Origin of the sequence: Xanthomonas arboricola (genome assembly GCF_002940665.1) — a bacterium.
GTDB lineage: Bacteria > Pseudomonadota > Gammaproteobacteria > Xanthomonadales > Xanthomonadaceae > Xanthomonas > Xanthomonas arboricola_B.
In genome coordinates this window covers 280,846-334,953 of record NZ_MIGY01000003.1, presented here as the reverse complement: position 1 = coordinate 334,953, position 54,108 = coordinate 280,846, and the positions used below count along the sequence as shown (strand labels likewise).

The window sequence follows — 54,108 nt, the reverse complement described above, 5'->3', positions numbered from 1 at the left end:
GTTGCTGCTGGCGTCGTGCGGTCGTGGTGGCTGGCTTGATCGCCGGCTTGCGTCCACGTATGGACAGGGCCTCCAGCAGCGGCCCACCGAAGGCCGCCAGCGTCTTGCCGCTGCCGGTGGGCGTATGCAGCAAGCCGGATTCGCCGGCCAGATAGCGCTTCCACACATCGCGTTGAAACGGCAACGGCGCCCAACCGCGCTGCGCGAACCAGGCACGCCATTGTTGCAGGGGCGTGCCGCGTGTCTGCGGCGCAGCACTCACCGTGCCAGCGCCTGCAGGCTGCTCAGGTGATCGGCCTCGCGCATCGGTTTGTCGTGCCGCCAGCGCAGAATGCGCGGAAAACGCACCGCAATGCCGGATTTGTGCCGCGCGCTGCGGTTGACCGCTTCGAACCCCAGTTCGAAGACATGATGCGCGGTGACCGCACGCACCGGGCCGAAGCGCTCGGTGGTATTGGCGCGGATCCAGCGATCCAGTTGCAGGATCTCCTTGTCGTCCAGACCCGAGTAGGCCTTGGCGATCGGCACCAGCTGGCCCTCGTGCCACAGCCCGAAGGTGTAGTCGGTATACAGCGTGCTGCGCCGGCCATGGCCGGCTTGCGCGTACAGCAGCACCGCATCGATGGTGAGCGGGTCGATCTTCCATTTCCACCAGTCGCCGCGTCGGCGGCCCGACTGGTAGGTCGAGTTGGCACGCTTGAGCATCAGTCCTTCGACACCGCGTTCGCGTGCATCCAGGCGCACTTGCGCCGCCGCCTGCCAGTCGCCGGCCTGCACCAGTGGCGAGGCGACAATACGCGGGTCGGCGAGCGTGGTCAGCACGCCTTCCAGCAATGCGCGACGCTCCTGCAAGGGGCGCTCGCGTAAATCCTCGCCATCCAGCTCGAGCAGATCGTAGGCGGCCACGCGCGCCGGCGCCGCCGCCAATGTCTTCGGCCCGGGCTTGAGCCGCTGGATACGCGTTTGCAAGGCGGTGAACGGCATCGGCAAGGGTTGCTCCGGTTGCCAGGCCAGCAGCTCGCCATCGATGACGGTGCCGTCGGGCAACTGCAGCGCGGCCTGTTCGATCTCCGGAAAACGGCCATCCAGACGTTCCTCGCCACGCGACCACAACGCCGCGTCGCCCGCCCGTCGGATCAGCTGCAGGCGAATGCCGTCCCACTTCCATTCCAGCAACCAGTCAGCGACCGTGCCCAGCGTCTCGACCTCGGCCTCGAGTGGCGATGCGAGAAAGAACGGATAGGGCTGTTGACGATCGCCGGGCAGTTCTTCGGCGGTCAGCAGGGTGGCCAGATAGCCCGGATGCGGCCGCCAGCTGCCGAGCATGCGCTGCGCAATGCGCGCGATCTCTACCCCGGACATTTCCGCCAGGGCCTGCTGTACCAGTCGCTGTGACACGCCCACGCGCAGGGCCCCGGTCAGCAGCTTGTTGAAGACCAGGCGCTCGTCGAAGGCCAGGCTGCGCCACGCCTGCACGATGCAGGCCTTGCGCACCTCCACGTCCTGGTTGGCGATCGGCAGCAACCGCTGTTCGATCCACTCGGCCAACGGCAGATCGGCCGCTTCGGTGGTCGGGTCATCCAGCAACAAGGCCAAGGTCTCGGCCAGATCGCCGACATGGTCGTAGCTGTCGGCCACCAGCCAGTCGGCGATGCCGGCGGTGTCGGTGATCCATTCGCGCAGTTCGCCGCTGCTGGCGATGCGCATGCGCGTGCTGGCCACCTTGCCACCGGCCAGCAGGTATAGCGCCCACGCCGCATCGAACGGCGGCGCGCTGCTGAAATAGGCGACCAGGGCCGCACGCTTGTCGAGCGTGCCGGTGCTGCGATCCAGAGTGCGGTACAGCGCGGCAAATCGCTTCACGCCGGGCCCTGCAGGTTGCTGCGGTTGTCGGCAGCACGCAGCTCCAGCGCGCGCCGGGTAAATGCGCCCAGACAGCGCGGGCGCCGGTAAGGCCGTGGCGGTCCGATCACCGCCGCCGGCAGTGCGCGGTGCACGCGAAATGCCAATGCATGGCGACGGAACGCGAGCGCACCGGTCAAACGGATCCGTGGGCGCGCGCGCGCATAACGACGTGCAGGCAAGGGGTTCATTCCTCGGCTCCGAAATCGGTACGGAAGGCCTCGGCAGCCACGCCGCGTTCCAGCAGGTGCTGGATCAACGCGTCGGTATTGCCGTGGGTGGCAATCACCCGCCGTGCGCCGGTGTCTTCGATGGTGCGCAGCAGGTCAGGCCAATCGGCATGATCGGAGACCACAAAGCCGCGGTCGTAATTGCGCCGACGGCGATTGCCGCGAATGCGCATCCAGCCCGATGCGAAGCCCTGTTGCGCATGCCGGAAGCGACGGATCCAGGCGCTGCCCGCCGCCGATGGCGGCGCTAGCACCAATTGCCCGGCATAGTCGGCGCCACGCGCGTGCTCGCTGACCGGTTGGGTGTCCAGCATCGGGATGCCGGCCTGACGATACACCTCCACGCCCACCGCGATCGCACCATGCAGCAACGCCGGTTGCGTGTCCCAGGCGCGCAATTCGGCCAGCACGCGTTGCGCCTTGCCCAAGGCATAGCAGTACAGGATGGCCGCCTCGCCCCGCGCGGCGCATTCGTGGCGCCAGGCGACGATGTCGGCGGCCACGTCGGAGGTGTCCGGCCAGCGATACACCGGCAGCCCGAAGGTCGCCTCGGTGATGAAGGTGTCGCAGGGCACTACTTCGAACGGTTTGCAGGTGGGGTCGTGCTGGCGTTTGTAGTCGCCCGAGGCAACCCAGACTTCGCCATCCACCTCGATGCGCACCTGCGCCGAGCCGAGCACATGTCCGGCCGGATGCAACGACACCCGCGCACGTCCCAGATCGAACGCTTCACCGTCGGCATGCGTGTGATAGACCTGCTCGCCCAGGCGCCACTGCAGGATCGGCAGACTTTCGTGCGTGCAATGGTATTCGCCCATTCCGCCGCGCGCGTGGTCGCCGTGTCCGTGGGTGATCACCGCACGCGCCACCGGCCGCCAGGGATCGATATGGAAATCGCCCTGCGGGCAATACAGGCCTTCGGGGCCAAGCACCACCAGATCGCCAAGTTGTTCGTTGCCGTTGCGCATGCGGCAACTCTGGCCAAGCCGGTGTGCAGATCCTGAGAATGGGAATGGCATGCCTCGGTGCACCGGTGCGGCAAGGCCTGCAGATCGCAATCGCTAATCGAGCCAATGCGCGATCAATGCAAGGCCAATGAATCGATCAAGCGCCTGGCGTGGCGTGAGCTGGCCTTCAATGCAGCACGCACGCCGATACCTCGCACCGTTCCGCATCGGAATAATCCGTCAAGACTCGGAAATCGAACACCCACGCAGGCGCTGGCCCGCATCATCCACGCCGATTCCCGATTCCCGATTCCCGATTCCCGATTCCCGATTCACAATCCCCAATCCCCAATCCCCAATCCCAGCACCCTAATGCCGCGACCGCCGCCCAGGCACACGCACCGCTGTCGCCTCCACCGCCAGCGTAAAGCCGCGTTCTTCGCCGCGCTGCATCGCGCCGACATCCACGATCTGGCGCCGAATCTCTTCGCCCTTGCCGTTACGCACCACCACCACCACGGTGTATTCCCATGGATCGCCATCGGCAGGATGGCGAATGGTGCCATCGACCTTGAGCGGCACGATCGGTGCCGGCTGTGCGTGCTGCGCCGCGGCCGAGTCGAGGCGCAGGTGATGCCTGCACGCAGGGCAGACGCTGGCGCTTTCCAGAATCGTCGCCTTGCAGTGCGGGCAGCTGCGCGTGGCACCGGGCGTGCCCGGGCGGGGCGCACTCATGTGGCGTCGTTGTCTCCGCTGACGACCGGCTTGGCTGCACCGACCGGTTTGCCGGTGTCCTCGCCCCAGCCGAAATCGGCCTGGCCGCGCATGCGCGCCCCCGAGGCCACGGTCAGGCTGCCGGCCTTGACGTCGCCGACCAGCACGCCGGAGGTCTGCAGCTCCACCTGCGCGGCCGATTCGATATTGCCCTCCAGCTCTCCGGCAATGATCACCGTGTTGGCGCGCACCCCGCCGTTGAGCTTGGCGCCGCGCTCGATGGTGAGATCGCCCTTGACGTTGACATCGCCCTTGAAGCGACCGGCCAGACGCACGTGGCCGGCGCCCTCGATCTTGCCTTCGATGCTGATGTCGGCGGCAATCAGCGATTCCTTGGCCTCGCTATGCCGCTGCGGTGTGGCCGCGGCGGGCGTTGCGCTTGGTGGCGCGGCTGCAGGGACTGGCGGCGTCGGGCTGGCCTCGGCAGTAAACAGCCGCCCATCGGCAGCCGGGACCTCAGGCGCTGCGGGAACGCCGTCTTTCTTGTTGGGAGCTTGATCGCGCCACATCGACATCGGACTGCCTCGCTGGGGGGTCAAAACCGACTATCGCCGCGTGAACCGATCTTTTGTGTGACCGATTACGCAAACCGACGTCGATGGCGCGCCTGCTCAGTCCGGCGCGTGCGTGGCAGCGCCATGCCGCTCGACCCGGTTGCGGCCGCCATGCTTGGCGACATACAAGGCCGCATCGGCTTTCTGGAGCAGGCTCGCAGCCAACTCACCATCGGCCGGAAAGCTGGCCACGCCGATTGAGGCCGTCACCCGCGGCAACGAGCGCAGGCCGTCGCTGACTGCCAGGGCCGCGATATAGCCGCGAATGTCCTCGGCCACACGCAGTGCCTGGACGCCATCGGCCTCGGGAAGAATGACCGTGAACTCTTCGCCTCCGTAGCGGCAGGCGACGTCTTCGGCACGCAGCCGGGTCAGCAGCAACTCGCCCAGCGCCGCCAGCAGCAGATCGCCGCCGGCATGCCCCTGGCTGTCGTTGAATTGCTTGAAGTGGTCCACGTCCAGCATCAGCACCGACAACGGCAGGCCACGGCGTGCGCAACGCGCCAGTTCGTGGCTGAGCGATTCTTCCAGATAGCGGCGGTTGTACAACCCGGTCAGTGGGTCGCGAATCGACTGCCTGCGCAGCGATTCGCGCAGGCGCAGATTGCTCAGTGCCAGCGACAGCTGTTCGGCGGCCGCCTCGGCGATCTCCAGACGTGGCATCGGCCCCGGACCCGTCGAAGACAAGAACAGGAATCCGAGTTGGGTGCCTTGCGCGGACATCGGCAGGCATGCGGTGGTGACGCAGGTGTCGTGCTTAGGCGCGCCGATATGCGCACACGGTGCGTCCCGGCTCAGGTCGTCGATGATGTGCGGTTGGCCACGGCGCAGCGCCCAGCACTGTTCAGGCAGAAGATGCGGCGCACTGTGCACCAGCGGCTCGCCCCAGTGACTGATCGCCTCAGCGCGATCCTGTGAGGAGCGCAGCAGATACACGCTTCCGGAAACGCCCGGCAGCAGGCTGGCCAAGGTGCGGCTGGTCACCACCAGCGCCTCTTCTGCGCTGATGCAGCTTTGCAGCAAGCCGGTATAGCGGCTGAGCAGGTTGAGATCGGCAGTACTGCGTTGCAGCGCGACGACGCTGTCGCCCAACTCGCCAATGGCCTGCGCTGCCAGTTTCTCGGCCTGCGAGCGATGCCGCAGTTCGCGCATCAGCAAGGCATAGACGGTGCCGACCACCGCCAGTCCGAACGGGATGCCGGCCAGTGCCAGCGCCAGCAACAAGGCCGCACTGCGCCGGCTGCTTTCTGCACGTTGCACCAACAATTCCTGCTCGCGTTGCACCATGGTCAGCGCTTGCTCGCGGATCGCACTGGTGGTGCGGAAGGCGCTCTGCCGGATGCCGGCACGCGCGGGCTCCAGACCGTCCTGCACGTATACGTCGAGCACGTGCTGGATCTGCTGCAGTCGCATCTCCACCAACCGCCGCAAGGTATCCAGGTTCTGCACCTGAGCGGGGTTGTCGGCAATCAGGCGACGCAGGTTGCCGAGCAGGATTGGCAGGCGCTCGACGCTGGCCTGATAGTCCAGCAGATAGGCATCGTTGCCGGTCAGCAGAAAACCGCGCTGCGCCGATTCGGCGTCCAGCACGCGCGCCTGGATCTCATCGATCCGGCCGATCACTTCATGCGTATGGGACACCCAGGCAGCATCGGCCAGCGAGCGGCGTGCGCCGACGAAGATGCCGGCGCCGATGGCAATGAAGACCAGCGCGGAAAAGACCAGCGCCAGCTGGTTGCGGCGGCGCACGGTAAAGGAGGCAGGCATGGGCGGATGCTAGCGTGCCAGCATGGACAACACGAGGTCGCCGGTGGCAGGAAGCGAACGCGCCGGCGCAAAGTGGCCGGCGCGTCTGCAAAGTGTCGACACGGTCACGCGGTCGATCAGCGCTGCGGATGTTCAGCGTCGTGCTTGTCGGCGTTCTGCTCGGCCTTGTTAGCCATCTCGCGGGTCTTGTCTGCGGTGGCGTCCGCGGCATTGGCGGTTGCGCGGCTCGCGTCGGCGGCCAGTTCGCGTGCTGCCACGCGTGCATCGGCTGTGGCGGCCTTGGCCTGCACGGCGGCGCGATCGGCGGCTTGTTCGGTCGCCGCCGCCGCATGCTTGGCAGCGGAGGCGGCGTCGCGTTGCGCCTGCTCAGCGTCGGGGCCTTGGCAAGCGGCGAGAGTGAAAGTGGCGATGGCGCTCAACGACAGCATGCGGATCGTCTTCATGGGTGGTCCTGTTCCTGTTCCGGTGTTGGAAGGCGGAGCTTATGCAGGGCCGGATGCAGCCGGCGTCAATGTGCTGTTGTCCGTTCAGCCAGTTGGCGGCATGCGTTGTACATGTCCTGACACGGCACGGGTTCGACGGCTGGCCGGCGACGCAGCCCATCACCGGTAAATCGCAGGCAAAGAAAAAGCCGCTGGAGACCAGCGGCTTTTTCCGAACTCGCTTGGAGCTAAGAAGTGATTACTTCTTGGCTTCTTCGGCGGTGTCCTTAGCGGCTTCGGCGGTGTCTTCAGCCGTCTTGGCAGCGTCGGCAGCCTGCTCGGCAGCAGCGTCGGTGGCAGCGCCGGAAGCAGCCTGGGCAGCGTCAGCAGCGGTGTCAGCCGAAGCAGCAGCGGTGTTGGCAGCAGACTGAGCGGCGTCAGCCGACTGCGAGCCCGAGGCAGCAGCCTGGTCAGCAGCGGTCTGAGCGTCGGCAGCAGCTTCGTTAGCCGAAGAAGCAGCGTCCTGAGCCTGTTCCGGCTTCGAGCAAGCGGTCAGGGCCAGGCCCAGAGCCATTGCGATCAGCAGCTTGTTAATGGTCATTGTTTCAATCCTCGTCGTTAGATTAGGCAACGCGCTATTGCGCGCCCCCGACATGATGACGGTCCAAAGACCAGTGTCAAGCGTGCGCGCATTCAGTTTTGCAAAATCGCCGTTAAAAACAATTAAATCAATTCGATAGCGATGGCGGTCGCCTCGCCGCCGCCGATGCACAGAGTCGCAATTCCGCGCTTGCCACCGCGCATGCGCAACGCATTCACCAATGTCACCACCAGGCGGGCGCCAGAAGCGCCGATCGGATGCCCCAATGCGCAAGCGCCGCCGTTGACGTTGACCTTCGCGTGGGAAATGCCCGGCTCGGCGATCGGCGTCATTGCCACCACCGCGAATGCTTCGTTGATTTCAAACAGGTCCACTTCGTCCAATTGCCAGCCGACCTTGCCGATCAACGTCTGGATCGCAGCGACCGGCGCGGTGGTGAACCACTCAGGTTCCTGCGAATGGGTGACATGGCCCACGATGCGCGCCAATGGTGCGATGCCACGACGTTGCGCCTCGTCTGCGCGCATGAGCACGGTGATCGCCGCGCCATCGGAGATGCTCGACGAACTGGCGGCGGTGACGCTGCCGTCCTTCTTGAACGCCGGCTTCAGGGTCGGGATCTTGGCGATGTCTGATTTACCGGGCTGCTCGTCGCTGTCGACGACCACCTCGCCCTTGCGCGTGGCCACCGCGACCGGAACGATTTCATCGGCGAACGCACCGCTGCGCTGCGCAGCCTGCGCACGTTCGACCGAGGCGATCGCAAACGCATCCTGATCGGCGCGGCTGAAACCGAACTTCTCGGCAGTGGCCTCGCCGAACACGCCCATCGCCTGGCCGTCGTAGGGATTGGTCAGACCATCCCAGGCCATGTGGTCGACCGCCTGGAAGTTGCCGTAGCGGTTGCCGGTGCGCGAATTGGGTAGCAGATGCGGTGCATTGCTCATCGACTCCATGCCGCCAGCGACCACGATGCTGGCCGAACCGGCCTTGATCAGGTCGTGCCCGAACATGATCGCCTTCATGCCCGAGCCGCATACCTTGTTGATGGTGGTGGCGCCGGTCGAGGTAGGAATACCGGCGGCGATGGCGGCCTGCCGTGCAGGCGCCTGGCCCAGGTTGGCCGGCAGGACGCAGCCAACGATGACTTCCGAAATGTCGGCCGGCGCGACGCCGGACTGCGCCAGCGCGCCGCGGATCGCTGCAGCGGCGAGCGTCGGCGCCGGCACACCGTTGAATTGACCAAGAAACGAGCCGATGGCAGTGCGTTTGGCAGCAACGATGACGATGTCGGACATAGGGGAGATACCGTTTAAAGTGAAACGATTATCTGCCTCATGGTGGGTTCGCGCCAGCACGCGCCGGTGTTGCGCCATCCGCTACGCAATCGACTGCGACAGTTGTGTGAGGATGCAGTATAAAGACGGCGTTCGGGCCCGAGCTTGGGCCCTATCCATGGAATGGGTTCGGGGAGAACAATCAGATGAAGAAGACAGACGTCGCCAGGACTGTCCTGGCCTCGGCGTTGGCCGTGGCATTGACCGCGTGTGGCGGCGGTGGTGGGGGCGGTGGTATTCGTCCGAGTACACCGACCGCGCCGCCACCGACGTCGCCACCGCCACCACCGCCGCCCACTTCACCGCCGCCGCCTCCGCCGGTGGTCGCACCGCCGACGACGCCGGAACCTGCATTCGACGCGCATTTGACGCTGACCAACGCACGCGCTGCGCAGGCGCTGGGGTTCACCGGTGCGGGCTATCGCATCGGCGTGATCGATACCGGCATCAATACCAATCATCCGGCCTTGCAGGGACGGGTCAGTAACAGCTTCATCTATGTGGATCCGCGCACGAACAATGTCGCCGCAGGCGATGTCGTGGGCCACGGCACGGTGGTCGCGCAACTGGCAGCCGGGCGCGCGGTGGGCCAGTGGCCGGGCGGCATCGCCAGTGGCGCCGGCCTGGTGTCGGCACGCATCATCAGCGATGAAGCACCGGACGATGACGGCAGCGGCGAAGGCAACGAGGTCGACGGCCCGCTTGGCCTGGGTCCGGTGCATGCCGATCTGATCAGCGCAGGCGTGCGCATCATGAACAATTCCTGGGGCGGGCTGTATTGGAACGACCCGGCCGTCACCAATCAGATCGCGCAGGAATACCGGCCGTTCGTCATCGGCAACGATGGGTTGGTGGTGTTTGCTTCGGGTAACGAATCCGGATCGCAACCGTCCGACACCGCTGCGCTGCCCAGCCAACTGGGCCCGAATGGCACGCTGCCGGCCGCCGATCTGGAGCGCGGCTGGCTGGTCGTCGCTGCGCTGGATACCGCCAATCCGACGCAACTGGCGTCGTACTCCAATGCCTGTGGCGTGGCGATGCGCTACTGTTTGGTGGCGCCGGGCACTTCGATGTTCCTCGACCCGGATGCAACCGCCAGCAATATCCGCTACTTCTACGGTAGCGGCACCTCGTTTGCGGCGCCGTTGGTCTCCGGTGCGGCTGCGCTGGTGTGGCAGGCGTTTCCGTACTTCAACAACGACCTGGTGCGACAGACGCTACTGGGAACGGCCACCGATCTGGGCGCGGCCGGCGTCGACCCGACCTTCGGCTACGGCCTGCTCAATGTCGGCAAGGCGGTGCTGGGGCCGGCACGTTTTGACTGGGGCACGGTCGATGTCACCGTCAACACCTTGCGTTCCACCTGGGCCAACAACATCAGTGGCACCGGTGGCCTGACCAAACGCGGCACCGGCACGCTGGTGTTGAGCAGTGGCGCCAATACGTTCAACGGCGACACCCAGGTGCTGGGCGGCACCTTGCAGACGGCCAGTCTGCAGAGTGCGCGCGTTGGCATCGCCAATGGTGCAACGCTGATCGGCGCGGGCAGGATCGGCGGACGCGTCGATAACGCCGGCACGCTGCAGGTCAACAGTGCGACGCTGTCGATCATGGGCAATTACACCCAGGCCAGCAACGGTCGCCTTGCGTTGAACGTGGGCGACCGGGTGAACGTGACCGGGACCGCGACGATTGCCGGCGATCTGCAAGTACTCGGCCGCCGCGATTACGTGGTCGACAACGCCACCTACACGCTGTTGCAGGCCAGCAGTGGATTGCAGGGCACGTTCGACACGCTCAGCCGCGGCGCGACCGTGACCTTTCTGGATGCCTCGCTGACGTACGACAGCAATACGGCGTACCTTGCCGTGCGCAGCTTGAATGCCACCGCCGTTGCCGCCACGCTTGGCATGACCGGCACGGCGGCGATGGATTCGGCAATCCGTGTCGAACAAGCGTTCCAGCAGGTGGATGCGCAGCAACTGCAGGGCGCTGGCGGCATCAGCAGCGGGTTTATCCGCGCCGCAGCGGCGTTGCAGCAGTCGCCGGATGCCAAGGCTGCCGCCGCTTCGCTGCGCAGTCTGTCCGGGCGTGCGCATGCCGAGTCGGCAGCGATGACCTTCGACACCATCGATCTGGGCAGGCGTGCGTTGGCCTCGCATTTCGATGGGGTGTCGCAGCAGCCGCGCATGCTGGGCGTCTGGCAGCGTGCGCTGGGCGGGCCGGGCGAGGGTGGCGTGACCACCGCAGGATTCGCCACCTCCGGCTGGATGATGGGCAACGACCTGCGCCTGGCATCGGGCGCAGTCACCGGCTTTGCCTTCGGTGAAACGCGCTCCAACAGCCTGGGCGATCTGGACGGTGCACGCGGGCGCGATCGGCAGGTGCAGGGGCAGCTGTACTGGGGCACCACGCTGGGGTCGGCGTACACGCTGAGCCAGTTGGGGTTCGGCAACGTCAACCGGCAGATCGAGCGCAGCCTGCAGTTGGGCCAAGACCGTAGCAGTGCCTTCAGCGACTACAGCGGCAGTTACCTCAGCGGCAACCTGGAAACCGGGTACCGCCTGGGCGGCGCGCGCGCCAGCCTGACGCCCTACATGGGGCTGGATTATGTGCGTCTGCGCAGCGAGGGATTCCGTGAAAGCGGTGGCGACGGCTTCGGCTTGCGCGCCGATGCCAGCAGCTCCTCGCGCACCCAGGTGCTGGCCGGCCTGCGTTCGTCCTATCGCTGGCGCGGCGTGCAGCTCGGCGGTTATGCCGAATGGCAGCAGGCGTTGCGCAGCGACGGCCTGACGCTGGATGCCAGCTTCATCGGCGTAGACGCCTGGGCGCCGTTGCGCGGCATGCAGCCGGCGCGCTCGGGTGGTCTGTTCGGCATCACCGCGGCCGCGCCGTTGGGGCCGCAGAGCCAGTTGCGCTTCGGCTACGACCAACGGGTGGGCGAGCGCGGCGACGATCGCGCGCTGAGCCTGCGCTACAGCGCCGATTTCTGATCGGCGCGTGGCCTGGGTGAGCGGTCGTGTGGATCGGTAGGTCACCTGTCCGGGCAGCGTGCCTGGACAGGTGGGTCACTCGCCGCGCAGCTTGTGCAGAAAGCGCGGTGCGGTGCGGCCCAGCGGCAGTTTGAGCTTGCTGATGGCCTCGATACGCGCCTCGGCAATCTGGTCGGCCGCCTGCTGCGGCGCTACCCCCAGCCGGGTGGACAGGTCGAATACCTTTTCCAGGTTGTGATAGATGCTGCGGATCAAGCGCATCGCACGTTCGCGGTTGTAGCCGTCGATCTCCAGCGACACATTCATCACGCCACCGGCATTGACCACGTAATCGGGCGCATACAGGATGCCGCGCTTGTGCAACTCTTCGCCGATGGCGGCGCTGGCAAGCTGGTTGTTGGCGGTGCCGCAGATGATCTTGGCCTTCAGCCGCGGCAGCGTGTCTTCGTTGATCGCCCCTTCCAGCGCGCAGGGTGCGAACACATCGGCCGGCACTTCATAAATCTCCTCGATGCCGACCCCTTCTGCACCGTATTCGGCCACCGCGCGGTCCACCAGTGCCGGGTTCAGATCGGCCACATAGAGTTTGGCGCCGCGCTCCTTGAGCAGTTTCACCAGCTCCATGCCGATATGGCCCAGGCCCTGGATCGCGATGCTGGCCTTGCCGACTTCCTCGTGGCCGAGCCTGCGATTGAGCGAAGCCATCAACGCCTGCAACGCACCGTAGGCGGTGAATGGGGCCGGGTCGCCGGAGCCGCGATGCACCTGGTGGACGCCGGTGACGTACTCGCTCTCCAGATAGATCTGTTCCATGTCGCTGACATCGGTGCCGACGTCTTCGGAGGTGATGTAGCGCCCGCCAAGGGTGTCGACAAAACGGCCGAATGCGCGAAACAGCGCCTCGCTCTTGTCGCTCCTGGGGTCGCCGATGATCACCGCCTTGCCGCCGCCGACATTCAATCCCGCCAACGCGTTCTTGTAGGTCATGGTGCGGCTGAGCCGCAGCGCATCGTTGAGCGCCGCCTCGCTATTGGGATAGGGGCGCATGCGCACGCCACCCAACGCGGGCCCGAGCCGGGTGCTGTGCAGCGCGATGATCGCTTTCAGGCCGGCGTCGCGGTTGTGACAGAAGATCACCTGCTCGTGGCCGGTGGTGTCGAGGGTTTCGAAAAGCATCGAAGGCTCCGCGGGGCTGCGTGATGTGCCTTCCCTGAGGCCGGGCCGGAACCCGTGCAATGGGAAACAAAAAACGCGACGTTTGCAGACCCTGTCCGATCACGTCGCGCCGCAACATTTTAAACCACGTCGACGGGGGCTGGTGTATGAATCTGTTCACCAATGCCGATAGCGCCGCTGCCGAAACCACAGGGTTCCCAACCATTTGCTCCCTGCGCTGACCGGCAGGCCGGCGTGCAGCGAGTCGGGATCGGGGCGGCCGTCGGCATGCAGATTGTCGAAGCACACCACCGACCCGGCACGTGGACACACGCGCACGCCCGCGACCGGAAAGTCGGTGTCGCCCCCTGCGTCGACGTCGTTGAGGTAGACGCAAGCGGTGCGCAGACGATTGCCGGCAGTGGGACGGTCGGCGGCGATCGTGCCGGGCGGCAGATAGTCGCGATGCGCGCGGTACTGCTCACCCGGCGCGTAGCACAGGACCGACAGCGCTTCGGCATGGGTCAGCGGCAGCTGCGCGCAGGCCGCTACACGCGCCTGTGCCGCACGTGCGGCGAAGTCCTCGAGGATGGGATCCAGCGTGGCGCCGCGACTGGTGCGGATCGGCGCACGGCGCGTGCTCGCATCGTCGGCGTCGACCACCTCGGAGGCGCGCAGGTGCGGCCGCGCCAGCAGCATCAACAAGCGGCACTCGTCGGCAGACAGCACGCCGCAGACTTCTTCGATCACGGGCGCGTCGTGGCGGCGCGTCGCGACATGTCGGGCAGCGAAACCGATGCGCTGGTCGTTGCCGACCGGATCCGGTGGCGTGATCCGCACGGCGGGCGGCGCGGCAATACCCAGCGGTTGCAGTTGCCGCAGCAGCTGCGCCGCAGCCTCGGGTTGCGGCGGGACGCCTTCGCCACGCAGCAGGCGTTCGGCCAGCAGCGCCGCAGCCAGTGCATCGCCGGCTGCGGCGGCGCGTTCCAGCAAGGCAACGCAGCTGCGTTGCTGCGCGGGGTGGTCGATCCGGCCGTGCTGGATAGCCAGCGCGCGCAGCGCGGGCGGGTAGTCGACTGCGGCCGCTGCGTGCAAGCGGGATTCCGCCTGCGTGTCCAGCGTCAACCGGTCGTCGGTGATGGCCAGGGTCGCCAACAGATAGCGCGCTGACGCGACATTCTGGCGTTCGGCGTGTTGCCAGTGTTCCAGCGCCTGGGCCACGTCGACCTCGCAACCGACACCGTAGGCCAGCATGCGGCCGGCTTCGATCTGCGCGCTGGCATCGCCTGCGGCTGCACTACGCGTGTACCAGTCCAGGGCCTGCTCGGTCTGCCCTGCGCGCACCAACGCATGTCCCAATGCCGTCATTGCCGCAGGTTGCGCACTCTGCGCGGCGTGGGCGAGCTGCTGGAGGGATGGTGCCTGCATGGCCGCATTCTAGGAGACGCCGCCAACGCTGTCGCGCTCAACCTCGGGCAGGCGCAGATGTTACCCAAGGCCGGGTGGAGCACAGCATTGCCGAGGATCAGTGCAGCCCGGTCGTACCACACGGTGACCGGTCGCCCCCCCGGACAGGTGCTGACGCTGACGTGCAGCCTCCGCTTGCCGGTGCGCGATCAGGCGTCCGTGGACAGCGCCAGGTGGGTCAGATACAGGCGCAGGTCGAACTCCAGTTGGTGGTAGTCCGGGCTCATGTGGTTGCACAGCTGGTAGAAGGCCTTGTTGTGATCGGCCTCCTTCAGATGCGCCAGCTCGTGGGCGACGATCATCTGCAGGAACGGTTCGGGCGCATCGCGGAAGATCGCGGCAATGCGGATCTCGCGGCTGGCTTTGAGTCGGCTGCCGTGGACGCGCGAGATCGCCGTGTGCGTGCCCAGCGCATGCTTCACCACCTGCAGATGGTTGTCGTAGAGCGCCTTGTGCAGGGTGGGCGAGGAGCGCATGTAGCGCTCCTTCATGGCCTTGACGTAGTCGTACAACTGGCGATCGGTGCGGATGCAGTGGCGATCCGGATAGCGGCGCGCCAGCACCAGTGCGAGTTTGTCCTGCGCAATTAGCTCGCGCACCTGATCCAGGACGGCGGGCGGGTAACCGGCGAGATAGCGAAGAGTGTCCATGCCAATCGATTGCTGCAAGGTACGCATGATCACCGATGCGGGCGCTGCTGGCGAATCTACAGGCGTGACTATGACATCGTGTGTCAGGTGTATTCACGAATGCGGCACATCCGGGTGAGTAGCGTGCAATGCATGTTTTGCGGCACGACCGCGCAAGCACACGACTGAACACGGCACCGCGCCGGATGAGGAGACAACAAACATGATCAAGTGGGCCATTATTTTCGCCATCATCGGACTGATTGCCGGTGCGCTCGGGTTTGGCGGCATGGCCGGTGCTGCGATGGGAATTGCCAAGTTCCTGTTTTGGGCCGGCATCATCATCGCCATCGTGCTGTTCGTACTCGGCATGACGATCGCCAAAAAGGTGACCTGATGCCCCAGGCATGGCGTTGATGTGCAGTTCGCATGCCGGACGCATCACCCGAAGTGCAAAGGAGCGGCCATTGGCCGCTCCTCTTTTTTTGTTGCTGCAATCTGGGGAACCGACCCACCGACAATCCGGGCCGCAAGCGAGGTCTAGCGCAGGGCGATCGCCGCGTTTTTGCGCAGATCAGACGCCGGTATCCTCGGCGGTGGTGTGCAGGGCAATATTGAGTTGATCGATGGTCACGATCCAGTCGGCATCGTCGAGGCGCTCTTCACGCAATAACTGCGCCTGTGCCGGCGTCCAGAACCGCGCTTCCTCCAGGCGCATGTCGCCTGGCAGCGGAGAATGTTCATCGATGAAACTGCGGATGCTGACCTCATCGGACGGCAGGCCCAGCTGGGCGAATAATTCGGAGAACGGGTGGACGTGTTGTTCCATTGCGACTTCCTCGAAGGGTGCGAATGAGCGGATGCTAAAGCACCCGATTTGAGCGCGCTGTGCACGTCCGGCTTGGATTTGCCCGCGCGCATGCCCATATTCCGGTTCTGAGCAGACAAGCCGAGGCGAACATGGCGACCGGATGGGCAGGTGATGGCGCGGTACAGGACCAGATCGATGCAACCGTCGAGGATGCGGTCAAGCGCGCACGGAGCCAGCTGCATCGGGGCCCGAGCCTGACGCACTGCGAAGAGTGCGATGCACCCATCCCCGAGGCACGCCGTAAGGCGGTGCCGGGCGTGCACCTGTGCGTGAACTGTCAGCAAGCGCACGACCTTGAGCAGGCGGCGCAAGGCGGCTACAACCGTCGTGGTAGCAAGGACAGCCAGCTGCGTTGACTGCCGCGGGGCGTCTTCAGAGAAGCCGGCAAAACGACTGCGTCTGCTGCCAGGCTGACGCGTCCATTGCTCGGCTCTATCAGTGTCCCGGCCCCGATCAAGCCAGCTGACAACTGCTCGCCGGGTTTTGCCAGTCGGTCTCAGTTGGCGTTGAAGTGGCTGGCCTCGCGCCAGCGACGCGTGGTGCGCTGGAAGAACAGGCTGTTGGGAACCTGCAACACGCTACCGGCGTGATCGCCAGTCTCTTCCAATGTCGTGTAAATCACATTGATGTCGATCACCCGGCCCTTCAAACCAGGCTTGTCGCCGCCTTCCAGCAGTTCGATGTGGTCGTGCAGGCGGAACGGGCGCGTGGTGATGATCAGGAAGGTGCAGAAGATATTGGACAGCACGCTCCATGCCGCGAAGAACGCAACTGCACCGACCGCTGCGAATCCGGTGAACGCTGTCCACAAGGTGCCGCTGGAGACGCCGATCACGTGCAGCACCATCAGCACTGCGCTGATCGAAATGACGAAACTCCCAACCCGGCGGATGCCGATCATCATTTCCGCGGGCAGGCTGTAGCGGGCACATAGGCGCCTGAGCAATTGCCGGAGCAGCAAGCGCGCCAGCGCAGCAACGGCGAGAATCAGCACGATCTTGACCGTCGGCACTGCAACGGCCAGCCATTGCGCATTCCAGTGGGGCAACAGACTACGGATCATCGCGGGCAATGTGTCGGACGCGGACATCACATCGTGCAGGGTCATGGAGAACACCCATTGTAACGGGGGCGTCATCGTGCAGCCGGTGCGCGGGGTGAATGCGCGCTCGGCTGCGGCGGCAGCGGCAGAAACCCCAGCGCTGGCGCTGCAACCGGTCAGGGCGTAGAACGCCGGCCATGCGCCGACAAAGCGACCACGTGCCGCCAGAGCTGCTCGGCGCGGCGGACCGGAAACCAGATTGCCGGTGCGCTCAGCTCGACGCACGACAGTCGTGTCGACGGCAAGTGCAGCAGGCAGACCTGCAGGCGCGCAGGAGTCAGTGTGAGCTGCACCGCATCGATCGGCAGCGGGGCCGGGCAATGGGTGGAGCACAGGCTCAGCAGTAATCCCAGAACATGCGGCATGGCAACGTCCGATCAGGGTGCCTGCGCCTGGAGCAGCCAATGGCCGTGCTCCCCGCAAGCGATGCGACGCAGGATTGCGCCATCGCAGGCTTGGATGCGGCGGCCGGCGAAAAGGTTTAGAGCCGTGCTCGAACGACACCCTGGGCACGGTTTAAACCTTTGCGCTGCCTGACGCATCGAAGTGGATATGCTCGACACCTCCATGCCCATCATCGATGCCCCAGCTTGTGACGGTCCGGCCGGCCGCGACGATGCGGCGCTGGCGCGTGCCGCCGCCGGCGGCGATCGCACCGCCTACGAGGCCATCTATCGCCGCCATGCGCCGCGCCTGTATGCGGTGGTGTGGCGGTTATGCGGGGGCAATGCGGCGCGTGCCGACGATGTGCTGCAGGAGACCTTCATTGCCGCGTGGAAGGCCTTGCCGCAATTTCGTTTCCAGAGCGCACTGGGCACCTGGCTGCACCGGCTGGCCGTCAATACGGCCTTGATGGAGCTGCGTGCGCGCTCGGTTGCGGGAGATCATGTGGTGGACGATGCCGACGGCGAGATCCTCGCTGCCATTCCGGGCGCCGCAGCCTGCCAGGCCACCCGGATGGATCTGGAGCGCGCGCTGGAGACCCTGCCGCCGCGTGCACGCGCGGTATTGGTCTTGCATGACATCGAAGGCTGGAAACATCAGGAAATTGCCGACCAACTGCAGATGGCGGTCGGCAGTTCCAAGGCGCAACTGCATCGCGCGCGCGGCCTGCTGCGCGTGCGGCTGGGAGACATTGCATGAACCACGATCCGCTCGATCCTTACGCAACCGATGACGCCGCCTTGTCCGCGCGTCTGCGTGCGTTGCCGCAGCAACGCCAGCCACCGGCGCAGGTCTGGGAGCGCATCGCGCCCGCACTGACGCCGCACGCCACCGTGGTTGCACTGCAGCCGCGCCGCCGGCGTGCCTGGGTCTGGCCTGCGTTCGGTGTGGCGCTTGCTGCCGCGCTGGCGGTGGTGGCGATCGTGCCAGGCCTCGATCGCTCGACGCAGGCGCCAGCGCCAGCGTCGGCGCGGCCTGCTGGCTTGGTGGTGCAGGCACAGGCAATGGCCGGGCAGTACCAGCAGGCCATCGACGCAGTGCCGGTGCAGCAGGTGCCGGCCGACCTGCGCCCGGCGCTGGCCGAGCTGGACCAGAGCGCGCAGGCCATCCACGCCGCCATCGCGCAGAGTCCGCGCTCTGCATTCCTGTTGTCGCAGCTGCAACGCACCTATGCCAAGCGCCTGCAACTGACCCGTCTTGCCTCACAGGGCGAGGCGTCCTTTCCAAGCTGAGGAGCATGCCCATGCGTTACGCCCATTTGTCCGTGTTGTTGCTGGTCGCGTTTTGCGCGGCGCCGGCGGCAGCGCAGACCACCGTGAAGCAGTCCCATCCGCTGACGCGCGGCGGACGCGTGGAGCTGGACAACATCGCCGGGCAAATCCGCGTGCGCGGCTGGGACCGCGACGACGTGGCGCTGACCGGCACCCTGGGCGAAGGACAGCGCCTGCAGGTGGATGAAAGCCCGGACCGGCTGCAGTTCGAGGTGGTCTATCCGCGCAACGGCCGCAACAGCAAGGGCGCCCAACTGGAACTGCGGGTCCCGCGCGCGGCGCTGCTGGAGGTGGAGGCGGTGAGTGCCTCGGTGGATGTCGATCAGGTCGATCTGGCGCGGTTGCAGCTCAAGTCGGTCAGCGGCGATGTGGTCGCAGCCGGACGCGCCGGGGAAGCGCACCTGGAAACGGTCAGCGGCGCGCTGCGCAGCACGGTGGCCAGCGCACGGCTGAGCCTGGGCACGGTCAGCGGGCAGATCGATGCGCCAACCGGCGCCAGCGGCGTGGTGTCGGTCGAGTCCGTCTCTGGCCAGATCCGGGTTGGCGCGGGGCAGGTGTCGCAGTTGCGCGCCGAGAGCGTGTCCGGCGGGACGGCACTGACGGTGACCGGTCTGGCGCCGGGCGGCAGCATCGCTGCCGAGAGCGTCAGCGGCTCGATCAGCCTGGGCGTGCCGCGCACTGTGTCGGCTGCCCTGCAGGTGGAGGTGTTCAGCGGCGACATCCGTTCGGTGGCCGGGCAGGTGGAGCGGCCGGAGTACGGCCCGGGCAAGCGCCTGAAAGCCCGGCTGGGGGCCGGCAACGGCGACATCAAGGTGGAATCGCATTCCGGTTCGGTACGCGTCGATTACGGCAACTGATCGCCGGCGCCAACCAGCACCGCAAACGAGCGTGCCACCTTGCGGTGGCACGTTGGTACGACGCTTCTGCTTGCGGGTAACGCTTAGGCGATCTTGTCGCCGTCGTTACGTGCCGGGCCGAAGTTGGTGGTAAGCACTTCGATCCGGCCGCCGGTCTTGCGGAACGCGGCGATGTCGGCAGCGATGCGCTCACGACTGAGCGGCTGCGACTTGCCTTCGCTGCGAGCGATGCTGGGCTGGGATTTCTGCTTGGTCGCGGGACGTGCCATGTGGCCTCCTGTAGCGGGGAAGTGCGGTGACACCGCGTGCGGCTAGGGTGGCGCGCGCGGAAGCGGTGTCGAGAGGTGCGGTCGCGTTCGGTGCGCAATCGCGGTGGCACGGCAAGCGTGCCTTGCTGACAAGACGGCTAAGCGGCATGCAGCAACCGTGCATTGTAAGGGATACGGGCGTGGGTTGCGTTAACCGTCCGACGGACGGGCCTGGCCTGCCGCCGCCCATGCCAGGCCCTGCACCACGCCGAAGGACGGGTCGCCCTGTACCAGGCGCGATTCCGGGAACGCGGCGGCCACCGTGTCGCGGATATAGCCGGCACGCGACATGCCGCCGGTCAGAAACAGCGTGGCCGGCGGCGCATCCAGGTCGGCACGGACCTGCGCCAGCAAGCCTCCCAGTTCGCCCAGATAGCTGGAAGCGGACGCAACCAATGCGCTGGCCTGCACCTCCACCGCTAGCCCGCGTTCGATGAAATCCAGCGCGGCCTGGTGCTGGTCGCGCTCGCTGAGCGCGATCTTGCAGGCTTCCACGCCGCGATACAGGCGCGCGGTGTTGCCGGTGTCCTGCAGCGCCTGCAGGCGCTTGTCGAACGGGGCGGGGACGTCCTGGTACTTGTGCAGGCGGAACTCGCGCTGGCGGGTCATGTCCTGCACCATCGCCGCTTCCACGTAATGGTGGGTGGGCACGCGGGTGATGCCGCGGCCGAACAGTGGCATGTAGGCGGCCAGACTCAGTGCCAGATCGATATCGGTACCGCCGCGCGCGATGCCCCAGGCGCGGTGCACATGCGGCGCGGCGCTGCCGCCAACGCTGGCATGGGCGATGTCGGTGGTGCCGCCGCCGATGTCCACCACCACGGTGTCGTGACGGCTGTCGTGACTGACGTGGTAATGCATCGCGGCCGCTGCGGGTTCTTCGAGGAAATCCACATGGTCGAAGCCGGCCGCGATGGCGGCGGTGCGCAGAATCTCCAGCGCCTGCGCATTGCCGGCCTCGCCGATGGAACTGCGGAACTGCACCGGACGGCCCAGCGTGGCGCTGCGGATATTGATGTCGAACTGGCGCGAGGCGGTGAGCCGGATGTGTTCCAGCACATGCGTGGCGATGCCGGTGATGGTCTGGCGTGCGCGCGGATGCAGGTTGTAGCCCAGCATCGATTTGGGGCTCTGCACCAGGCTGCCTTCGCCTTCCAGGAAGTACGCATCCAGTGCCTCGTCGCCGTAGACCGCGTTCTGCAGCAGGGCGGCGGAGCTGCGCGGTTCGCGCACCTGCTCTTCCATCCACTGGCGGCGGACAATGCGGATCGCGTCGCGGCGCAGGCTGTCGGTGCTGGACGTCCGTCCGGCCGCGGCGGCGTCGCGACGGCCCGAGTCGATCAGCCGTTCGACCTCATACTCCAGCGCCGGCGTCAGGCTGAAATCGTCCGGGTCGCGCATGGTCTCGGGGAAGTACACTGTGGTGCGGAACTGCAGGGCCTCGCCGAAACGCACCGGCACCACCTGGCCATCGACGATCGCCGCAGCGGCGGAATTGCTGGTACCGAAGTCGATGCCGAGTTTCATGCAAGCGGGCCTGTGGGCGGGCCGCGCACTTTACTACTTCTGCTGCCGGCGACGCCGGTCGCGCTGCGTTCCGATGGCGCAGCAGCCGAATTGCCGCATGCCCGCAGGCACACGGCATACCCGATCAGGCTGCGATGCTGGCGACCTGACCTTCGTTCAGTTCTTCGGTGGTGGCTTCGCGCACCTCGATGACTTCGACCGCAAAGTGCAGGGTCTGCCCGGCCAGCGGATGGTTGCCGTCGACGGTGACCTGCTCCGGGCCGACTTCGGTGACGGTGACCAGGACCGGGCCCTGCTGCGTGCGCGCCTCGAACTGCACACCCGGCACGATCTCGACATCGGTCGGGAATGCCTCGCGCGGCACCTGCTGGATCAATTGTTCATGGCGCGGACCATAGCCCTGTTCGGGCGCCACATCGGCAGTGAGCGTCTCGCCGACGCGCTTGCCGTCCAGTGCCTGTTCCAGGCCGGGCACGATGTTGCCGGCGCCGTGCAGGTAGCTCAATGGCGTGTCCGGCGTCGAGCGGTCCAGGACCTGGCCGCTGTCGTCGGAAAGGGTGTAATGAATGGTCGCAACGCGACCCTGGCTGATTTCCATTGGAAACCTCCATGACGGTGATCGAGTGGAATGCGTCGGCTGACTCACGACGCCAAGAGGTGGTGCCCGCATACCGTAGGCAATCGACCCGGATGGTGCAACCGCTGCCGGAGCTGCGGTTATGGCGAGGATCAGCTTGGTGGCGACGATGGCACCCCTGCGATGCAACAGATTCTGCGCGACGCCTCGGTGCTGGAACGTGGGCCGGTCGATGCGCGTCACGGTGCAGCGTTCGGTCGCATCGCGCGATGCGCGAATTCCAGTGCCTGCAGTGCGCTAATCCTTCTCGGCACCACGTTCGATCTGGGCGCGGCGTGCGTGCCAGGTTTCCGGCGTCTGCGGCTTGATGAACAGCGCGGTGAGCTCGGGGTGCTGACGCTTGGCGGCCGCTTCGATGCGCCCGACGCAGGCTTCGATCTGTGGCGTGGTGCGGCTGTCTTCGAATTCGGCGCTCAGGGTGGCGATCACTTGGTTCGGGCCCATCTGCATGGTCAGCACACCGTTGGCGGCACGCACATCCGGATCGCTGGCGGCAATGCGCAGCAGCGATTCGGTAACGTGCGCATGCGCAGGTTCACCGATCAGCAGGCCCTTGGTTTCGCGCGCCAGCAGGAATGCGGTGAAGGCCAACACGCAGGCAATGCCGATCGAGGCGATGCCATCGAGTTCGGGCATGTCCAGCAGTTGCGCGCCGGCCAGGCCCAGTACCGCCATGAACAAGCCGATCAACGCGGCGCTGTCTTCAAGCAGCACGGTGAACGTGCTGGGGTCCTTGCTTTGCCGAAATGCCTGGAAATACCCCATGCGGCCTTTCTTGGCGCGGAATTCGCGCAATGCCACCACCCAGGAAATGCCTTCGAACACGATCGACACGCCGAGCACGATGTAGGCGACCAGATGGCTCTTGGCCGGCTCGGGATTGCGCAGATGCACGATGCCTTCGTACAGCGACACACCTGCGCCCATCGCGAACACCAATAGCGCAACGATGAAACTCCAGAAGTACAGCTCGCGTCCGTAACCGAACGGATGGGTCGGCGAGGGGGCCTGCGCGGCGCGGCGCAGGCCGTATAGCAGCAGCACTTCGTTGACGGTGTCCACCAGCGAGTGCACGCCTTCGCTGAGCATCGCCGAGCTGCCCGAAATCCCTGCGGCGATGAATTTTGCGACCGCGATGGCAAGATTGCCGGCCAGCGCGACATAGACGACCAGATGCGAGCCGGTTTTCTTTGCCGCGCCCGCTTGGCCAGCCGCAGGCTCGGTGGGCGCTGGCGCAGCGCCGGGGGCTTGGGGAACCGATTGGTTGGACACACGCGACCTGCAAGGCATTCGACAAGCGGCGCACTATCGCGCTGGCGCCGTGCCGGAGACGTGATCGCGCGGCCGGGAGGCTACAATCCACGCCCGCTTTGAACTTAGGAATCCCATGTCTTCCGTTCCCACCTGCCCGCAATGTGGCCTGGACAATACCTATGCCGATGGCGCGTTGTGGATTTGCGCAGACTGCGGCTTCGAATGGAGCGCGGGGGAATCCGCCGCGCCTGCGATGGAGGTGCGCGACAGCAACGGCAACCTGCTGCAGGCCGGCGACACGGTGAGCGTGATCAAGGACCTGAAGGTCAAAGGCTCGTCGATTCCGCTCAAGCAGGGCACGCTGATCCGCAACATCCGCCTGGTCGAAGACGATGCCGAGCACATCGAAGGCAATTCGGAAAAGATCAAGGGCCTGGTGTTGAAGACCTGTTTTCTGCGCAAGGCCTGAGGCTGTTGCGGAGGCAGCAACACCGCATGCGGCAAGTGTAGCAGCGCGCCTGCGCGCGATCAGGCATGCTCGATAACGCTTCGTCGCGCGCAAGCGCGCTCCTGCGTTGCGGCATGCTCAATCGCGCGGATACACCGCCGCCACCGTGCAACTCAGGCGCATCCGCGCGGCCAGGCCGCCGCGCGTGGTGCTCAGGTCGCCCTGCTGGCCGGATCCGGCAGCCGCGCCGGCAAGTGCCATTTCGTCGAGCACATCGACCTTGTCGCCGGGATTGCCGCAGATCGCATTCAGGCCCATGCCGGAGACGAAGCGGATCGGCGGCGCGCCGCTGAGTTCGCGGCAGCTGTCCATCAGTTCGACCCGGTAGTGGCGATGCGTGCCGGGGTGACGTGGCGAGACTTCCACCACCAGTCCCTGGCCGTCTTCCGACCACGAACGCAGCATGCTGGGATTGAAGCAGTAGCTGGACGAACCGGCGAAATTGCGCCGGCGCGCTTCGCGCACGCTGACCCCGTCCAGGGTCGGGATGCCGCTGTCGCGTTGCCGGGCCGCACTGGCGTATTCGCGCGCACTCAGCGTGGCGATCTGGCTGATCGCGCAACGTTGCTGGCCCGAACTCACGTATGCCGGCGCACCGTTGCAGACCCAGCCGTGCGCCGCCAGCAGGCTCGCATCCGCGTGTGCGGCCAGTTGCGGGCAGTCCTGCGCCAGGCGGATGCGGAACAGCCGTCCGCCCTGTTCGGCCACTGCCAGCGTGCGCGGATCGGCTTGATGCAGCTCCGTCACCTTGCGCGCATCCAGGCACTCGGCGTTCGGTGCGGCCGGGCGCAGCGGCTCGGCCGCTACGTCGGCCGCTACGGTGGAGGACGCGTAACCAAATAGCGTGCTGCCGAGCAGAACCGCAGTGAGTAGACGCATCACGCACATCCTTGGCAATGAGGGATGCCCGCATCATCTGCCAAGCAAGCCGCGCCGACAATCGCAGCAACGCGCGTCGGCTCGCTCAACAATGCCGGGCGGGCTGCCAGCGCTCGGCACCGCCCGCGCATACGCGTGCATGCCGCTGCCGGGCTGCCAGCATGTGCGCGCGCAATCTCACGCGCAGCTTGCAACTCGCCGCTGCGATAGCGCGGCGCAGCTCGTGCTCAGGGTGCCTGGGGCGGATCCGAATCCAGCACCTGCAGCTTGCCGCCGGTGGTTTCGGGAAGGACGCGTTGATCGGTGGCGACCAGCACCACACCAGGCGTCAGCAGCGGCAGCAGGCCGGCCAGGAATGCCGGCGGCACCTGCAGCCGCGCGATGGCGTCGGCATCCAGGGCCTGTCCTGCCGCGGCACTGCTGCCGGGGATGCCGATGCGCATCCAGTTGGGCATGCGTTGACCGGGCAAGCCGGGCACTTCGCCAGGCAGAAAACCCTGGCCGACGATGAACGCCTGCGTGCCCAGCGGCGCGGCGCCGGTCTGCGCGCGCAATGCCACTTGCGCGCGTCCGATTTCCACGCCGTTGCGATACACCACCAGTTGCTGATCGCTGCTGCTGACCAGCATCGAGATCGGGCCGTTGGGCGCCAGCTCCGGCTGCCACGCAAAGCTCTGGCCGTTGGGCAGCGGCAGCAATGCCCGCTGCGCACCGGTGGCCGGGTCGATCGGGCTGAGCGCGCGGGGATGCACCACCGCGTCCGCGTCCACGCCGGCCTGCGCGACCACCACCACCATGCCCATGTTGGAATTGTCGAACAGCAGCCGCGCGAACTCCGATGGCAGATGCACGCAGCCATGCGATTCCGGATAACCAGGCAGGCCGCCTGCATGCAGGGCCACGCCGTCCCAGGTCAGGCGTTGCTGATAGGGCATGGGCGCGGCGTTGTAGAGGCTGGAACGGTGGTCCTTGTCCTTCTGCAGGATGGTGAACACGCCGGTCGGTGTCTCGTGCCCGGGCTTGCCGGAGCTGATGGTGGACATGCCAATCAGGATGCCGTTGCGATACGCATACGCGCGTTGCTCGGTGAGGCTGACGATCACCGCCATCGGCCCCCAGCCCTTGCTGACGCCGCCCCAGATCCATTCGCCCGGCTTCAGGTCGGCCGGTGCCGTTTCGGCAGGGCTGGACTGGCGCGCGCCCCAGAACGGCACCGCAAGGGCCGGCCCGCAGACCAGTAGCGTGCAGAAGACAACAGCAGTGAGCAGGGGCCGCATCGACATTCCAGAAAGCAGTGTCGGCACGATCCTAGCGGGGCAGGGCGAGCGCGTCATGGGGGTGTTGCCGGTGTCGCTGCGATGCGAAGGTGCCGGCGTTGCGCGGGGGAGTACGGTGTACGCGTTTGGCGTCTTCGCCGAGCCTGAGGTGCAGCACGCACAGGCGCTTGGTCTTGCGCGCTGGTTCAACGATTGATTTGGCAGATGCACGATGGCCGCCGCATCGCGATGGCAGTCATAGGCGACGTATTGCGCTCACACGGAACGCCGGGCCACGACGTGCTTGCTCCGGTGTGCACAAAGATGGGCTGATCCGGTGCAGCGGCTGCGCTTGCATGATGCCGGCGCAGCCGCTGTGTCGGCGGGACATGGAGCGACCAACAGATCATAGCGAGCAGTCGTCAGGTGGGTGCGGAGGGCGCGCTCGGAACCGGAGTGTACAAGTGGTACATGCCGATTCCGTGCACCGGCCGCGCCCGCCTGGCGGCTGCGAAGTAGGCCCTAAGCCGCTCTTAGTCCGGCAGAGCGGGGTAGTCGGTGTAGCCCTTGGCCCCGCCGCCGTACAGGGTGGCCTGGTCGAGGTCGGCCAACGGGGCGTTCTCGCGCAGGCGACGCACCAGATCCGGGTTGGCGATGAACGGCCGGCCGAAACCGATCGCATCGGCGTAACCGCTGTTGATGGCGTGGTCGGACAGCGCCTTGTCGTAGCTGTTGTTGGCGATCCAGGCGCCGTCGAACTTTGCGCGCAACGCGGCATAGTCGAAGGCGACGTTGTCGCGCGCACCGCCGGTTGCGCCTTCGATCACGTGCACGAAGGCCAGCCCGCCGATCAGGTTGAGACGCTCCACCGCACGTTCGAACAGCGGCTGCGGATCGGAGTCGTGCATGCCGTACACCGGCGTGACCGGCGACAGCCGCACGCCGGTGCGCTCGGCACCGATCTCATCGGCGATCGCCTGTACCACTTCGGTCAGCAGGCGGGTGCGGTTTTCGATGTCGCCGCCGTACGCGTCGGTGCGCCGGTTGGAGCCGTCACGCAGGAACTGGTCGAGCAGGTAGCCGTTGGCCGCATGCACTTCCACACCGTCGAAGCCGGCATCGATGGCGTTGCGCGCAGCGATGCGGTAGTCCTCGATCAAGGCGGGGATTTCGTCCAGCGCCAGCGCGCGCGGCTCGGAGACATCCTGGAAGCCGTCCTTGGTGTAGGTCTTGCCTTCGGCGCGGATGGCGCTGGGCGCCACCGGCGCTTCGCCCGGCGGCAGCACACTGGTGTGCGAGACGCGGCCCACATGCCACAGCTGCAGCACGATCTTGCCGCCACGGCGATGCACTTCATCGGTGACCGCACGCCAGCCCTGGACCTGCTCGGCGGTGTGGATGCCGGGCGTATCCAGATAGCCCTGACCCAGCGGGCTGATCTGCGTGCCCTCGGCCACGATCAGGCCGGCACTGGCGCGTTGGCCGTAGTACTCGGCGGCGAGCGGCGAGGGTACCTGCCCGGCGGCGGCGCGATTGCGCGTCAGCGGCGCCATGATCACGCGGTTGGCAAGATCCAGCGCGCCCAGGCGCACGGGGGAGAACAACGGGGATTCAGTGGAGTTGGACATCAGCAACCAATTGGGTATGGATCACGCGCCAGGCGCGACACCGCGCCGATCGCGAGTGCCCCCTAGCGATGGTGGCGGGCCAAAGCGGATTCGAGCGTTGGCGATGGGACACAGCGTCTCCTGTCGCGTCGAAAGCGGCCAAACGTCGATGTGCCGGGGCATGGCGCTGAATCGCGGCATGCACTGTGCTTTCGTCGATTGCTGCGTTGCACAATACTAGGCCGCCCCGTCATTGTGGAGTCGGGCATGTCCGATACCGAGCTTTCAACGCCGCGCGTGTCCCGGCGCGATTACGTGCTGATCCTGTTTGCGTTGGCGATGGGCGGCTTTGCGATCGGCATCAGCGAATTCTCGACCATGGGCCTGATGACCCAGATTGCGCAGGGCCTGCAGATCAGCGAGCCGCAGGTCGGCCACGTGATCAGCGCCTATGCGCTGGGCGTGGTGGTCGGTGCGCCGTTGCTGGCGATTGTCGGCGCGCGCTGGCCACGGCGCACCTTGTTGTTGCTGCTGATGGTGTTCTACGCGCTGGGCAATCTCGCCAGTGCGTTGGCGCCGAGCTATCACATGATGTTGCTGTGCCGTTTTATCGCTGGATTGCCGCATGGCGCGTACTTTGGCGTTGCTTCGTTGGTGGCCGCGTCGATCAGCCCGCCCAGTCAACGCGCCACTGCAGTGGGCCGGGTGTTGCTGGGCCTGAGCATTGCCTTGCTGGTGGGCAATCCGTTGGCGACCTGGCTGGGCCAGATCGTGAGCTGGCGCTGGGCCTACGCGGCGGTGTCGGTGCTTGCACTGTGCACGGTTGCCGCAGTGGCGGCGCGCCTGCCGCCTGCCCCGGACGAGCCGCGGCAGCAGCCGCTGCGTGAGCTGCGCGCGTTCAATCGGCCGCAGGTGTGGCTGGCCCTGGCGATCGGCGCGGTGGGCTTTTCCGGCATGTTCTGCGTCTTCAGTTATCTGGCGCCCACCCTGACCGCGGTGACCGGCGTGGAGCCGGCACGGATCCCGCTGGCGATGGTGGCGTTCGGGGTCGGCGGCGTGCTTGGCAGCCTTCTGGGCGGCTGGCTGTTCGACCGCATGCAGTTCCGCGCGGTGCCGGTGCTGCTGGTGTGGTCGGTGGTGGTGATGCTGACCTTTCCGTTGGCCGCGCAGTCGGGCGTGTGGGTGTTCGTGTCCATCGTGGCGGTCGGCACCATGGGCGCCCTGGCGCCTGCCCTGCAGACGCGTTTGATGGATGTGGCCGCGGAGGCGCAGACCCTGGCAGCGGCGTCCAACCATGCCGCGTTCAATACCGCCAATGCGCTGGGCCCGTGGCTGGGCGGCATGGCGATCACGGCCGGGTGGGGCTGGACCTCGACCGGCTATGTGGGCGCGGCCACTGCGTTGGGCGGCTTGCTGGTGTATGCGCTGGCGGTCTGGCAGGAGCGCCGCCAGCGTCCGTGGCTGACGAGCCGCTGAGGCGTTGCCAGGCCTCTACTGCCTGATGCAGGTACAGTGACGAGCGGCAGCGTTGGCCGACGTCGTGCTCGCTGCGAGGTTGGTCCCCATGCATGACGCAGGGCTGCATCCACGGCCAACTCACGACCGCATGTCGAGACTGCATGCACCACCGCAGACAGGCCGTACAGCGCCATGACCGACTTCACGCCACCGCCATGGAAGCGCCCAAAACCCAAGGGTAAATCCGCATCCACGCCGCTGACAGCAAGCCAAAAGGCCGCCGCCAGGCAGCGTGCCGAGGAGGCCGGTCGGCCGTATCCCAACCTGGTCGACAATATGTGGGCGAGCCGGCAGCCGAAGTCAGTTTGACCTGATCTTGGCATCGATGAATCGCCATTCATTGCCTGCATGATCGCGTGAGGACAGTCACCACATCACTCACATGTCGATTATGTGTGTCACGCCAAGCTGAGGCCGTACACAACACCAAGGCATGCAATCAGCACATCGATTGCCTCATCCCCGAAAGCCAGCGCAAACGCATTCGCAACCGCGCAGCGCTGGCCCATCGCAACCAGGAGCGACACATGAGCATTCAGAGCAAGACCGAGCACAGCCTCAACGACCTCATCGCCATTTCCCGTGACGGCAAGGACTTCTACGAAGAAGCGGCTGCCAAGGTGGGCGATGCGGAACTTGCAACGCTGTTCCGCCGCATCGCTGGCGTCAAGTCCGACATCGTCAGCAATCTGAGCAGTGTGGTTGCATCGGTCGGCGGCAAGCCGGAAACCAGCGGCACCATGGTCGGCGGCATGCAGCAGTTCTACGGCAAGGTCCGCGCCACGCTGGGCGATACCAAGTACGGCTACGTTGCCGAGCTGGAAGAGTCCGAAGACCGCCTGTTGAAGGCGTTCGACGAGACCATTGCCGACCAGGACACCCCGGCCGCCGCGCGCGATGCCGCACTGCGTCTGCTGCCGGAAGTGCGCGCATGCCACGACGTGATGCGTAATCGCAAGCATGCGATGAAGAGCGCCGCATAAGCTGCGTGCGCGACCCAGGCGCATCCAGGTGATGCAGCTTGCGGAGTACAACCGATAAAGGCGGAAGCGGGTAGCGCAAGCTGCCCGTTTCTTTTTGTGCTGCACATGGCCAGTGCTGTGCGATTGTTGTTCCACGCGTTGCGCGCGTTCCACGCTTTCATGTCGCGATTGACTGCGTGTCACGCACGCGCCCGGTCTGCTAGTATCCGCCGCCCTTCTTCCGGCAGGGCCGCGTACGCGGTCGCGGCATCAGCCCATGAAACAGCAGTTCCTGTACCTGTCTTCTGCCGAGGCACAGTTGTCGCTGGGCCTTGGTGAGGAGAAGACCACCGAGCGCCTGTTCTTTGCGGTCATGGCAGATGCGACCACCACCCAACGCGCTTCGGCGATCGCCGATGGGCTGCTGCACAGTGGTCATGTTGACGGCAAGCCGCTGGCGCGCGAACGCTTGCATGTGACCTTGCATCATCTGGGCGATTACGCAGGCGGCTTGCCGCCGTCGTTGGTGAGCCGCGCCAGCCAGGCAGCCGAGCGCGTGGTGCTGGATGCATTCGAGGTGGAATTCGATCGGGTTGGCACCTTCGGTGGACGGCGCTCGCAGCTGCCATGCGTGTTGCGTGGCGAAGACAAGGTGCGCGGGTTGTACGAATTGCAGGGCGCGCTGGGCCGGCAACTGGCGCATGCGGGCATTGCCGGCGATGCGCAGTACACGCCGCACATGACGCTGCTGTATTGCAACCAGTCGTTGCCGCAACGGCGCTGCGATGCGCTGGCCTGGACGGTGCGCGAGTTCGCGCTTGTGCGCAGCTTTCTGGGTCAGTCGCGCTACCTGATCGAGGGGCAGTGGGCGCTGCGATGATGTGCTGACAGATGCGTACGCGGTAGCCTGCGCGCATGGACGCCCTCACCACACCGCTGCCATTGCAGCCCCAGCACCTGGCCGCGCTCGAACAGGCCTATGCCACGCCGCCGCGCGCCTATCATCACTTCGGCCATGTGCGTGCGCTGCTGCACCATTACGCCGAGGTCGACGCCGGGCCGGGCTGGCAGCAGCCGGTCGAGGTCTGGCTGGCGGTGCTGTTTCACGATGCGGTGTATCGGCCCGGGCGTAGCGACAACGAAGCGGAATCCGCCAAGTGGGCGGCGGACTGCATCCCGCGCTGGTGGCCGCAGGCGTCGGTGGATCTGCAGCGCGTACAGCGCCTGATTCTGCTGACCGCACGCCACGGACAGCTGCAACCAGCGGACGTGGATGCCGACGCGGCGTTGTTCCTGGATTGCGACATGGCGATCCTGGCCGCACCGGCAGCGGTGTTCGATGCCTATGACGAGGGCATTGCCGCCGAGTACCGTGGGCATGTCCCCAGCCTGCTGTTCCGGCTCAACCGCAGGCGGTTTCTGGCCGGCCTGCTCGAGCGTCCACGCATCTTCCTGAGCGACCACTTCCATGCGTGCTACGACGCTGCGGCACGGGCCAATCTGCGCCGGCGACTGGGGCGCTGACCTGGCACGCTGCGCGCTGTGGTTCATCCAGGCGCTGCCATGGCGCACGCTACAATGCGCGCATGCACGACCGCGCAGCTTCCGATCACGATCCACGCCCGCAGCCGCCTGAGGCGCCTGCTCCCAACGAGTGCTGCGAAAGCGGTTGCCCGTTGTGCGTGCACGATCTGTACGCGGAGGAGCTGGCGCGCTACCGGCAGGCGTTGGCCGCCTGGGAAGCGCGTCAGCGAGCACATGCGCGATAAGCGAAGCGCCGCGCTTCGCGTGGCCGCCTGGACCGATTATCTTTGAACCACTTTTCCCGATGGTGCGACATGCGACGACTTGAGATGTGGAGCGCGCTCTGCGGTGTGGTGGTGTTGACGCTATCGAGCATGGCCACTGCGCAGACCACGCAACCGGTGAGCCACGGCCGCTTCGAGCAGGTGCCGGTGCTGATGCCCAAAAGCGAGCCGCAGCGTGTGGTGATCTGGCTGACCGGCACCGGCAACAACGTCAAGCGCCAGACCCAGGCGGAAAGCCTGCGTGCCGATGGTGCGCTGGTGGCGATGGTGGATACCGCGCATCTGTATGCGGTGCTGCGCAAGGCCGGCGGTACCTGCACGTTCTCGGTCGGCGATGTGGAGAATTTCTCGCGCTATGTGCAGGCCTTCTACCACATCCCCACCTACCGCCTGCCGCTGCTGGTCGGCGACGGCGAAGGGGCCGCCCTGGCCTATGCGATCGCGGCGCAAGCCAAGCCGCATGTGCTGGCCGGCGTGCTGACCGATGGGCTGTGCCCGGCGACGGTGTCCGACCAAGCGATCTGCCAGCCGGGCGTGCGTCCGGGCAGCAACACGCTGCTGCCGGTGCCGTTGCAGATTCCCTGGGTGCTTGCCGGCAGCCAGGACAAGCGTTGCCCGGCCGCGGCCGAGGACGGTTTCCTCAAGCAGGTGCCGCAGGCGCGCACGTTCACGCGTTCGGCGCAGGACGACATCCTGCCGGGCCTGCGCGCGGCGGCACGCTCGCTGGGCGAGCAGAAGGGCGTGGCGCTGCCGCCACCGCCGGGCGGGCTGGAAGATCTGCCGGTGGTGGAACTGCCGGCCAAGCCCGATGGCGATAGCGACGACGACACCTTCGTGATTTTCGTCTCCGGCGACGGTGGCTGGGCGGGCCTGGACGAAGAGGTGGCCGATGCCCTGGCTGCGCAAGGCATCCCGGTGGTCGGCCTGGATTCGCTGCGTTACTTCTGGACCGAGCGCACACCGCAGGGCTTTGCCACCGATCTGGATCGCATCGCACGTTTCTATGCGCAGCGCTGGCAACGTCAGCGGGTGGTGCTGATCGGCTTCTCGCAGGGCGCGGACGTGTTGCCGGCCGCGATCAACAAGCTGCCGGCGCAGACCAAGCAGAACCTGCGCATGACCGCGCTGTTGTCGGTGGGCAAGCTGGCCGATTACGAATTCCACGTCAGCAACTGGCTGGGCTCGGACGACGAAGGCCTGCCGATCGCGCCGGAAGTGCAGCGGCTGCCCGCCGGCACCACCGTGTGCATCTACGGCCAGGACGACCAGGACGCGCTCTGCCCAAGCCTGCCGGCACAGGCGGCCAAGCGGGTCGCGCTGCCGGGTGATCACCACTTCAAGGGCGATTACGCGACCCTGTCCAAGGTGATCATGGAGCAGCTGCACGCGCTGTCGAAGCCGTAAGCAAGCGCGGCATGTCGCCGTTAGGTTCGGCCCCCAGCAGCCCGGCAGGCCCGCGGCATTTCTTTCCGCAACCGACAACAACCGGTGGTGCTTGCGCGGGTGCCGGCGTGGGACCTTGAGCGGCATGGATGCCGCGCCAGAGCCTACAGGGACGTACTTGCGGCGTGTCCCATGCCGGTATACGTGCAAGCGCCCGCAAGAGACCTAAGCACTCGCATGGAAACGCCAGATGTCGTGCACAAGATTGATCGGTGTGCGGAGTCGATCGGCAGCGCGGCGCCGCATCCGGTGTCGGGACACGCCGTGAATCCGTCCGTGGAGGCTCGGTGGCGGCATCCATGCCGCCACACGGTCCCGCCCCCGGACGCGGCACCACGCTCCCAAGATTGCTACGGCTGATCGGCAAGCAATGCCTTCAGGGACACGTGCAAGCGCCCGCAGCAGAGCGAAGCATTCGCATAAAAACCGTAGCTCCGGTGTGGCCTTACTCCTGCCGGCCCGGCTCCACCGAGATCAATCGGGTGACATCCAGCAGCGCCGCCGGCAGATGCATGCCGCCGGGCGCGACCAGATAGCGCGGGCGCCAGGTCGGGGCGAATTTCGACTTGAAGCGGCGCAGGCCGCTGAAGCCATAGAAGCGTTCGCCATGACGTGCGACCAGGCTGGCGAAGCGGTTCCAGCGGCCGGCCAGGCGATGCTCGGCCAGGCCCGACAGTGGCGCCATGCCCAGCGAGAAGCGCGTATAACCGTTGGCTTGCCCCCACAGGAACAGCTCGATGAACAGGAAGTCCATCGTGCCCTTGGGTGCCTGCGCGCTGTGCCGCATCAGGTCCACCGACAGCTCGCCGCCGGCCGGCGCCCACCACACATTGGCGAAGGCCACGATTTCGCCTTCCGCCTCGGCCACTGCCACCGGGAAGCGGCGCAGATAGTCCGCATCGAAGCTGCCCAGCGAGAAGCCTTTTTCTTCGCCGGACTTTTCTTCCAGCCATTGTTCGGACACGTCGGACAGACGCGGCAGTACCGCATCCACCTGTTCGGGCTGCAGCATGCGGAAGGTCAGGCCGCCGCGCTTGCCGCGGTTCCAGGCCTGGCGCAGATCGGCGCGGTCGCGGCCCTCGAGGGTGAAGCCTTCCAGCGGCACGATCGCCTCTTCGCCCAGTTTGACCAGGGTCAGGCCCATATCGAGGTAGGTCTGCCAGTATTTTTCGCCGACCTGGTAGAACACCGGGCGCAGGCCCATATGGTCGGCCTCTTCGCGGAAGCGCCAGATCAGTGCGCGTGCGACCTCCGGCGGGCCGACCGGGTCGCCCATCGAGATCAGCGAGCCGCCGTAACGCTGCATCATCACAAACCCGCGGCCCTGCTCATCGAGCAGGAAGGCCTTGTCGCCGGTCAGCGCCAGGCAGGCCTGGGTGTCAGTACTAATGGCCAGGATCGGCGCCAGCGTCTGCAGGGTCTGCGCATCGGCGGACGGCATCGGGCGGCGGCCGCCACGCAGCAGGCGCGCCATGCCGAACACGATCACGCCCACGCACAGGATCAGCGCCGCGCGCAGCGCACGCGGGGCATTGGCCGAGGTGGCGAATTCCCACCACAGGTCGTTGCTGTATTCGACGTGGCTGTAGACGAAGAACAGCAGCCAGAACGTGGCCACCAGCACCAGGCCGAGGTTGCTCAGCCAGCGCCATGACCAGGCTTCGTCCAGCAGCGCGCCCTGGCGGTAGAACTCGCGGCGTGCCGCCCACAGCGCCACTGCGGCCAGCGCCGCCGACAACGACACCGAGATATGGCTGCCGCGCAACAGCGACAGCGGCGGCAGCAGGATGCACACGCCCAGCGCCAGCACCCAGGCCGCATGGCTGCGACGTTGCAGGCCCTGGCCGATCAGCAGCAGCACCATGCCGCCCAGGCTGACCAGCAGATGCGAGGTTTCGATCAGTGGCAGCGGCGCCACTTCCTGGCGCGCGCGCGGAGTGGGCAAGGTGCCGTCGATGACCAGCGCCGCACCCACCGCAAACACCGCCAGCGCCAGGATCTGCGGCAACCACGGGCGCAAGGCCTTCCATACCGTGCGTGCGGTGCTGGCGCTGGCGCGCACCGGTGCGCCCAGGCCGGAGGCTGCCGCCATCGCCACCGAGATCAGCAGCGGCACGATGTAGTAGGTGACCCGGTAGGCCAGCGCGGCGGCCAGCACCGCGGCGGGGGTGACATGCGGCAGCAGCTTGAGCAGGCTCCACTCGAACACGCCCAGTCCGGCCGGTACGGTGGAGATCAAGCCGGCGACCACCGCCACCAACCAGATCCCGATAAAACCGAAGTAGCCGGTGCCCGGGGCCGGCGGCAGCAGCACGTAGAACGCGGCGGCCGCCAGGCCCAGCTCGACCACGCTGAGTGCGGTCACGCCCAGCACCGTGGTGCGGTCGGGCAGCCAGAAGCGATGACTGCGGATCCCGAATTCGCGGCCCTGTCTGCCGACCAGTCCCAGCATCACGACGTAGCCGACCAGCAAGGCGATGCCGGCGATGCGGATGCCTTGCGCGGTGATCGGCAACGCACGCGCAGCCGCTTCCGGTTCCAGCAGCAGCGCCAAGCCAAGCAGCACCCAGGCGCCGAAGATGAAGCCCAGCGTGCTCATCAGCACCACCTGGCCGATCTCGGCCAGGGTCAGCCCGACGCTGCCATAGCCGCGCAGGCGGACCGCGCCGCCGGTGAGTGCGGCAAACCCCAGCGTCTGTCCCACCGCGTGCGCCATGAAGGCGGTGATGCCCACGCGCGCCGGATGCAGCCGCTTGCCGGTGCGCTTGAGCCCGACCCAGTCGAAGCCCACCAGGCAGGCGTAGCTGCTCAAGCCCAGCAACAAGGTGAGTGCGATCTGGCCGACCCCCAAGGCACGGAAGGCCTGGCGGATCTGCCGATAGCCATGGTCGGTGAACTGCGCCGACAGCGCGTGCAGCGCCATCGCCAGGATCGCCAGGCTGACGATCACCGGCAAGGCGCGGCGCCACCCGCTGGTCGGCGCTTGGGAAGACACGGAAGTATCCGTCATGAGGGAAACGGGATCTGCTGGAGGGGAAGAGGGGCGCATGCACGGGATGTGCCGCGCGGGTGGTTGGTCTGCATGGGCCGGTCGGTGTCAAGGTACATGCAGGGTGGTCGCGTGGGTGCCGAATGAGGTGAACGCAGGGTTCGGTCGCGCCGACAGGTGTCGGCGCAGGACGGCCGCGCGCATCATAGGGCATCGCTGCGCCCACGTGCCGCAGCAGACCGACATGGACACCATGACCGTTGCAACAGAGGCAGACTGTTGATGGATGATCGATACTGCAATGGCAACGCGATGCCAGCCGGGACGTCGTGCCCGCCACGCCGGGCCGGGCAGGCCGGCGCAGTGGCCGCCTGCACGGGCCTGGCCTTCATCGCCTTGATTCTGCTGCTGCAATGGCTGCGCGGTGATCTGGACTGGATCGACGCACAATTGAGCGCATATCTGCACGGGGCCTACGGCCTGCTGTTGCGCACGGCCTATTGCGTGTTGGCTGCCGCGATGGCGTGGATGGCGCTGGGCCTGCAGACGGCACTTGCACCGCCCGCGCGCAGCCGCACCGTGGTGGCGCTGTTCCTGGCGGCGGCGGTGGGCCTGAGCATGGTGTCGATCGGCGATAGCTGGATGCCGGAGCTGGCGCCCGACGCGGCCATGCTGGTGCATTTGCTCTCGGCCGACATGACGTTTCTGTGCGTGATTGCGGCGGTGTTGCTGCAGTCCTGGTACTTCCGCCGCGACCGGATGTGGCAAGGCCACTTCGCCACTGCGTTCGGCCTGGGCCTGAGCGCGTTTGCGGTATTGCTGTTCCACGTCACGGTCACCCGCGCGCCGCTGGGCGTCAGCCAGAAGAGCGCCATCGTGTTGATCGTAGCCTGGATGGTGCGGGTGGGGACGTGGTTGGCGCAGCACGTGCGCGCCGGGGCTGCACGTTTGCCGCATTCGCGGGACAATGCCCGGGTCAATCAACCGTAGGAAGTCTGAAAATGCTGCAGCGATTCGATGCGGGTCCGCGGATGTCGGAAATGACCGTCCATGGCGGCGTGTGCTACCTGGCCGGCCAGATTGCCGAAGACACCAGCCAAGACATCACCGGGCAGACCCGCCAGGTGCTGGGCGAAATCGACAAGCTGCTCGCGCAGGCCGCCAGCGACAAGACCAAGATCCTGCGCGCGGAAATCTTCCTGGCCGACATCGCCGATTTCGACGGCATGAACAAGGCCTGGGACGAATGGGTGCCGCACGGCTTCACCCCCGCGCGCGCCACGGTCGAAGCCAAATTGGCGCGGCCGGAGTGGAAGGTGGAAATCGTGATCACCGCTGCGGCGAGCTGATCGCAGGGCTGCGCGCGGAGCGCGGCTCGATCGCGCGCCGACGCCGTGTCATCTGCGCGCATGCGCTCGGACATGCATCGCGGCGTTGTCTGAAAGACAGTGGCGAAAGCTGATCGCGGGTCGGCTTGGCAGGATCGCCAGCGCGCTCGTCGGCGCACCCCATGAGTGGAACGCCGACATATCGGGCTCCACTCGTGTGGGCCGCCTTGTCGTTTCGACGCGCGCGCGTGCGGCAATCAGCGTTTGACGAAGCGGTAATGCGCCACGCCCCATTCGCGGCCCTGGTCGTAACCGAACAGCTCGGCGCAGGCCAGCCAGAACATCCGCCAGCGCTGCCACCAGCGCTGCGCATCGTCGCCATAGGTCTGCCGCAATAGCGGCATGATCTGCTCGCGGTGGCGGTCCTGATTTTCCAGCCAGGCGTTGGCGGTTTTTTCGTAATGCTCGCCAGACAGCACCCAGCGCTGTTCGATGACCACGTCCTGCTGAAAATGCAGCAGGGTGTCGGCCGCCGGCATCAGCCCACCGGTGAAGAAATGCCGTCCCATCCAGTTGTCTTCGCCGGCCACTTCGAACGGGTAGGCCAGGTCGCGGTGACAGAAGATGTGCACGAACAGCTTGCCGCCCGGCGCCAGCCAACTGCCGACACGCGCCAGCAGCTCGCGGTAATTACGCATGTGCTCGAACATCTCCACCGACACCACGCGGTCGAAGTTGCCCGGCGGCAGCGCCAGCGCGTTGACGTCGGCGGTGATGACCTGCACGTTGTTCAATCCGCGCACCCGGCACTGCTCCAGGATGTGCGCGCGCTGCGGACGCGAGTTGGACACCGCGGTGATGGCGGCGCCGGGATAGCGCTCGGCCATCCACAGGGTCAATGAGCCCCAGCCGCAGCCCAGCTCGAGAATACGTTGGCCGTCGGCCAGTTCGGCGCGCTCACCGTACAGCGCCAGCATGCGTTCTTCGGCCGCATCCAGATCCGGCGTGGTGGCGTCCCAGTAGCAGCTGCTGTACTTGAGCCGGCCGCCCAGGCACAGGGTGAAGAACTGCGGCGGCAGTTCGTAGTGCTGGCGATTGGCGGCATCGGTTTCGATCGCGATGGCGCTGGCACGCAGGCTGTCGATGAAGGTGCGTTGGCGTTCGCCGCTGGCGTCGGCACCGCCGGTGCGCTCATCGCGCAGGCGCTGCGCGCACAGCCGGCGGATGCCGTAACGCAGTGCGGCGTCGGGCAGCACGCCGGATTCGGCCAGCCGGGTGGCGAAGGATTCTTCGGGCAGCGAGGAGGGCGGAACGGTAACGGTGGACATACGACTCTCCAGGCGACTCAGGACGAAGGGGGAAGTGGAAAAAACGCACTGGTGCTGCGCTGATACTGCGCATAGTCCTCACCACGCGAGCGCAGTGCCTGCTGCTCGGTGTAGGGAATGCCGGTGAAGCGATACAGGAATACGAACATCACCACCGGCCCCAGCGCAGCCAGGGCAAGCGGCCACGGCCCGGCACCGACGGCCAGCGCCAGATAGGCGAACCAGTGCACGAACTCGAAGAAGTAGTTGGGATGGCGCGAGTACCGCCACAACCCGCTGCGGCAGGTGACGCCGCGGTTGGCCGGGTTGGCCTTGTGCGCAGACAGTTGCCTATCGGCCAGGGCTTCGCCACCGACCGCGATCAACCACACCGCAATCGCCAGCGTGCTCCACACGCTCCAGTCCGGAGTCGGGTTGCTGGCAGCGGCCAGAAACGGCACACAAAACAGCACCACGACCACCGCCTGCGCCAGGAAGAAGCCCAGGAATTTGCGTTGGTCGCCGTTCCAGTGCTCGCGCAGGGCGCGATAACGGCCATCTTCGTGCGGGTCGCCGAACACGCGCACGCCCAGATGCAACGCCAGGCGCGCGCCCCAGACACCGCCGAGCACGCCCACCAGCACACGCGGCAGCAACGCGCCATCGGACATCCACGCGCAATACGGCGCCGCCACCGCCAGACACGCGGCCCACAGCACATCGACCGGGCCGGCATTGCCGCTGCGGCGTTGCCACAGCCAGCCGATCACCATCACCACGCTCGCAAACACGCCCACATGTAGCAGCGGCCAGGCATTCATTGCAGTTCTCCCCTCAGGTGTGCAGGCGATGGTCGTGCCAGGCGGCGTGCATACAGCGACAACATGCCGCAGGCCACGCCCCAACCGATGCCGACCGCAACCACGGCATGTAGCTGCGGTGGCTGGAATTGCACCGCCTGCCAGCTGCGTTGCGCCAACCAGTACGAAAACGGCCCGACGATCGTGCCCAGCAGCACCGCCAGCCACGGGCGCCGCATCACCGGCGCCAGCGAATGATTGAGCGTGAGCGCAAAGCCCAGCCACAGCGCCAGGATCCAGGCCGGCGCCAGCAAGGTGCCCGGCCACGGCGCGGCATAACGCACCCAGCCTGCGGCGGCCAGCGTGGTGTCCAGCAGCAAGCCCAGCGACAGCGCGGCGACCAGCAATTGCAGGTCGCCAGGCGCACGCCGCGACGGCCATAGCTGATACAGCGCGAACAGCGCCAGCACCAGCAGGGCGGGCCAGATGCGCGCCTGCGCAGCGGCGCTGACGGCCACCAGCCATAGCACCTGCAGGCCCAGATAGTTGCCGAGCTGCTTCATGCGTCAACGGGAAGGCCGGGCACGAACTGCGGCGGGCGTGCACCCGGCTTGCTCAGCCATAGATGCACATCGCCGATCGAGCGCTCCAGGAAGCCGGCTTCGCAATAGGCCAGATAGAACTCCCACATGCGGATGAAGCGTTCGTCGTAGCCGAGCGCGCGGACCTGCGCCAGCTGCGCCATGAAGCGCTGCCGCCAGGCACGCAGCGTCAACGCATAGCTTGGCCCGATGTCTTCCAGGTTGAACAGGCGCAGGTCGCTGGCGCGTGCGATCGCGCCGGTCATCGCCGCCACCGACGGAATGAAGCTGCCGGGGAAGATATGCCGCTTGATGAAGTCCACCGAGCGCAGCGCCTGCGCATAGCGATGGTCTTCGATGGTGATGGCCTGGATCAGCGCCTCGCCATCGTCGGCCAGCAGGCTGCCGACCTTGGCGAAATAGGTGTCCAGATACTGGTGGCCGATCGCCTCGATCATCTCGATCGACACCACCCGGTCGTAGCGGCCGTCCAGATCGCGATAGTCGCGCAACACCACGGTGACCCGGTCGCTCAGGCCGGCCGCGGCGACGCGTTGGGTCGCCAGTTCGAACTGCTCGCGCGAAATGGTGGTGGTGGTGACGCGGCAGCCGTGCTCGCGTGCGGCGTGCAGCGCGAAGCCGCCCCAGCCGGTGCCGATTTCCACCACGTGGTGCTGCGGGCCAAGCCGCAGTTTCTGGCAGATGCGTTCGAGCTTGCGCGTGGCTGCGCGCTCCAGTGCGGCCTCGCCCTGGGCTTCTTCGCCCTGGACGAAGATCGCCGAGGAATACATCAGGTTCTCGTCGAGAAACAGGCGGAACAACGGGTTGCCCAGATCGTAGTGCGCGGCGATGTTGCGCCGGCTGCCGCTGCGGGTATTGCGTGCGAATGCATGCAGGCTGCGCATCGCCCAGCCGCCCAGGCGCGCGGAGCCGGTTTCCATCGCATCCAGGCGCTCGCGATTGCGCAGCAGCAGGCGCATCAACGCGACCAGATCGTCGCATTGCCACTGCCCGTCCATGTACGACTCGCCGGCACCGACGCTGCCGTTGAGTGCGGCCTGGCGATAGAAGCCGGGGTCGATGACGCGCAACTGCATCTGCAGCGCATCCGCACCATTGGCGCTGCCGAGGGTGGTGACACCGTCGGCTTCGTGCAGTTGCAACTGTCCATCGCGCAGTTCGCCCAGCGTGGCCAGCAGGCGCTTGCGCAGCAGGCGGTCCGTCCAGGAAGCGGCGCGCGGCGCAGCGGTGTCGGGCAGGGACGTGGCGTTCATCGGGGTTCTCGCACAGGCGGATGAGGATGATCGTGGACCGGGTTGCCGCGCAACCAAAGGCGCAGGGCCTGCCAGTGGATGGCCAGCACCACCTGCACGGTCATCAAGGGGTAGGCCAGCAGCGTGCGCGCCAGCGTGCGCGCGTTGAGCGGCTGGCGTTGCAGGACCAAGGTGGCATCGAAGCGGCACGCGCCGCAATTGCCGTGCGCGCCATCAGCCTCAGGATTGCCAGCCGGCGCGTCGCCGCCAGGTGCATCCAGCACCTCCATGTGCACGCGCAACTGCGCGTCCGGCACGCTGAAACGCCAGTCGTACCGGTGTTGCATGCCCAAGAAGGGCGACACATGGAAGCACTTGTCGAAGCGCCAGGCATGCACGTGGCGATGCGTGCGCGCCTGCGCGACCGGCAGCACATAGGTATGGCGCTGCCGCCAGGGCGTATTGGTGATTTCCGCAACGATCCAGCGCAGGCCACCGTGGCGATCGAAGCAATAGTAGAAGCTGACCGGATTGAACACATGGCCGAAGTAGCGCAGATGCGTAAGCAGGCGGATCGCGCCATCGGGGCGCTCGCCGGTGTGGGTCTGCACGCAATCGCGCACGGCCTGGTCCAGTGGGATATCCGGGTCGCCGAGGTAGTCGCTGCGCCGGAACTGCGCCAGATTGGCGCGCCCCACCGACCACAGCCAGCGTTGCGCAAACACCCGGTCCAGCTCGGACAGATCCAGATACATCAGGAACAGCCGGTAGCGAAATGCCAGCGGCTTGGGCGCAAACCGACGGTGCCGCACCCAGCCGGTGTAGATCGCGCTATGCACCACGTCCGCCACGCTGGCGCTATCGCTGTCTTTGTCCGGAGGCAGCGGTACCGCATCGGGGCTGGCTTCGCGCAGCAGCTGCATCACCAGTCCACTCCCAGGCCACGGGCCACTTCCACGCCGCTGCGCAGGCCATCCTCATGGAAGCCGAAGCCCCAAGCCGCGCCGGCAAACCAGGTGCGCTGTACGCCCTGGATGTCGGCCCTGCGCATCTGCGCGGCGAGAGCGGCCGCGTTTTGTACCGGATGGCGGTAGCGCATGCGCCGCAGCACCTTGTCCGGGGCGATGTCGTGGTCGCGATTGAGGCTGACGATGAACGGCTGCGGCGCATCGATCGACTGCAGGGCGTTCATCCAGTAACTCACCGTGCACGGCGCCTGCGGGTCAGCCGGCACATGCGCATTCCAAGCAGCCCAGGCGCGGCGATCGCGTGGCAGCACGCTGGCGTCGGTGTGCAGGACGGTGTCGTTGTCCTGGTAAGTGATGCCGCCCAGGACTTGCTGCTCGGCCACTGTGGCGTCGCTGAGCAAGGCCAGTGCATCGTCGGCATGGCAGGCCAGTACCACGTTGTCGAAGTGCTCCTCGCCACGCAGGGAACTGAGCAGCACGCCGTGGGGCAAGCGCCGGATCGCATGCACCGGCGTGGACAGGCGTTCGAGCACCTGCCAGCGTCGACGCAGCGCGCGCACGTAGCTGTTGGACCCGCCACGCACTACCTGCCACTGTGGACGCCCGCTGAGTTGCAGCATGTGGTGATTGGCCATGAAGCCGATCAGCTGGCCCATCGGAAATTCAAGGATGCGCTGCGAGGGCGATGACCACAACGCCGAAGCCATCGGCACCAGGTGCTGATCGCGAAACGCCGCCGAATACCCATGCCGCTGCAGATACGCACCCAGCGTGCTGAAGCGCTCCTCGGTGTGCAGCACCGCAGGTGCGTGCCGATAGAAGCGGCGCAGGTCGGCGAGCATGCCCCAGAAGCGCGGGCTGAGCAGATTGCTGCGCTGGCAGAACAGTCCCCCCAGGCTGCCGGCGTTGTATTCGAGCCCACTGCGCGCATCGTGCACCGAGAAACTCATGGTGGTTGGCTGTGCGGCCACGTCCAGCTCGGCGAACATGCGCGTGAGCAGCGGATAGTGCTGCGGGTTGAACACGATGAAACCGCTGTCCACCGCATAGCGTTGGCCGTCCAGCTGGATGTCGTGCGTATGCGTATGCCCGCCAAGATAATCGGCGGCCTCAAACAAGGTGACCTCGTAGCGGCGCGACAACAGCCATGCTGCGCCCAGGCCGGCGATCCCGCTGCCGACCACGGCAATCCTGCCCTCGCTCATCGGCTCACCCGCTCGGCACGTTGCGTGAGCGATTTCGGCATCGGCTTGAGATCCCACACCAATCCCACCCACGACATCGCGGTGAGTCCGTACCAGGTGAGGTCGTACTCCCACCAGCGCAGTCCCTGACGCGCGGAGCCGGGAAAGAAATGATGGTTGTTGTGCCAACCTTCGCCGAAGGTGAGCAATGCTAGCAGCCAGTTGTTGCGGCTGTCGTCGCGCGTCTCAAAGCGCCGGCTGCCGAAGCGGTGTGCCAGCGAATTGATGGTGAAGGTGGCATGGAACAAGGCCACGGTGGAGATCACAAAGCCCCACACCAGCAGCTGCGCACCGTCGGTCTTCAACGCGGGCGCGGCGACCGCCAGCCAGTCGCCGAGCAGATACAACCCCGTTGCCAGCAGCACCGGCATCACGATGTCGAAGCGGTCCAGAAAGCGCAGCTCGGCAAAGCGACGCAGGTCGGGGATGACCTCCCAATCGGTGCGGAAGTTGCGCGGGGTCAGGAACCAGCCAGTGTGGCTCCACCAGAAGCCGTGCTGCGCCGGCGAATGCGGGTCGCGGCCGGTGTCGGTATGGCGATGATGGTTGCGATGATGCGCGGCCCACCACAGCGGCCCGCGTTGCACACAGGTGGCACCGATGGCCGCGAACACGAACTGCAGCACGCGCGAGGTCTTGAAGGCACGGTGCGAGAAGTAGCGGTGATAGAACCCGGTCAGCGCGAACATGCGCAGCGCGTACAAGGCCACCGCCATGCCGACTGCGAACCAGGACGCACCGACCCACAACACCGCCAGGCAAGCCAGATGCAGTGCGATGAAAGGCAGGGCACGCAGCCAGTCGATACGGTCTGCGCGTGCTTCGTCCAGCGGCTCGTCGGTTTGCGAATCCACCCAACGACGCAGACTGCCGGTGCGTGCTGCGAGCCACCCACGCCGACGGGTGTTGGCAGGCTGTGGCGGCGCGGCATGTGGGTCAAAGCCAGTACTCGGCACGCATGGTTCTCCGTGTGTAGTCGTGACCCTTTACGAACGCAGCCGGCAAACAGATGCACCAGCCCGTTTGATCGTCGCATGCGTGCGCGCACTTGGCGTGCCGGTGCGAACGAATCGCGCAACTGCGCACACATTCAACGGTGCAAGCCAGGGTTGACGCGGATGAGGCTGTCGCCCGAAAGCCGCCGCCTGCGACGTGGTCGCAGGCGGCGTCAGGGCGTGCCGGGTCAGGGCGCCATTGCCAGTGTGCTGATGCCGCCCTTGGCCACCACGGTGCCAGTGGCAATGCCGTCCGGTGCGCCGCCTGGCGGCTCCAGCGTGACGGCCAGAATGGCCTCGTTGCTGAGCATGGGCATCAGCTGATCGGGAATCTGCGCGCGGCGTGCACGCTGGTCGTCGAAGGTACCCATCGAATGCGCCTTGCCGTCCGGCGTGATCAGCCACAACTCGGGCACCTTGTCGGCGGTGGCAGTGCGGTCCAGCGGCGTCACCGTGATGGTGTGCTTGTCGGCATCCATCAAGGCGACGTAGCCGGGGCGGCCGTCTTCGGTGGCCAGCGTGGAGGTCATCGCGATGCCGGTCGCTGGCGCGGTGGTCGCAGGCGGCGTGACCGGTGTCTGCACCACCGGACCGGTGCCCGGCGGCGGCTGCACCGGTGCCGGCGGCGTGCGCAGGTTCAACAGCGCCAGCACGCACACTGCAGCAGTGGCCAGGCCACCGGCGCTTGCCCAGCGCCAGAACCGCACGCTGTTCCACACCGCTGTCTTTGGTGGACTTGCCGACGGCGCGGAGGTTACCGCGTGCAACGGTGCATCGAAGCCCAGCGTCTGGCGGATGCGTGCCCAGACCTGGCCGGGCGGCGTCACTGCGGCGATCTCGTCCAGCAACGGCGCAAGATGGTCCTGCCACTGCGTCACTGCCTGGGCGAACTGGCCGTCGGTGGCGACGCGTTGTTCGGCAGCCAGACGCTGGTCGTTGCTGAGCAGGCCCAGCACGTATTCGCCGGCCAGCACGTCGCGCGGCGGTTCCTGGTCGATGGGAAAGGGCGTGCTCATCGTTCCAGACATGCCTTGAGTTTGGCCAGGCCGCGGCGGATCCAGCTTTTGACCGTGCCGATCGGTGTGTCGGTGCGCGCGGCGAGTTCTTCGTAGGTGATGCCGTCGAAAAACGCGGTGCGGATCAATTCGCTGCGCGGCGGCTCCAGCTCGGCCAGGCAATGGTCGATGCGGCGGCGCGTGCTGGCGCGCTCGGTGCGCTCCAGCGGCGAGGCATCGCTGGCGCGCAATTCGCCGGCATCGTCCAGCGCCACATTGCGGCGTTGCGGTGCATTGGCGCGCAGATGGTCGATGGCCTTGTTGCGCGCGATCATCGCCAACCAGGTGAGCCCGCGTGCACGGGTGGGATCGAACTGCCCGGCCTTGTGCCAGATCAGTGTGAACACGTCCTGCAGCACCTCTTCGGCTTCGGCACGTTGCGGGATCATGCGCAGGCAAACGCCGAACAGTTTGGGTGAGGTCTGCCGGTACAGCGCCTCGAAAGCATGCCGGTCGCCGCCCGCGGTGGCGGTCAGCAGTCGTCCGGCTTCATCGTCGTCGTGGCCAGGGATGGCACTCATGCGGTCGGGCGTTTTTTGAGGTGAGGGCGATGCTACCGGACTGTGCTGATGCTGTCCTTCACTTGCGCTGATACCACAGTAGCACTGCCGCGAGCAGCAACAGGATCTCGACCCCTGCCAATGCCACCGTGGGTGCGGAGACCGGCCACAGGCGCGCCAGCGAGACGCTGCGGAACAGCACGATCGGCACGTAGAACGCGAGTGCGACCAGCAGGCCGGTGCGCGGTTGATCGATCCATGCGAAGTAGCCGAACAGGAACGCCATGCCCAGCTGCAGGCCGCCGTAGATGACCAGGTATTCCGATTGCCCGGCCGGCGAGAGCTGGGTGTAACCCACGGCATTGGCGGTCTTGGCCGGCGAGAGCGTGCACCAGATCGCCAGGACGACGTAGAGCACTGCGTTGATCCAGAGGTAGGCCTTGGCCATGGCGATGGTCCTGTAGGGGAAAGGGATGACCGGGCCGTTGTACGCAACCGCGTGTGGTCGAACGTGAAGATGTCAGGTGTCTGGGTCACGGGGCGCTGCAACTCCTGGCCAGCGGCTGCTCGCGCGCCTGGCGCAGCTCATCGGCGCCGACGGCACGCGCAGCGGTGTCCGGAAAAACGATGCGAACATGCGGATAGCGGCCGTGGTCGTCGCGCAGATTGCCCACGCCACGGAATTGCAGCAGACGCTTCTCGGCGATGGCATAACGCACTTCGAGCGAGGGCACCGCCGCGCCGTACCAGGCATCCAGGCTCAAGCGAAACCGGCGCTCGCCGCCGCTATCGCCGATGCGCTCGACACGGAACGCCAGCTGGCGTTGCAGGCTGGGCAGCACGAACTCCACGCGTTGCGGCGCGCTGGCGAGCGCCTCCCAGTTGTTGCGCAGGTAGGCATCGAAGCCGGCATCGATCACGCGCGGGCCGTCGTCGGCCGGCAGTGGCGTGCGCTGCTCGGCCTTGCCGGGCTCCTGCTGGAACATCTCGCGCACGCCGTTGCGTTGCCGCACGCCCTGGCGATAGCCATCGCGGCCGTCGATCAGGCTGAAGTCGGGCGAGCTGCCGCCGCCATCGATCAGCTTGCGCGCAAACGGGCGCCCGTCCGGGCAGCGATACAGCACCACGCGTCCGCCATCGTCGAGCAGCCAGTGCGCCTCGCGATAGCGCAGCGCGCCGCTGTCGCCATCGAAGGCATCGCCATCCACACGGGTGACCGCAGCCGCACTCAGCGGCAGGCCGCCCAGCACCAGCAGCAACAACGGCGGAATCGGCCGGCAGACGGTGGCGAGCGCGGCAAGGGCGGCGGCGAGTGGGCGCATCGGCGGATTCCTCGATGGAGTGCCTACCAATACGAGCGCATCCGCAGCACGGATGCGCCGGACGCGTCAGGACGTTCCCGACAAACAGGGCGTCATTCGCGGCCGATGCCATTGGTCATGGATGGCGTCGCGGTGCGATGCGCGCAACCCTGGCCGGCGCTGGGTCGGATGCTGCATGCCGACTCGCCAGCGTTTCAGCCGCCTGGATGCAGCGCGATGCAGTCCACCGGGCAGGCCGGCAGGCACAGCTCGCAACCGGTGCACAGCGCGGCGATCACCGTATGCATGTGCTTGGCGCCGCCGACGATGGCGTCCACCGGGCAGGCCTGGATGCATTTGGTGCAGCCGATGCAGTCGGCCTCCACGATCCAGGCCACCTGCGGCGGCGTGTGGCTGCCACGGCTGCGGTCGTACGGGCGTGCAGGACGCTGCAGCACGTGCGCCAACGCGCGTGCCCCGGCGTCGCCGCCGGGCGGGCAGTGATCGACGTCGGCCAGGCCCTTGGCCATGGCTTGCGCATACGGGCGACAGCCGTCGTAACCGCACTGGCCGCACTGGGTCTGCGGCAGCAGGCGGTCGAGGCGTTCGACCAGATCGGGCGATGAGGCAGGCGTCGCGATGTGCATGTCAATGCAGCAGGTTGCCGCGATACCAGCGCTGCTGCGCCAGCGCCAGCATCGGCTTGTCCTCGCGGCTATCGCCGTAGGCATGCACGCATTCGTAGTGCGACAGGTCGTAGCGCAGGCGGATCTGTGCGGCCTTGTGCGGACCGCAATCGCCATCCGCATAGCGCCCGCTCAGCACGCCGGCGTGGTGTTCCAACTTGTTGCAGATCAACGACAGGTCATGCTGGGCGCACCACGGCTGCAGATACAGGTCCAGCGAGCCGGACACCAGCACCACTTCATGCCCCTGCGCCTGGTGCCAGTCGATGCGTTGCATCATCTCTGCACGCAGTACGCCTGGCAGTGCGCTGCGTGCGTAGTCCGTGCCATGCGCAATCATCTCGTCCAGCGCACGGCCGCAAAACACCATGCGCGTCACGCGCGCACGCAGCGCGGCGGCCGATACCAGGCCCAGCCGATAGCCCAGCACCCAGGGACCGACCTGCCACTTTGCCGACGCCAGCTGCGCGGGCGTGGCTACCTTGCGCAGGAAGCGCGCATAGCTATCGCAGGTGGTGATGGTGTGGTCGAAGTCGAACAGGGCCAGGTGCATGGGAGCGGGGATTGGGGAGTCGGGAGTTGGGATTGGTTGGAAGCGCAGCGTCTGTTCCTTCTCCCACCGCGAGAAGGTGCCCCGAAGGGCGGATGAGGTGACGGGCCAGGCACTCGTGTCAGGTCTCCCTCAACAACCAGCTGTAGCTTCCACGATTCCCGATTCCCGATTCCCGATTCACCGCACCGGCATCCCCGGCTGCGCACCACCATCGGCGTCCAGCAGGGCCAGCGCGCCGCCGTCGAAGCCGGCAGATAGGATCATGCCTTCGCTGATGCCGAAGCGCATCTTGCGTGGGGCCAGGTTGGCGATGAACACCACGCTGCGGCCGACCAGCGTTTCCGGCTCGCCATAGCTGGCGCGGATGCCCGAGAAGATCTGGCGCTTGCCCAGTTCGCCGGCATCCAGTTCGAAGCGCAGCAGCTTGTCCGAGCCTTCCACGAATTCGCATGCCAGCACCTTGCCGATGCGCAGGTCGAGCTTGGCGAAGTCGTCGATGCCGATGAGGCTGGCAGTGGCGGTTGGGGATTGAGGATTGGCAACGGCCGCCGGTTTCGTCTCGGCCTTGGACGGGGCGGGCTTGGCGGTAGCGACAGCGGGTGCCGCGGGTGCGGTCATGGTGTCTTTTGAAGCGTCGGTCATGGCGTCGATCAGTTTGGGGTCGATACGGGTGAACAGGGCGGTGTAGGGCTGGATCACGTGCGCGGTCAGCGGGCGGGCGACGTCGTCCCAGCTGGTCATCGGTGCCGACAGGAAGGCTTCGGCCTCGGCACAGGTGCGCGGCAGGATCGGCTTGAGTGCGGCCACCAGGATCCGGAACAGGTTCAGGCCCTGCGTGCACACCGATTGCAGTTGCGCATCGGCACCGTCCTGCTTGGCGATCACCCACGGCTTGGTGTCGTCGATGTACTTGTTGGCCTCGTCGGCCAGCGCCATGGTCTGGCGGATCGCGCTGGCCGCATCGTTGCGCTCGTAGGCCTCGCGGATCGGCGCCAGCGCGGCGACGAAGCGGTCGTACTGCGCCGGGTCGGGCAGGGCGTCGGCCAGCTTGCCGTCGAAGCGCTTGCCGATGAAGCCGGCGCAGCGGCTGGCCAGGTTGACGAACTTGCCGACCAGATCGGCGTTCACCCGCGCGATGAAATCGCCCAGATTCAGGTCCAGATCGTCCACGCCGCCGGAGGATTTGGCCGCGAAGTAGTAGCGCAGCGCCTCCGGTTCCAGGCCCACGTCCAGGAAGGTCCGCGCCATCACGAAGGTGCCGCGCGACTTGGACATCTTGGCGCCGTCCACGGTGAGGTAGCCGTTGACGTGCAGCCGGGTCGGCGCGCGATGGCCGGTGCCGTGCAGTACCGCCGGCCAGAACAGGCCGTGGAAATTGACGATGTCCTTGCCGATGAAGTGATGCAGTTCGGTCTGCGTGCCGGCGGCCAGATGCGCTTGGAAATCCTCGCCCATCTGCGCGCACAGCGTCTTGAAGCTGCACAGGTAGCCGATCGGCGCGTCCAGCCACACGTAGAAATACTTCCCCGGCTGGCCGGGAATCTGGAAGCCGAAATACGGCGCATCGCGCGAGATGTCCCAGGCGCGCAGGCCGCCTTCGGTGTCCAGCCATTCCCTCAGCTTGGCCTTGACGCCGGGCAGTGCCACATCGCCGGCCAGCCACTGCCGCAGGAAGCCGTCGAAATGGCCCACTTCGAAGAAAAAATGCTCCGAGTCGCGAAGCTCCGGCGTGGCGCCGGAGATCACCGACTTGGGGTCTTTCAGCTCGGTCGGCGCGTAGGTGGCGCCGCAGACCTCGCAGTTGTCGCCGTACTGGTCGGCGCTGCCGCAATTGGGGCAGACGCCCTTGATGTAGCGATCCGGCAGGAACATGCCCTTGGCCGGGTCGTAGAACTGCGCCACCGAGCGACGGCTGATGTGACCGGCGGCCTCCAGCCTGGTGTAGAAGGCCTCGGTAAGTTCGCGATTGACCGGTGAATTGGTCGAATCGTAATGATCGAAGGTCACCCCGAACGCGGCGAAATCGCGCTCATGGCTTGCCTGGATGTTGGCGATGAAGGCTTCCGGGGTCACCCCGGCCTTTTCGGCGGCGAGCATGATCGGCGTGCCGTGGGTGTCGTCGGCGCAGACGAACCAGGTCTTGTCGCCGCGCAGCCGGCGCGCGCGCACCCAGATATCGGCCTGGATATAGCCGACCAGATGGCCAAGATGCAGCGGCCCGTTGGCGTAGGGCAGGGCGGTGGTGACGAGTGCGGTGCGGGTCATGGCAGGCGTAATGCGGGGGACAGCCGATTATCGCATTAGTCGGGAGCCGGGATTGGGGCTGGGAATGGGGGATCGGGATTGGGGAATCGGTCAAAGCAGGGTCATGCTGCCGTGTTGTCGAGGCGCGCAGGTGTTTTGGCCGCGCATGTAGCGTCAGGATGGACACACGCAAAAAAGGCGCCCTCACGGGCGCCTGCTCTTACCGATTCCCCAATCCCGATTCCTGATTCGTGACCTATTCGCGAATCCAGGTCTGAGTACGGCCCAACGCTTCGATGCCGACATAGCCGCGCATCTGCAGCTTCTTGCCGCCGTCGGTCAGGGTGATCTTGGCCTTGTAGGTCTTGCCCTTGGCCGGGTCGAGCACCGAGCCGCCGCTCCACACCGCGGTGCCGTCGGGCTTGAGGCCCCACAGGATGGTCATGCCCTTGATCGGCTTGCCCTTGAGCGGGCCATCGCACTTGTCGCAGGTCGGGTTGGGCCCATGGTTGGACTGCAGGATGTCGACCACCTTGCCGCTCAGCGTGCCGTTGCCGAGCTGTTCGATCTGCACCACCGACTTGGGCTTGCCGGTTTCGTCGTCGATGGTCTTCCAGCGGCCCACCGGGGAATCGGCGGCCTGGGCCAGCAGCGAAGCGGCGGCCAGCGGCAGGGCCAGCATCAGGGTCTTGAAGGTCTTGCGCATGTGTCCCCTCCCAGGGATTGCTGTGGCCGCCGTCGACGGCCTGACCGGAATGTATACCGTGGAGTATGGTGGCGGAAAGATGCAGCGTTCAATTGGAGGGCGCGCAATGAGGCCACGAGCTGTGTGCGTCCGTGCCTCCGGTGACTGCAGCGGGTGACAGCGGCCGAATACTGCCGATCTTGAGGTCCGCATCGACATCCCCTGCATGCCGCGCGGATCGCTTTCAACCTGCCTCAGGCCTGTCGTCGACAGGCGTCGATGCTCCACAGGTCTTGGCCTAACCCACTTCGTACAACTCCAGCGGCAGGTCATCCGGGTCGGCGAAGAAGGTGAAGCGGAGGCCGGTGTACTCGTCGATGCGGATGTCTTCGGTGGCCACGCCGTGCGCAGTGAGATGCGCCACGGCCGCGTCCAGATCCTCGACGCGGAAGGCGAGATGGCGCAGGCCGCGCGCTTCCGGGCGGCTGGGGCGCAGCGGTGCGGCGGGAAACGAGAACAGCTCGATCTGGCCGCCATCGGGCAATGCCAGGTCCAGCTTCCAGGAATCGCGCGCCTGCCGGTAATGCTCATCGAGCACCCGCAGGCCCAGGATGTCGCAGTAGAACCGTTTGGACACCGCGTAGTCGCCGGCGATGATCGCCACGTGGTGGATGCCGGCGAGCTTCATGCGGCACCTCGCAAGCGCTGCGGCATCTGCTGCGACGCGCCGAAACTGTCGGCGAGCGCCGATGCGTGGCGCGCAGCGGCGGTGCTACGCGGTGCGCGTGTGGGCAACACCGCGCTGGTCGAGCAATACGTCTTCGCATGCATGGGTGGTTGCAGGGCGTGCGGCATGGCGACCTTCCGGATGAGCAGCACGCAAGCATACCCGCGGGTCGTTGCACGCCGGTGCACCGTCACGGCTAGTCATCGCATGGCTGCGCTCGCCTGGCTGCGCATGGCAGGATGCGTTGCCACCGATCAGACACGCCGATGCCCGAGCCGTCGTCCACCGCCGCACCGCAGTTCCAGCGCAGCATGCAGGTGCGCCATCTGGTGATGTTGTCGCTGGGCGGCGTGATCGGCACCGGGTTGTTCTTCAACACGGGTTACATCATCGCCAGCACCGGCGCGCTCGGCACGGTGATCGCCTATCTGATCGGCGCGCTGGTGGTGTACCTGGTGATGCAGTGCCTGGGCGAGTTGGCGGTGGCGATGCCGCAGACCGGCGCCTTCCATGTGTATGCCGCGCGGTATCTCGGCCCGGCCACCGGGTACGTGGTGGCGTGGTTGTACTGGCTGACCTGGACGGTGGCGCTGGGCTCGAGCCTGACCGCGGCGGCGTTCTGCATGCAGTACTGGTTTCCGCACACACCGGCATGGCCGTGGTGCCTGTTGTTCTGCGCGCTGATCTTCGGCTTGAACACGGTGTCGGCGCGCTGGTTTGCCGAAGGCGAATTCTGGTTCTCGCTGATCAAGGTGATCACGATTGTGCTGTTCATCGTGCTTGGCGGGGCGGCGGTGATCGGCGTGCTGCCGTTGGCCGATGGGTCGCCGGCACCCGGACTGCGCCACCTGCGCGCCGACGGCTGGTTCGCCCAAGGCACGCTGCCGATCCTGATGACGATGGTGGCAGTGAACTTCGCCTTCTCCGGCACCGAGTTGATCGGTGTGGCCGCTGGCGAAACCGCGCAGCCGGCGCGTGCGATTCCGCTGGCGATCCGCACCACGCTGGTGCGGCTGGTGGTGCTGTTCGTCGGCACCGTGCTGGTGCTGGCCGCGTTGCTGCCGGCCGAGCAGGCAGCCGTGGACACCAGCCCGTTCGTGCGCGCGTTCGCGTTGCTGGGCATCCCGTATGCGGCCGATGTGTTGAATGCGGTGATCCTGACCGCGATCCTGTCGGCGGCCAATTCCGGCCTGTATGCGGCCGCGCGCATGCTGTGGTCGCTGGCCAACGAAGGCACGCTGCCGGCGCGGCTGGCACGCCTGACCCGTCGCGGCATCCCGTTGCCGGCCTTGGTACTGAGCATGTTGGGCGGCCTGTTGGCGCTGCTCACCGGCGTCTACGCGGCAGACACCGTGTTCGTGGCGATTTCGACGGTGTCCGGCTTTGCGGTGGTGGTGGTGTGGTTGAGCATCTGCGCCTCGCACTATCGTTTCCGTCGCCAGTTGCTGCGCGATGGCATCGCGCCGGAGAGCCTGGCCTATCGCGCGCCGTGGTATCCGTGGACACCGCTACTGGGTTTTGCACTCTGTCTGCTGGCCTGCATCGGGCTGGCATTCGATCCGCAGCAGCGCATTGCGCTGTGGTGCGGCATCCCGTTTGTGGCGCTGTGCTACGGCGCCTACGCACTCACCCAATGGCTTGCGAGCAGGAGGCAACCCGCATGACGATTCTTCCGCGCCAGCCGCGCGCCGGTGCGCCTTTCAGCCAGGCGCTGCAGCATGACGGCTACGTGCTGCTGGATGGCGCGCTCGCCACCGAACTGGAGCAGCGCGGCTGCAATCTCAACGATGCGCTGTGGTCGGCGCGCGTGCTGATGGAGCAGCCGGAGCTGATCTATCAGGTGCATCGCGACTATTTCGCTA

Annotated in this window: 57 protein-coding genes and 1 other RNA gene (2 of these 58 cut by a window edge); 17 read left to right on the top strand and 41 right to left on the bottom strand. The window is 66.4% G+C overall.

Going from position 1 to position 54,108, the window contains the following annotated elements; translation table 11 throughout:
* The 10 genes from XarjCFBP7645_RS15085 to XarjCFBP7645_RS15040 form a co-directional block, all read right to left on the bottom strand.
* A protein-coding gene (locus XarjCFBP7645_RS15085; RefSeq protein ID WP_104538183.1) for a ligase-associated DNA damage response DEXH box helicase crosses the window boundary here: on the bottom strand, positions 1-262 show its 5' portion. Its footprint begins 2,234 nt before the window's first position; the window shows 262 of its 2,496 coding nt (coding positions 1-262); it begins with the start codon at positions 260-262; the stop codon falls past the left edge of the window.
* Positions 259-1,863, bottom strand: a complete 1,605-nt coding sequence (locus XarjCFBP7645_RS15080; RefSeq protein ID WP_104538182.1) for an ATP-dependent DNA ligase — start codon at positions 1,861-1,863, stop codon at positions 259-261. Before XarjCFBP7645_RS15080 ends, XarjCFBP7645_RS15085 begins: the two co-directional genes overlap by 4 nt.
* Positions 1,860-2,093: a hypothetical protein gene (locus tag XarjCFBP7645_RS15075; protein ID WP_104538181.1), complete on the bottom strand. Its 234-nt coding sequence runs from the start codon at positions 2,091-2,093 to the stop codon at positions 1,860-1,862. Before XarjCFBP7645_RS15075 ends, XarjCFBP7645_RS15080 begins: the two co-directional genes overlap by 4 nt.
* Complete coding sequence (locus XarjCFBP7645_RS15070) at positions 2,090-3,100, bottom strand: ligase-associated DNA damage response exonuclease (protein WP_104538180.1); 1,011 nt, start codon at positions 3,098-3,100, stop codon at positions 2,090-2,092. The genes XarjCFBP7645_RS15075 and XarjCFBP7645_RS15070 overlap by 4 nt, the downstream gene beginning before the upstream one ends.
* Before the next feature lie 348 nt (positions 3,101-3,448).
* Positions 3,449-3,814 (bottom strand): hypothetical protein, encoded by a 366-nt coding sequence (locus XarjCFBP7645_RS15065; RefSeq protein ID WP_104538179.1) that lies wholly within the window; start codon positions 3,812-3,814, stop codon positions 3,449-3,451.
* On the bottom strand, positions 3,811-4,368 hold the full coding sequence (locus tag XarjCFBP7645_RS15060) for a bactofilin family protein (protein ID WP_104538178.1): 558 nt from the start codon (positions 4,366-4,368) through the stop codon (positions 3,811-3,813). Before XarjCFBP7645_RS15060 ends, XarjCFBP7645_RS15065 begins: the two co-directional genes overlap by 4 nt.
* 96 nt (positions 4,369-4,464) lie before the next feature.
* Positions 4,465-6,174, bottom strand: a complete 1,710-nt coding sequence (locus XarjCFBP7645_RS15055; protein ID WP_104538177.1) for a diguanylate cyclase — start codon at positions 6,172-6,174, stop codon at positions 4,465-4,467.
* Between the two features lie 116 nt (positions 6,175-6,290).
* Positions 6,291-6,617, bottom strand: coding sequence for a hypothetical protein (locus tag XarjCFBP7645_RS15050; protein ID WP_104538176.1), 327 nt, complete (start codon positions 6,615-6,617; stop codon positions 6,291-6,293).
* 238 nt (positions 6,618-6,855) lie between these two features.
* Entirely contained in the window at positions 6,856-7,197 is a 342-nt protein-coding gene (locus XarjCFBP7645_RS15045) for a hypothetical protein (protein ID WP_104538175.1), read from the bottom strand.
* A 122-nt stretch (positions 7,198-7,319) separates the two neighbouring features.
* A complete protein-coding gene (locus XarjCFBP7645_RS15040; protein ID WP_104538174.1) occupies positions 7,320-8,495 on the bottom strand; it encodes a thiolase family protein in 1,176 nt (391 codons plus the stop codon).
* A gap of 185 nt (positions 8,496-8,680) precedes the next feature.
* Between XarjCFBP7645_RS15040 and XarjCFBP7645_RS15035 the strand changes: the two genes are divergently transcribed.
* Positions 8,681-11,527, top strand: a complete 2,847-nt coding sequence (locus XarjCFBP7645_RS15035; RefSeq protein ID WP_104538173.1) for an autotransporter serine protease — start codon at positions 8,681-8,683, stop codon at positions 11,525-11,527.
* A gap of 75 nt (positions 11,528-11,602) precedes the next feature.
* Here the strand turns inward: XarjCFBP7645_RS15035 and XarjCFBP7645_RS15030 are convergent, their stop codons facing one another.
* The 3 genes from XarjCFBP7645_RS15030 to XarjCFBP7645_RS15020 form a co-directional block, all read right to left on the bottom strand.
* A complete protein-coding gene (locus XarjCFBP7645_RS15030; RefSeq protein WP_104538172.1) occupies positions 11,603-12,703 on the bottom strand; it encodes a Glu/Leu/Phe/Val dehydrogenase dimerization domain-containing protein in 1,101 nt (366 codons plus the stop codon).
* A gap of 156 nt (positions 12,704-12,859) precedes the next feature.
* Positions 12,860-14,110, bottom strand: a complete 1,251-nt coding sequence (locus XarjCFBP7645_RS15025; protein WP_104538171.1) for a 2OG-Fe(II) oxygenase — start codon at positions 14,108-14,110, stop codon at positions 12,860-12,862.
* A 188-nt stretch (positions 14,111-14,298) separates the two neighbouring features.
* The gene (locus tag XarjCFBP7645_RS15020; RefSeq protein ID WP_104538170.1) at positions 14,299-14,826 is read right to left on the bottom strand and encodes a M48 family metallopeptidase; all 528 of its coding nucleotides are present in this window, start codon (positions 14,824-14,826) and stop codon (positions 14,299-14,301) included.
* A gap of 175 nt (positions 14,827-15,001) precedes the next feature.
* Here XarjCFBP7645_RS15020 and XarjCFBP7645_RS15015 point away from each other — a divergent pair, with 175 nt between their 5' ends.
* Entirely contained in the window at positions 15,002-15,175 is a 174-nt protein-coding gene (locus tag XarjCFBP7645_RS15015) for a DUF1328 domain-containing protein (RefSeq protein WP_003489471.1), read from the top strand.
* A gap of 177 nt (positions 15,176-15,352) precedes the next feature.
* On the opposite strand, the gene XarjCFBP7645_RS15010 is transcribed toward XarjCFBP7645_RS15015, so the two are convergent.
* Positions 15,353-15,607, bottom strand: coding sequence for a DUF2789 domain-containing protein (locus XarjCFBP7645_RS15010; protein ID WP_104538169.1), 255 nt, complete (start codon positions 15,605-15,607; stop codon positions 15,353-15,355).
* Positions 15,608-15,738: 131 nt separating this feature from the next.
* Between XarjCFBP7645_RS15010 and XarjCFBP7645_RS15005 the strand changes: the two genes are divergently transcribed.
* Positions 15,739-16,005 carry a DksA/TraR family C4-type zinc finger protein gene (locus XarjCFBP7645_RS15005; RefSeq protein WP_104538168.1) on the top strand — a complete coding sequence of 89 codons (267 nt, stop codon included), beginning with the start codon at positions 15,739-15,741 and terminating at the stop codon, positions 16,003-16,005.
* 140 nt (positions 16,006-16,145) lie between these two features.
* Here XarjCFBP7645_RS15005 and XarjCFBP7645_RS15000 read toward each other — a convergent pair whose 3' ends face one another.
* Both XarjCFBP7645_RS15000 and XarjCFBP7645_RS14995 read right to left on the bottom strand, forming a co-directional pair.
* The gene (locus XarjCFBP7645_RS15000) at positions 16,146-16,739 is read right to left on the bottom strand and encodes a mechanosensitive ion channel domain-containing protein (protein ID WP_046345878.1); all 594 of its coding nucleotides are present in this window, start codon (positions 16,737-16,739) and stop codon (positions 16,146-16,148) included.
* Between the two features lie 128 nt (positions 16,740-16,867).
* Positions 16,868-17,116: a hypothetical protein gene (locus XarjCFBP7645_RS14995; RefSeq protein ID WP_104538167.1), complete on the bottom strand. Its 249-nt coding sequence runs from the start codon at positions 17,114-17,116 to the stop codon at positions 16,868-16,870.
* Positions 17,117-17,303: 187 nt separating this feature from the next.
* Here XarjCFBP7645_RS14995 and XarjCFBP7645_RS14990 point away from each other — a divergent pair, with 187 nt between their 5' ends.
* The 3 genes from XarjCFBP7645_RS14990 to XarjCFBP7645_RS14980 are packed head-to-tail and all read left to right on the top strand — an operon-like array spanning position 17,304 to position 19,323.
* A complete protein-coding gene (locus XarjCFBP7645_RS14990; protein ID WP_104538166.1) occupies positions 17,304-17,894 on the top strand; it encodes an RNA polymerase sigma factor in 591 nt (196 codons plus the stop codon).
* Complete coding sequence (locus XarjCFBP7645_RS14985) at positions 17,891-18,427, top strand: hypothetical protein (RefSeq protein WP_104538165.1); 537 nt, start codon at positions 17,891-17,893, stop codon at positions 18,425-18,427. Before XarjCFBP7645_RS14990 ends, XarjCFBP7645_RS14985 begins: the two co-directional genes overlap by 4 nt.
* An 11-nt stretch (positions 18,428-18,438) precedes the next feature.
* The gene (locus tag XarjCFBP7645_RS14980; RefSeq protein ID WP_104538164.1) at positions 18,439-19,323 is read left to right on the top strand and encodes a DUF4097 family beta strand repeat-containing protein; all 885 of its coding nucleotides are present in this window, start codon (positions 18,439-18,441) and stop codon (positions 19,321-19,323) included.
* A gap of 83 nt (positions 19,324-19,406) precedes the next feature.
* Here XarjCFBP7645_RS14980 and XarjCFBP7645_RS14975 read toward each other — a convergent pair whose 3' ends face one another.
* The 4 genes from XarjCFBP7645_RS14975 to XarjCFBP7645_RS14960 form a co-directional block, all read right to left on the bottom strand.
* A complete protein-coding gene (locus XarjCFBP7645_RS14975; protein WP_010366034.1) occupies positions 19,407-19,592 on the bottom strand; it encodes a hypothetical protein in 186 nt (61 codons plus the stop codon).
* Between the two features lie 189 nt (positions 19,593-19,781).
* Positions 19,782-21,158, bottom strand: a complete 1,377-nt coding sequence (locus XarjCFBP7645_RS14970; RefSeq protein WP_047125713.1) for an Hsp70 family protein — start codon at positions 21,156-21,158, stop codon at positions 19,782-19,784.
* Between the two features lie 124 nt (positions 21,159-21,282).
* Positions 21,283-21,756: an FKBP-type peptidyl-prolyl cis-trans isomerase gene (locus tag XarjCFBP7645_RS14965; RefSeq protein ID WP_104538163.1), complete on the bottom strand. Its 474-nt coding sequence runs from the start codon at positions 21,754-21,756 to the stop codon at positions 21,283-21,285.
* 276 nt (positions 21,757-22,032) lie between these two features.
* Positions 22,033-23,067: a cation diffusion facilitator family transporter gene (locus XarjCFBP7645_RS14960; RefSeq protein ID WP_047125711.1), complete on the bottom strand. Its 1,035-nt coding sequence runs from the start codon at positions 23,065-23,067 to the stop codon at positions 22,033-22,035.
* 115 nt (positions 23,068-23,182) lie between these two features.
* Between XarjCFBP7645_RS14960 and XarjCFBP7645_RS14955 the strand changes: the two genes are divergently transcribed.
* Positions 23,183-23,518, top strand: a complete 336-nt coding sequence (locus XarjCFBP7645_RS14955) for a zinc ribbon domain-containing protein YjdM (RefSeq protein WP_047125710.1) — start codon at positions 23,183-23,185, stop codon at positions 23,516-23,518.
* Between the two features lie 117 nt (positions 23,519-23,635).
* Here XarjCFBP7645_RS14955 and XarjCFBP7645_RS14950 read toward each other — a convergent pair whose 3' ends face one another.
* From XarjCFBP7645_RS14950 to XarjCFBP7645_RS14930, 4 genes are all read right to left on the bottom strand, one after another.
* Entirely contained in the window at positions 23,636-24,436 is an 801-nt protein-coding gene (locus XarjCFBP7645_RS14950) for a hypothetical protein (RefSeq protein ID WP_243849050.1), read from the bottom strand.
* A gap of 227 nt (positions 24,437-24,663) precedes the next feature.
* On the bottom strand, positions 24,664-25,719 hold the full coding sequence (locus XarjCFBP7645_RS14945; RefSeq protein WP_104538160.1) for a L,D-transpeptidase: 1,056 nt from the start codon (positions 25,717-25,719) through the stop codon (positions 24,664-24,666).
* Positions 25,720-26,088: 369 nt separating this feature from the next.
* Positions 26,089-26,165, bottom strand: a non-coding RNA gene (locus XarjCFBP7645_RS14935) — sX9 sRNA.
* Between the two features lie 60 nt (positions 26,166-26,225).
* Positions 26,226-27,320: an alkene reductase gene (locus XarjCFBP7645_RS14930; RefSeq protein ID WP_047125707.1), complete on the bottom strand. Its 1,095-nt coding sequence runs from the start codon at positions 27,318-27,320 to the stop codon at positions 26,226-26,228.
* 246 nt (positions 27,321-27,566) lie between these two features.
* Between XarjCFBP7645_RS14930 and XarjCFBP7645_RS14925 the strand changes: the two genes are divergently transcribed.
* From XarjCFBP7645_RS14925 to XarjCFBP7645_RS14895, 6 genes are all read left to right on the top strand, one after another.
* Complete coding sequence (locus tag XarjCFBP7645_RS14925; protein ID WP_047126649.1) at positions 27,567-28,775, top strand: MFS transporter; 1,209 nt, start codon at positions 27,567-27,569, stop codon at positions 28,773-28,775.
* Positions 28,776-29,344: 569 nt separating this feature from the next.
* A complete protein-coding gene (locus tag XarjCFBP7645_RS14915) occupies positions 29,345-29,800 on the top strand; it encodes a PA2169 family four-helix-bundle protein (RefSeq protein WP_047126648.1) in 456 nt (151 codons plus the stop codon).
* A 256-nt stretch (positions 29,801-30,056) separates the two neighbouring features.
* Positions 30,057-30,659 (top strand): 2'-5' RNA ligase family protein, encoded by a 603-nt coding sequence (locus XarjCFBP7645_RS14910; protein WP_104538159.1) that lies wholly within the window; start codon positions 30,057-30,059, stop codon positions 30,657-30,659.
* A gap of 35 nt (positions 30,660-30,694) precedes the next feature.
* On the top strand, positions 30,695-31,303 hold the full coding sequence (locus XarjCFBP7645_RS14905; RefSeq protein WP_104538158.1) for an HD domain-containing protein: 609 nt from the start codon (positions 30,695-30,697) through the stop codon (positions 31,301-31,303).
* Between the two features lie 62 nt (positions 31,304-31,365).
* Positions 31,366-31,548, top strand: coding sequence for an oxidoreductase-like domain-containing protein (locus XarjCFBP7645_RS14900; RefSeq protein WP_080959912.1), 183 nt, complete (start codon positions 31,366-31,368; stop codon positions 31,546-31,548).
* Between the two features lie 69 nt (positions 31,549-31,617).
* Positions 31,618-32,991: a virulence factor gene (locus tag XarjCFBP7645_RS14895; RefSeq protein WP_104538157.1), complete on the top strand. Its 1,374-nt coding sequence runs from the start codon at positions 31,618-31,620 to the stop codon at positions 32,989-32,991.
* A 484-nt stretch (positions 32,992-33,475) separates the two neighbouring features.
* On the opposite strand, the gene mprF is transcribed toward XarjCFBP7645_RS14895, so the two are convergent.
* Entirely contained in the window at positions 33,476-36,040 is a 2,565-nt protein-coding gene (mprF, locus tag XarjCFBP7645_RS14885; protein WP_104538155.1) for a bifunctional lysylphosphatidylglycerol flippase/synthetase MprF, read from the bottom strand.
* Positions 36,041-36,301: 261 nt separating this feature from the next.
* Between mprF and XarjCFBP7645_RS14880 the strand changes: the two genes are divergently transcribed.
* Together XarjCFBP7645_RS14880 and XarjCFBP7645_RS14875 are read left to right on the top strand one after the other, a co-directional pair.
* A complete protein-coding gene (locus tag XarjCFBP7645_RS14880; protein WP_104538154.1) occupies positions 36,302-37,009 on the top strand; it encodes a DUF998 domain-containing protein in 708 nt (235 codons plus the stop codon).
* An 11-nt stretch (positions 37,010-37,020) separates the two neighbouring features.
* Entirely contained in the window at positions 37,021-37,368 is a 348-nt protein-coding gene (locus XarjCFBP7645_RS14875; protein WP_104538153.1) for a RidA family protein, read from the top strand.
* A 236-nt stretch (positions 37,369-37,604) separates the two neighbouring features.
* Here XarjCFBP7645_RS14875 and XarjCFBP7645_RS14870 read toward each other — a convergent pair whose 3' ends face one another.
* The 16 genes from XarjCFBP7645_RS14870 to gloA2 all read right to left on the bottom strand — a co-directional run bounded on the left by XarjCFBP7645_RS14870 (position 37,605) and on the right by gloA2 (position 52,207).
* Entirely contained in the window at positions 37,605-38,675 is a 1,071-nt protein-coding gene (locus XarjCFBP7645_RS14870) for an SAM-dependent methyltransferase (RefSeq protein WP_104538152.1), read from the bottom strand.
* Positions 38,676-38,692: 17 nt separating this feature from the next.
* Entirely contained in the window at positions 38,693-39,475 is a 783-nt protein-coding gene (locus tag XarjCFBP7645_RS14865) for a DUF1295 domain-containing protein (protein WP_104538151.1), read from the bottom strand.
* Positions 39,472-40,017: a DUF2878 domain-containing protein gene (locus XarjCFBP7645_RS14860; protein WP_104538150.1), complete on the bottom strand. Its 546-nt coding sequence runs from the start codon at positions 40,015-40,017 to the stop codon at positions 39,472-39,474. Before XarjCFBP7645_RS14860 ends, XarjCFBP7645_RS14865 begins: the two co-directional genes overlap by 4 nt.
* Entirely contained in the window at positions 40,014-41,309 is a 1,296-nt protein-coding gene (locus tag XarjCFBP7645_RS14855) for an SAM-dependent methyltransferase (protein ID WP_104538149.1), read from the bottom strand. The genes XarjCFBP7645_RS14860 and XarjCFBP7645_RS14855 overlap by 4 nt, the downstream gene beginning before the upstream one ends.
* The gene (locus tag XarjCFBP7645_RS14850) at positions 41,306-42,211 is read right to left on the bottom strand and encodes a DUF1365 domain-containing protein (RefSeq protein WP_104538148.1); all 906 of its coding nucleotides are present in this window, start codon (positions 42,209-42,211) and stop codon (positions 41,306-41,308) included. Before XarjCFBP7645_RS14850 ends, XarjCFBP7645_RS14855 begins: the two co-directional genes overlap by 4 nt.
* Positions 42,211-43,461: an NAD(P)/FAD-dependent oxidoreductase gene (locus XarjCFBP7645_RS14845; protein WP_104538147.1), complete on the bottom strand. Its 1,251-nt coding sequence runs from the start codon at positions 43,459-43,461 to the stop codon at positions 42,211-42,213. The genes XarjCFBP7645_RS14850 and XarjCFBP7645_RS14845 overlap by 1 nt, the downstream gene beginning before the upstream one ends.
* A complete protein-coding gene (locus XarjCFBP7645_RS14840; RefSeq protein ID WP_104538146.1) occupies positions 43,458-44,456 on the bottom strand; it encodes an acyl-CoA desaturase in 999 nt (332 codons plus the stop codon). The genes XarjCFBP7645_RS14845 and XarjCFBP7645_RS14840 overlap by 4 nt, the downstream gene beginning before the upstream one ends.
* Positions 44,457-44,683: 227 nt before the next feature.
* Positions 44,684-45,511 carry an anti-sigma factor gene (locus tag XarjCFBP7645_RS14835; protein WP_166775550.1) on the bottom strand — a complete coding sequence of 276 codons (828 nt, stop codon included), beginning with the start codon at positions 45,509-45,511 and terminating at the stop codon, positions 44,684-44,686.
* Positions 45,508-46,071, bottom strand: a complete 564-nt coding sequence (locus XarjCFBP7645_RS14830; protein WP_104538144.1) for a sigma-70 family RNA polymerase sigma factor — start codon at positions 46,069-46,071, stop codon at positions 45,508-45,510. The genes XarjCFBP7645_RS14835 and XarjCFBP7645_RS14830 overlap by 4 nt, the downstream gene beginning before the upstream one ends.
* 58 nt (positions 46,072-46,129) lie before the next feature.
* Positions 46,130-46,498 (bottom strand): DUF4345 family protein, encoded by a 369-nt coding sequence (locus XarjCFBP7645_RS14825; protein WP_104538143.1) that lies wholly within the window; start codon positions 46,496-46,498, stop codon positions 46,130-46,132.
* 85 nt (positions 46,499-46,583) lie between these two features.
* Positions 46,584-47,372: a hypothetical protein gene (locus XarjCFBP7645_RS14820; protein WP_104538142.1), complete on the bottom strand. Its 789-nt coding sequence runs from the start codon at positions 47,370-47,372 to the stop codon at positions 46,584-46,586.
* A 194-nt stretch (positions 47,373-47,566) separates the two neighbouring features.
* Positions 47,567-47,998: an Rnf electron transport complex subunit RnfB gene (gene rnfB / locus XarjCFBP7645_RS14815; protein WP_104538141.1), complete on the bottom strand. Its 432-nt coding sequence runs from the start codon at positions 47,996-47,998 to the stop codon at positions 47,567-47,569.
* A 1-nt stretch (position 47,999) separates the two neighbouring features.
* The gene (locus XarjCFBP7645_RS14810; RefSeq protein WP_104538140.1) at positions 48,000-48,590 is read right to left on the bottom strand and encodes an HAD family hydrolase; all 591 of its coding nucleotides are present in this window, start codon (positions 48,588-48,590) and stop codon (positions 48,000-48,002) included.
* 177 nt (positions 48,591-48,767) lie between these two features.
* Positions 48,768-50,855, bottom strand: coding sequence for a methionine--tRNA ligase (gene metG, locus XarjCFBP7645_RS14805; RefSeq protein WP_104538139.1), 2,088 nt, complete (start codon positions 50,853-50,855; stop codon positions 48,768-48,770).
* A gap of 235 nt (positions 50,856-51,090) precedes the next feature.
* The gene (locus XarjCFBP7645_RS14800) at positions 51,091-51,540 is read right to left on the bottom strand and encodes a DUF2147 domain-containing protein (RefSeq protein WP_104538138.1); all 450 of its coding nucleotides are present in this window, start codon (positions 51,538-51,540) and stop codon (positions 51,091-51,093) included.
* A 277-nt stretch (positions 51,541-51,817) separates the two neighbouring features.
* On the bottom strand, positions 51,818-52,207 hold the full coding sequence (gloA2, locus tag XarjCFBP7645_RS14795) for an SMU1112c/YaeR family gloxylase I-like metalloprotein (protein WP_104538137.1): 390 nt from the start codon (positions 52,205-52,207) through the stop codon (positions 51,818-51,820).
* A 305-nt stretch (positions 52,208-52,512) separates the two neighbouring features.
* Between gloA2 and mmuP the strand changes: the two genes are divergently transcribed.
* Both mmuP and mmuM read left to right on the top strand, forming a co-directional pair.
* A complete protein-coding gene (mmuP, locus tag XarjCFBP7645_RS14790; protein WP_104538136.1) occupies positions 52,513-53,910 on the top strand; it encodes an S-methylmethionine permease in 1,398 nt (465 codons plus the stop codon).
* Positions 53,907-54,108 carry the 5' end (the start) of a homocysteine S-methyltransferase gene (mmuM, locus tag XarjCFBP7645_RS14785; RefSeq protein ID WP_104538135.1) on the top strand. The gene runs 761 nt beyond the window's last position, so 202 of the gene's 963 nt are visible here — the first part of the coding sequence; the start codon lies at positions 53,907-53,909; the stop codon falls past the right edge of the window. Before mmuP ends, mmuM begins: the two co-directional genes overlap by 4 nt.

Bases quoted from the DNA above. Each gene is read 5' to 3' on its own strand.
- XarjCFBP7645_RS14950 (WP_243849050.1), bottom strand. From the start codon at position 24,436: ATGCGTCTACTCACTGCGGTTCTGCTCGGCAGCACGCTATTTGGTTAC.
- XarjCFBP7645_RS14830 (WP_104538144.1), bottom strand. From the start codon at position 46,071: ATGAGTGCCATCCCTGGCCACGACGACGATGAAGCCGGACGACTGCTG.
- XarjCFBP7645_RS14925 (WP_047126649.1), top strand. From the start codon at position 27,567: ATGTCCGATACCGAGCTTTCAACGCCGCGCGTGTCCCGGCGCGATTAC.
- XarjCFBP7645_RS14915 (WP_047126648.1), top strand. From the start codon at position 29,345: ATGAGCATTCAGAGCAAGACCGAGCACAGCCTCAACGACCTCATCGCC.
- XarjCFBP7645_RS14810 (WP_104538140.1), bottom strand. From the start codon at position 48,590: ATGCACCTGGCCCTGTTCGACTTCGACCACACCATCACCACCTGCGAT.
- XarjCFBP7645_RS14820 (WP_104538142.1), bottom strand. From the start codon at position 47,372: ATGCGCCCACTCGCCGCCGCCCTTGCCGCGCTCGCCACCGTCTGCCGG.
- XarjCFBP7645_RS15005 (WP_104538168.1), top strand. From the start codon at position 15,739: ATGGCGACCGGATGGGCAGGTGATGGCGCGGTACAGGACCAGATCGAT.
- XarjCFBP7645_RS14850 (WP_104538148.1), bottom strand. From the start codon at position 42,211: ATGCAGCTGCTGCGCGAAGCCAGCCCCGATGCGGTACCGCTGCCTCCG.
- XarjCFBP7645_RS14835 (WP_166775550.1), bottom strand. From the start codon at position 45,511: ATGAGCACGCCCTTTCCCATCGACCAGGAACCGCCGCGCGACGTGCTG.
- XarjCFBP7645_RS15000 (WP_046345878.1), bottom strand. From the start codon at position 16,739: ATGTCCGCGTCCGACACATTGCCCGCGATGATCCGTAGTCTGTTGCCC.
- XarjCFBP7645_RS14900 (WP_080959912.1), top strand. From the start codon at position 31,366: ATGCACGACCGCGCAGCTTCCGATCACGATCCACGCCCGCAGCCGCCT.
- XarjCFBP7645_RS14980 (WP_104538164.1), top strand. From the start codon at position 18,439: ATGCGTTACGCCCATTTGTCCGTGTTGTTGCTGGTCGCGTTTTGCGCG.
- XarjCFBP7645_RS14975 (WP_010366034.1), bottom strand. From the start codon at position 19,592: ATGGCACGTCCCGCGACCAAGCAGAAATCCCAGCCCAGCATCGCTCGC.
- XarjCFBP7645_RS14800 (WP_104538138.1), bottom strand. From the start codon at position 51,540: ATGCGCAAGACCTTCAAGACCCTGATGCTGGCCCTGCCGCTGGCCGCC.
- XarjCFBP7645_RS15030 (WP_104538172.1), bottom strand. From the start codon at position 12,703: ATGCTTTTCGAAACCCTCGACACCACCGGCCACGAGCAGGTGATCTTC.
- XarjCFBP7645_RS15060 (WP_104538178.1), bottom strand. From the start codon at position 4,368: ATGTCGATGTGGCGCGATCAAGCTCCCAACAAGAAAGACGGCGTTCCC.
- XarjCFBP7645_RS15075 (WP_104538181.1), bottom strand. From the start codon at position 2,093: ATGAACCCCTTGCCTGCACGTCGTTATGCGCGCGCGCGCCCACGGATC.
- XarjCFBP7645_RS14905 (WP_104538158.1), top strand. From the start codon at position 30,695: ATGGACGCCCTCACCACACCGCTGCCATTGCAGCCCCAGCACCTGGCC.
- XarjCFBP7645_RS14895 (WP_104538157.1), top strand. From the start codon at position 31,618: ATGCGACGACTTGAGATGTGGAGCGCGCTCTGCGGTGTGGTGGTGTTG.
- XarjCFBP7645_RS14930 (WP_047125707.1), bottom strand. From the start codon at position 27,320: ATGTCCAACTCCACTGAATCCCCGTTGTTCTCCCCCGTGCGCCTGGGC.
- XarjCFBP7645_RS14945 (WP_104538160.1), bottom strand. From the start codon at position 25,719: ATGTCGATGCGGCCCCTGCTCACTGCTGTTGTCTTCTGCACGCTACTG.
- mmuP (WP_104538136.1), top strand. From the start codon at position 52,513: ATGCCCGAGCCGTCGTCCACCGCCGCACCGCAGTTCCAGCGCAGCATG.
- XarjCFBP7645_RS14825 (WP_104538143.1), bottom strand. From the start codon at position 46,498: ATGGCCAAGGCCTACCTCTGGATCAACGCAGTGCTCTACGTCGTCCTG.
- metG (WP_104538139.1), bottom strand. From the start codon at position 50,855: ATGACCCGCACCGCACTCGTCACCACCGCCCTGCCCTACGCCAACGGG.
- XarjCFBP7645_RS15045 (WP_104538175.1), bottom strand. From the start codon at position 7,197: ATGACCATTAACAAGCTGCTGATCGCAATGGCTCTGGGCCTGGCCCTG.
- XarjCFBP7645_RS14845 (WP_104538147.1), bottom strand. From the start codon at position 43,461: ATGAGCGAGGGCAGGATTGCCGTGGTCGGCAGCGGGATCGCCGGCCTG.
- mprF (WP_104538155.1), bottom strand. From the start codon at position 36,040: ATGACGGATACTTCCGTGTCTTCCCAAGCGCCGACCAGCGGGTGGCGC.
- XarjCFBP7645_RS14875 (WP_104538153.1), top strand. From the start codon at position 37,021: ATGCTGCAGCGATTCGATGCGGGTCCGCGGATGTCGGAAATGACCGTC.
- XarjCFBP7645_RS14855 (WP_104538149.1), bottom strand. From the start codon at position 41,309: ATGAACGCCACGTCCCTGCCCGACACCGCTGCGCCGCGCGCCGCTTCC.
- XarjCFBP7645_RS14995 (WP_104538167.1), bottom strand. From the start codon at position 17,116: ATGCCGCATGTTCTGGGATTACTGCTGAGCCTGTGCTCCACCCATTGC.
- XarjCFBP7645_RS15025 (WP_104538171.1), bottom strand. From the start codon at position 14,110: ATGCAGGCACCATCCCTCCAGCAGCTCGCCCACGCCGCGCAGAGTGCG.
- XarjCFBP7645_RS15015 (WP_003489471.1), top strand. From the start codon at position 15,002: ATGATCAAGTGGGCCATTATTTTCGCCATCATCGGACTGATTGCCGGT.
- XarjCFBP7645_RS14880 (WP_104538154.1), top strand. From the start codon at position 36,302: ATGGATGATCGATACTGCAATGGCAACGCGATGCCAGCCGGGACGTCG.
- XarjCFBP7645_RS14965 (WP_104538163.1), bottom strand. From the start codon at position 21,756: ATGGAAATCAGCCAGGGTCGCGTTGCGACCATTCATTACACCCTTTCC.
- XarjCFBP7645_RS15010 (WP_104538169.1), bottom strand. From the start codon at position 15,607: ATGGAACAACACGTCCACCCGTTCTCCGAATTATTCGCCCAGCTGGGC.
- XarjCFBP7645_RS14865 (WP_104538151.1), bottom strand. From the start codon at position 39,475: ATGAATGCCTGGCCGCTGCTACATGTGGGCGTGTTTGCGAGCGTGGTG.
- XarjCFBP7645_RS14860 (WP_104538150.1), bottom strand. From the start codon at position 40,017: ATGAAGCAGCTCGGCAACTATCTGGGCCTGCAGGTGCTATGGCTGGTG.
- XarjCFBP7645_RS15065 (WP_104538179.1), bottom strand. From the start codon at position 3,814: ATGAGTGCGCCCCGCCCGGGCACGCCCGGTGCCACGCGCAGCTGCCCG.
- XarjCFBP7645_RS14985 (WP_104538165.1), top strand. From the start codon at position 17,891: ATGAACCACGATCCGCTCGATCCTTACGCAACCGATGACGCCGCCTTG.
- XarjCFBP7645_RS15020 (WP_104538170.1), bottom strand. From the start codon at position 14,826: ATGCGTACCTTGCAGCAATCGATTGGCATGGACACTCTTCGCTATCTC.
- XarjCFBP7645_RS14970 (WP_047125713.1), bottom strand. From the start codon at position 21,158: ATGAAACTCGGCATCGACTTCGGTACCAGCAATTCCGCCGCTGCGGCG.
- XarjCFBP7645_RS15035 (WP_104538173.1), top strand. From the start codon at position 8,681: ATGAAGAAGACAGACGTCGCCAGGACTGTCCTGGCCTCGGCGTTGGCC.
- XarjCFBP7645_RS15050 (WP_104538176.1), bottom strand. From the start codon at position 6,617: ATGAAGACGATCCGCATGCTGTCGTTGAGCGCCATCGCCACTTTCACT.
- XarjCFBP7645_RS14870 (WP_104538152.1), bottom strand. From the start codon at position 38,675: ATGTCCACCGTTACCGTTCCGCCCTCCTCGCTGCCCGAAGAATCCTTC.
- XarjCFBP7645_RS15055 (WP_104538177.1), bottom strand. From the start codon at position 6,174: ATGCCTGCCTCCTTTACCGTGCGCCGCCGCAACCAGCTGGCGCTGGTC.
- XarjCFBP7645_RS14910 (WP_104538159.1), top strand. From the start codon at position 30,057: ATGAAACAGCAGTTCCTGTACCTGTCTTCTGCCGAGGCACAGTTGTCG.
- XarjCFBP7645_RS15070 (WP_104538180.1), bottom strand. From the start codon at position 3,100: ATGCGCAACGGCAACGAACAACTTGGCGATCTGGTGGTGCTTGGCCCC.
- XarjCFBP7645_RS14990 (WP_104538166.1), top strand. From the start codon at position 17,304: ATGCTCGACACCTCCATGCCCATCATCGATGCCCCAGCTTGTGACGGT.
- rnfB (WP_104538141.1), bottom strand. From the start codon at position 47,998: ATGCACATCGCGACGCCTGCCTCATCGCCCGATCTGGTCGAACGCCTC.
- XarjCFBP7645_RS14955 (WP_047125710.1), top strand. From the start codon at position 23,183: ATGTCTTCCGTTCCCACCTGCCCGCAATGTGGCCTGGACAATACCTAT.
- XarjCFBP7645_RS15040 (WP_104538174.1), bottom strand. From the start codon at position 8,495: ATGTCCGACATCGTCATCGTTGCTGCCAAACGCACTGCCATCGGCTCG.
- gloA2 (WP_104538137.1), bottom strand. From the start codon at position 52,207: ATGAAGCTCGCCGGCATCCACCACGTGGCGATCATCGCCGGCGACTAC.